45 protein-coding genes and 1 riboswitch (1 of these 46 running past the window's edge) are annotated in these 57,671 nt (G+C 56.5%); of the genes, 23 read left to right on the top strand and 22 right to left on the bottom strand.

The window, feature by feature from the left end; all coding sequences use genetic code 11:
• A protein-coding gene (locus ASE07_RS01970; protein ID WP_057289125.1) for a response regulator crosses the window boundary here: on the bottom strand, positions 1-961 show its 5' portion. Its footprint begins 680 nt before the window's first position; 961 of the gene's 1,641 nt are visible here — the first part of the coding sequence; the start codon lies at positions 959-961; the stop codon falls past the left edge of the window.
• 87 nt (positions 962-1,048) lie between these two features.
• Complete coding sequence (locus tag ASE07_RS01965; RefSeq protein WP_057289124.1) at positions 1,049-1,513, bottom strand: response regulator; 465 nt, start codon at positions 1,511-1,513, stop codon at positions 1,049-1,051.
• 291 nt (positions 1,514-1,804) lie between these two features.
• On the opposite strand from ASE07_RS01965, the gene pnuC reads away from it, so the two are divergent.
• Together pnuC and ASE07_RS01955 are read left to right on the top strand one after the other, a co-directional pair.
• A complete protein-coding gene (gene pnuC, locus ASE07_RS01960) occupies positions 1,805-2,404 on the top strand; it encodes a nicotinamide riboside transporter PnuC (protein WP_057289123.1) in 600 nt (199 codons plus the stop codon).
• A 33-nt stretch (positions 2,405-2,437) separates the two neighbouring features.
• Entirely contained in the window at positions 2,438-2,965 is a 528-nt protein-coding gene (locus tag ASE07_RS01955; protein ID WP_057289122.1) for an AAA family ATPase, read from the top strand.
• A gap of 12 nt (positions 2,966-2,977) precedes the next feature.
• Here the strand turns inward: ASE07_RS01955 and ASE07_RS01950 are convergent, their stop codons facing one another.
• A complete protein-coding gene (locus tag ASE07_RS01950; RefSeq protein ID WP_057289205.1) occupies positions 2,978-5,137 on the bottom strand; it encodes a TonB-dependent siderophore receptor in 2,160 nt (719 codons plus the stop codon).
• 49 nt (positions 5,138-5,186) lie between these two features.
• A riboswitch (TPP riboswitch) is annotated at positions 5,187-5,287 on the bottom strand.
• 34 nt (positions 5,288-5,321) lie between these two features.
• Complete coding sequence (locus ASE07_RS01945) at positions 5,322-6,728, bottom strand: replication initiation protein (RefSeq protein ID WP_057289121.1); 1,407 nt, start codon at positions 6,726-6,728, stop codon at positions 5,322-5,324.
• Positions 6,729-7,271: 543 nt separating this feature from the next.
• Between ASE07_RS01945 and ASE07_RS01940 the strand changes: the two genes are divergently transcribed.
• From ASE07_RS01940 to ASE07_RS01910, 7 genes are all read left to right on the top strand, one after another.
• Entirely contained in the window at positions 7,272-8,453 is a 1,182-nt protein-coding gene (locus tag ASE07_RS01940) for an AAA family ATPase (protein WP_057289120.1), read from the top strand.
• Between the two features lie 10 nt (positions 8,454-8,463).
• Positions 8,464-9,438 (top strand): ParB/RepB/Spo0J family partition protein, encoded by a 975-nt coding sequence (locus ASE07_RS01935; protein WP_057289119.1) that lies wholly within the window; start codon positions 8,464-8,466, stop codon positions 9,436-9,438.
• Positions 9,439-11,578: 2,140 nt separating this feature from the next.
• Positions 11,579-13,546, top strand: a complete 1,968-nt coding sequence (locus ASE07_RS01930; RefSeq protein WP_162256855.1) for a phage integrase family protein — start codon at positions 11,579-11,581, stop codon at positions 13,544-13,546.
• 450 nt (positions 13,547-13,996) lie between these two features.
• Complete coding sequence (locus tag ASE07_RS01925; protein ID WP_057289117.1) at positions 13,997-16,855, top strand: insulinase family protein; 2,859 nt, start codon at positions 13,997-13,999, stop codon at positions 16,853-16,855.
• A gap of 415 nt (positions 16,856-17,270) precedes the next feature.
• A complete protein-coding gene (locus ASE07_RS01920) occupies positions 17,271-17,432 on the top strand; it encodes a hypothetical protein (RefSeq protein ID WP_156396326.1) in 162 nt (53 codons plus the stop codon).
• A gap of 359 nt (positions 17,433-17,791) precedes the next feature.
• On the top strand, positions 17,792-19,858 hold the full coding sequence (locus ASE07_RS01915) for a helicase-related protein (RefSeq protein ID WP_442946039.1): 2,067 nt from the start codon (positions 17,792-17,794) through the stop codon (positions 19,856-19,858).
• Between the two features lie 518 nt (positions 19,859-20,376).
• Complete coding sequence (locus tag ASE07_RS01910; protein WP_082583896.1) at positions 20,377-21,300, top strand: transglutaminase-like domain-containing protein; 924 nt, start codon at positions 20,377-20,379, stop codon at positions 21,298-21,300.
• 38 nt (positions 21,301-21,338) lie between these two features.
• Here the strand turns inward: ASE07_RS01910 and ASE07_RS01905 are convergent, their stop codons facing one another.
• Entirely contained in the window at positions 21,339-22,403 is a 1,065-nt protein-coding gene (locus tag ASE07_RS01905; RefSeq protein WP_057289114.1) for a zinc-binding metallopeptidase family protein, read from the bottom strand.
• 300 nt (positions 22,404-22,703) lie between these two features.
• Between ASE07_RS01905 and ASE07_RS01900 the strand changes: the two genes are divergently transcribed.
• The 4 genes from ASE07_RS01900 (at position 22,704) to ASE07_RS01885 (ending at position 28,316) form a co-directional block, all read left to right on the top strand.
• Positions 22,704-24,593, top strand: a complete 1,890-nt coding sequence (locus ASE07_RS01900; protein ID WP_327196034.1) for an N-acetylglutaminylglutamine amidotransferase — start codon at positions 22,704-22,706, stop codon at positions 24,591-24,593.
• Positions 24,594-24,677: 84 nt separating this feature from the next.
• Complete coding sequence (gene ngg, locus ASE07_RS01895) at positions 24,678-26,432, top strand: N-acetylglutaminylglutamine synthetase (protein WP_082583895.1); 1,755 nt, start codon at positions 24,678-24,680, stop codon at positions 26,430-26,432.
• Positions 26,433-26,438: 6 nt separating this feature from the next.
• Positions 26,439-27,662: an osmoprotectant NAGGN system M42 family peptidase gene (locus ASE07_RS01890; RefSeq protein WP_057289112.1), complete on the top strand. Its 1,224-nt coding sequence runs from the start codon at positions 26,439-26,441 to the stop codon at positions 27,660-27,662.
• Positions 27,663-27,794: 132 nt separating this feature from the next.
• Entirely contained in the window at positions 27,795-28,316 is a 522-nt protein-coding gene (locus tag ASE07_RS01885) for a hypothetical protein (RefSeq protein WP_057289111.1), read from the top strand.
• A gap of 62 nt (positions 28,317-28,378) precedes the next feature.
• On the opposite strand, the gene ASE07_RS28565 is transcribed toward ASE07_RS01885, so the two are convergent.
• Positions 28,379-28,765 carry a hypothetical protein gene (locus ASE07_RS28565; protein WP_156396325.1) on the bottom strand — a complete coding sequence of 129 codons (387 nt, stop codon included), beginning with the start codon at positions 28,763-28,765 and terminating at the stop codon, positions 28,379-28,381.
• Positions 28,766-28,811: 46 nt separating this feature from the next.
• Between ASE07_RS28565 and ASE07_RS01880 the strand changes: the two genes are divergently transcribed.
• Positions 28,812-29,987 (top strand): Do family serine endopeptidase, encoded by a 1,176-nt coding sequence (locus tag ASE07_RS01880; RefSeq protein WP_235548316.1) that lies wholly within the window; start codon positions 28,812-28,814, stop codon positions 29,985-29,987.
• Positions 29,988-30,260: 273 nt separating this feature from the next.
• Positions 30,261-31,679, top strand: coding sequence for a hypothetical protein (locus ASE07_RS01875; RefSeq protein WP_057289110.1), 1,419 nt, complete (start codon positions 30,261-30,263; stop codon positions 31,677-31,679).
• Between the two features lie 10 nt (positions 31,680-31,689).
• Here the strand turns inward: ASE07_RS01875 and ASE07_RS30475 are convergent, their stop codons facing one another.
• Positions 31,690-32,406, bottom strand: coding sequence for a hypothetical protein (locus ASE07_RS30475; RefSeq protein WP_327196032.1), 717 nt, complete (start codon positions 32,404-32,406; stop codon positions 31,690-31,692).
• A 480-nt stretch (positions 32,407-32,886) separates the two neighbouring features.
• On the opposite strand from ASE07_RS30475, the gene ASE07_RS01865 reads away from it, so the two are divergent.
• The 4 genes from ASE07_RS01865 to ASE07_RS01850 all read left to right on the top strand — a co-directional run bounded on the left by ASE07_RS01865 (position 32,887) and on the right by ASE07_RS01850 (position 41,032).
• On the top strand, positions 32,887-34,206 hold the full coding sequence (locus ASE07_RS01865; RefSeq protein ID WP_235548315.1) for a lipase family protein: 1,320 nt from the start codon (positions 32,887-32,889) through the stop codon (positions 34,204-34,206).
• Between the two features lie 480 nt (positions 34,207-34,686).
• Complete coding sequence (locus ASE07_RS01860; protein ID WP_235548314.1) at positions 34,687-36,801, top strand: putative bifunctional diguanylate cyclase/phosphodiesterase; 2,115 nt, start codon at positions 34,687-34,689, stop codon at positions 36,799-36,801.
• Positions 36,802-37,095: 294 nt separating this feature from the next.
• Positions 37,096-39,825 (top strand): bifunctional diguanylate cyclase/phosphodiesterase, encoded by a 2,730-nt coding sequence (locus tag ASE07_RS01855; RefSeq protein WP_057289109.1) that lies wholly within the window; start codon positions 37,096-37,098, stop codon positions 39,823-39,825.
• Positions 39,826-39,922: 97 nt separating this feature from the next.
• Positions 39,923-41,032, top strand: coding sequence for a zinc-binding dehydrogenase (locus ASE07_RS01850; RefSeq protein ID WP_057289108.1), 1,110 nt, complete (start codon positions 39,923-39,925; stop codon positions 41,030-41,032).
• A gap of 20 nt (positions 41,033-41,052) precedes the next feature.
• Here ASE07_RS01850 and ASE07_RS01845 read toward each other — a convergent pair whose 3' ends face one another.
• The 4 genes from ASE07_RS01845 to ASE07_RS01830 form a co-directional block, all read right to left on the bottom strand.
• Complete coding sequence (locus ASE07_RS01845) at positions 41,053-42,321, bottom strand: MFS transporter (RefSeq protein WP_057289107.1); 1,269 nt, start codon at positions 42,319-42,321, stop codon at positions 41,053-41,055.
• A gap of 133 nt (positions 42,322-42,454) precedes the next feature.
• Positions 42,455-43,408, bottom strand: coding sequence for a LysR substrate-binding domain-containing protein (locus ASE07_RS01840; protein WP_082583894.1), 954 nt, complete (start codon positions 43,406-43,408; stop codon positions 42,455-42,457).
• Between the two features lie 136 nt (positions 43,409-43,544).
• Entirely contained in the window at positions 43,545-43,799 is a 255-nt protein-coding gene (locus ASE07_RS01835) for a nuclear transport factor 2 family protein (protein ID WP_057289106.1), read from the bottom strand.
• A gap of 204 nt (positions 43,800-44,003) precedes the next feature.
• Positions 44,004-45,326: a sialidase family protein gene (locus ASE07_RS01830; RefSeq protein WP_057289105.1), complete on the bottom strand. Its 1,323-nt coding sequence runs from the start codon at positions 45,324-45,326 to the stop codon at positions 44,004-44,006.
• A gap of 464 nt (positions 45,327-45,790) precedes the next feature.
• Here ASE07_RS01830 and ASE07_RS01825 point away from each other — a divergent pair, with 464 nt between their 5' ends.
• Entirely contained in the window at positions 45,791-46,213 is a 423-nt protein-coding gene (locus ASE07_RS01825) for a VOC family protein (protein WP_057289104.1), read from the top strand.
• Between the two features lie 30 nt (positions 46,214-46,243).
• On the opposite strand, the gene ASE07_RS01820 is transcribed toward ASE07_RS01825, so the two are convergent.
• The 7 genes from ASE07_RS01820 to ASE07_RS01785 all read right to left on the bottom strand — a co-directional run bounded on the left by ASE07_RS01820 (position 46,244) and on the right by ASE07_RS01785 (position 52,578).
• Entirely contained in the window at positions 46,244-47,305 is a 1,062-nt protein-coding gene (locus ASE07_RS01820) for an endonuclease/exonuclease/phosphatase family protein (protein WP_057289103.1), read from the bottom strand.
• A gap of 120 nt (positions 47,306-47,425) precedes the next feature.
• Entirely contained in the window at positions 47,426-49,795 is a 2,370-nt protein-coding gene (locus ASE07_RS01815) for a heavy metal translocating P-type ATPase (RefSeq protein ID WP_057289102.1), read from the bottom strand.
• 47 nt (positions 49,796-49,842) lie between these two features.
• The gene (locus ASE07_RS01810; RefSeq protein WP_057289101.1) at positions 49,843-50,052 is read right to left on the bottom strand and encodes a heavy-metal-associated domain-containing protein; all 210 of its coding nucleotides are present in this window, start codon (positions 50,050-50,052) and stop codon (positions 49,843-49,845) included.
• 563 nt (positions 50,053-50,615) lie between these two features.
• A complete protein-coding gene (locus ASE07_RS01800; RefSeq protein ID WP_057289099.1) occupies positions 50,616-51,047 on the bottom strand; it encodes an HIT family protein in 432 nt (143 codons plus the stop codon).
• Between the two features lie 204 nt (positions 51,048-51,251).
• Positions 51,252-51,770, bottom strand: coding sequence for a MerR family transcriptional regulator (locus tag ASE07_RS27885; RefSeq protein WP_082583892.1), 519 nt, complete (start codon positions 51,768-51,770; stop codon positions 51,252-51,254).
• A gap of 44 nt (positions 51,771-51,814) precedes the next feature.
• The gene (locus ASE07_RS01790; protein ID WP_057289097.1) at positions 51,815-52,156 is read right to left on the bottom strand and encodes a putative quinol monooxygenase; all 342 of its coding nucleotides are present in this window, start codon (positions 52,154-52,156) and stop codon (positions 51,815-51,817) included.
• Positions 52,153-52,578, bottom strand: coding sequence for a RidA family protein (locus ASE07_RS01785; protein ID WP_057289096.1), 426 nt, complete (start codon positions 52,576-52,578; stop codon positions 52,153-52,155). Before ASE07_RS01785 ends, ASE07_RS01790 begins: the two co-directional genes overlap by 4 nt.
• 445 nt (positions 52,579-53,023) lie before the next feature.
• Here ASE07_RS01785 and ASE07_RS01780 point away from each other — a divergent pair, with 445 nt between their 5' ends.
• From ASE07_RS01780 to ASE07_RS01770, 3 genes are all read left to right on the top strand, one after another.
• Complete coding sequence (locus ASE07_RS01780; protein WP_057289095.1) at positions 53,024-53,506, top strand: SgcJ/EcaC family oxidoreductase; 483 nt, start codon at positions 53,024-53,026, stop codon at positions 53,504-53,506.
• 171 nt (positions 53,507-53,677) lie between these two features.
• Positions 53,678-54,223, top strand: coding sequence for a hypothetical protein (locus tag ASE07_RS01775; RefSeq protein ID WP_200960863.1), 546 nt, complete (start codon positions 53,678-53,680; stop codon positions 54,221-54,223).
• Positions 54,224-54,384: 161 nt separating this feature from the next.
• A complete protein-coding gene (locus ASE07_RS01770) occupies positions 54,385-55,020 on the top strand; it encodes a hypothetical protein (RefSeq protein WP_057289198.1) in 636 nt (211 codons plus the stop codon).
• Positions 55,021-55,312: 292 nt separating this feature from the next.
• On the opposite strand, the gene ASE07_RS01765 is transcribed toward ASE07_RS01770, so the two are convergent.
• The 4 genes from ASE07_RS01765 to ASE07_RS01745 all read right to left on the bottom strand — a co-directional run.
• On the bottom strand, positions 55,313-55,669 hold the full coding sequence (locus ASE07_RS01765) for a translation initiation factor Sui1 (RefSeq protein ID WP_057289094.1): 357 nt from the start codon (positions 55,667-55,669) through the stop codon (positions 55,313-55,315).
• Positions 55,670-55,850: 181 nt separating this feature from the next.
• On the bottom strand, positions 55,851-56,132 hold the full coding sequence (locus tag ASE07_RS01760) for a KTSC domain-containing protein (RefSeq protein ID WP_057289093.1): 282 nt from the start codon (positions 56,130-56,132) through the stop codon (positions 55,851-55,853).
• Between the two features lie 169 nt (positions 56,133-56,301).
• Positions 56,302-56,547: an MbcA/ParS/Xre antitoxin family protein gene (locus ASE07_RS01755; protein ID WP_057289092.1), complete on the bottom strand. Its 246-nt coding sequence runs from the start codon at positions 56,545-56,547 to the stop codon at positions 56,302-56,304.
• A gap of 452 nt (positions 56,548-56,999) precedes the next feature.
• The coding region (locus ASE07_RS01745; RefSeq protein WP_235548313.1) for a sensor histidine kinase at positions 57,000-57,671 on the bottom strand (672 nt) is incomplete at its 5' end.

Below are 57,671 nucleotides of genomic sequence, written 5' to 3'. Positions count from 1 at the left end.
GCTGTTCGCCGGTATGTCGATCGGGGCCCGCATTGACTGCCCGGAGTGTCAGCGTGCCGCCGCCGTCCATGGCGTCGCGCGCGTTAATCGCCAGGTTCAGGATGACATTTTCCAGCTGGCTGGGATCGGCCATCGTATTCCACAAGTCGTCGGCGATCTCCGTCTTTACGGTAGTGAGGTCACCGATGGAGCGGCGCAGGAGTTCATCCATGCCGCGCAACAAGTCGCCGGCATTGACGATCACCGACTGCAGTGGCTGACGCCGCGCAAAAGCGAGGAGGTGCGCGGCCAGCTTCGCACCGCGATCAACGCCGACCGATGCCGCGGCGATCCGGCTTTGCGCCGCCGGGTTGCCTTCGGTCAGCAGCCTGAGCAATTCGAGGTTGCCGTTGATGACTTGCAGGACGTTGTTGAAATCGTGGGCAACGCCGCCGGTAAGCTGGCCGACCGCTTCCATTTTTTGCGCCTGATGCAACGCGGCCTGGCTTTGCGCGAGTTCCTGCGTACGTAACAGCAGTTCCTGCTTGCTCTTGTGCAATGACAGGAATGCGTCGTCGCGTTGCCGGTGCGCGATATAGGCACTGGAGTGATACCGGAGGCGCGCGACCAGCTCGCGCTTGTCGGGCCATTTAACCATGTAGTCGTTGGCTCCCTCGGCAAATGCCTGAGCTTTGATCTCGGCATCATCTTCCGACGACAGCAGCACGACTGGAATTTTCTGGGTCAACGGATGTGAGCGCAGACTTCGCGTAACACCAAGGCCATCGACCGTTGGCATCCTGAGGTCGACCAGCACCACGGTCGGTGACAGATCGAGCGCGATTTCAAGCGCATCTTCCGCGCGTGACGAATAATGCAGCTGGATATCGGGCTGGTCATGCAGCATGTGCCTGATCAGGTCTTCGGCGAGATGCTGATCGTCGATCAGCATGACATTGGGCGCGGTGTTTTCTACGGTCATGTTTCGGCGTGCTCGAGATCGCCTTGTAAAGGCAAACGGCTCTGTCGCAGAGCGGTCATCCCTCTACAGTATAGGCAGGCCTGCTTCTCAGTTGAGAGGTTTCAGGTCGGTCGGTGCCGACGGTAGTGATGTGCCCATGGAACCCGGGGCAGCAAGGTGGCGATCGGCCCGCCGCACATCTTCGAGTACCGCCTGGATCTGCGCAAACTTCACGGGCTTGGAAAATACGCGATCGAATCCGGCTTCGCGGGCGCGGGTATGCGTTTCGGGCGTATCGTATCCAGTCACGGCAATCAGCCAGGTCTGGTCGAGTTGGGGGTTGGACCGGATCTCGCGGGCCACGTCAAAGCCATTTTTTTCACCCGGCATGGTCAGATCGCAGAACACCAGGTCGGGCGGATTCTCGAAGGCCGAGCGCAATCCAGTTGCCGCATTCCATTCAATCTGAACAGTACAGCCGAGGACTTCGAGCAGATCGCCGAACAAGCGGGCGAGATCGCAATTGTCTTCAACAATCAGGGCGTGAAGGGGTGAATTGGGTGTTGTAGCCATAGGGTTGAACAATTTGAGCGCTATCCTGCCGGCTCGGCGCCTCAGTACACAATTGATCTATCTTAAATCATCTTTCCGTAGCGGCTTTGCTGTAGATTAAGATTGGCCGCAGTAATTTCAGGCTTACATTGTTATTCCGTCATGCCTGGGTTTGCAGTGCGCGGGTCCACGAAATGCCGTGTTCACATCTTTGTCACGGCGCACTGGTGACTACTATCGTTTAATATACGAAGCCCTTTATCCATCCGGGCGGACGCCGATGGAAAACCCATACCGATACCCTGCTGCTGCATGAACGATCCCATAGTGTTGCCCGTTTTTTCCACAACGCCGCTGGAACTGGTGTCCTTCCTGCTCGCCATGTTGACCGTAGTCCTCGACATCCGCCTGGTTCACTGGGCATGGCTGTTCGCCATCGCGTCGTCGGCGACCTATGCCGTCGTGTTCTATGGCGCTCGCTTGTATGGCGACATGGGCTTGCAATGGGTGTTCATCGCGACTTCCGCCTGGGGCTGGTATCAATGGCTGCGAGGCCGGGGAACCGGCACTGGCTTGCGGGTCTCGCGTCTGACCGTGGCGGGTCGCTGGTGGGCGCTCGCGGCATGGGCCGTTGGGTTCGTGCTGCTCTCGCTATTTCTCAAGTCCTACACGGATACCGACGTCCCGTATATCGATGGCTTTCTCACTGCGGGCAGTCTGGTCGGGCAGTTGCTGCTTGCGCGAAAAAAGGTCGAGAACTGGCATGTGTGGATTGTTGTCGATCTGCTCTATGTCGGTTTGTATGTGTACAAGGACCTGATGCTGACGGCCGTCTTGTATGCCTTGTTTGTCGTGCTTGCCTGCGTCGGCCTGCGTGCCTGGAACCGCCGGCCCGATGTGGCAGTAGTGTGACGCGATAGAGACGATGGATACGCACTGCAATCCATGAAGCCGCCCCTTCGCATTGCCATTCTTGGCGCCGAGTCCACCGGCAAGTCCACGCTCGCAGCGGCGCTTGCGCAGCATTACTGTAGCATTTGGGTGCCGGAATATTTACGTGAATTCGTCGAGTTGCAAGGCCGCACGCCGCGCGAGGAAGAGCAGATCGTGATTGCCCGTACACAAATAGAGCGCGAAGACGTGGCGGCCGGGTTCGCCGGCACGTTTCTGTTTTGCGATACGACGCCCTTGATGACCGCACTCTACAGTTGCTTTTATTGGGGACGTGTCGATCCTCAACTTGCGATGATGGCGCGTGACCGACGCTATCACCTGACCCTGGTGACGGCGCCGGATACCCCTTGGGTTGCGGATGGTTTGCAGCGGGAATCAGAAGAGGTGCGCCAGCACCTGCACGAAAAACTGCTGGAAGCGCTGGCGCAACTCAAAACCCCTTACACCCTGGTGCAGGGTACGGACCAGGAAAGGATGCAGCAGGTGACACGACTACTGCATCCCCTTCAAGACGCTTGAGCGGATTTCGATCTAGAAATCGAACTGGGCTGACAGCCTGAAGGTGCGGGGCGCACCAGGAAAGAGATAACCGCCGAGTGACTGGGTAACGTCACGCCAGTAGAACCTGTCCGTCACGTTATCGATGCCGAAGCGGATCGTCGTGGACATTCCCGCTACCCGCGTGAGGTAGCGTGCGCCGACGTTGAACGTGTGATAGCCAGGGACCGTTACGCTATTGTCCGGACTAAAGGCCTTGTTCGACGCGTATTGCCAGCTACCGTTCAGGGACAGTCCGGAGAGGTTGGAGATAGTGTAATCGGCATAGACAACCGACTTGAGCTTAGGGACATTGGTGACGCGTTTGCCGTCCAGTGTCGGGTCTCCGGTGTTTTCCTGACGACTGTGCAGGGCGGTCATGCTTGCACCCAGGGCGAGGTTGCGTGTCGCCTGGCCTTGCAGGCCAAGTTCGATGCCCTGATGCTCGGCTTCGCCCTGGCGCACGTAGGTATTGGACGCGTTCAGGAATTCAAGCGGTTTCCGGATCCGGAAAACAGCCGCGGTCAAATTCCAACCATCGACAAGACGCGCTTTTGTACCAAATTCAACCTGATAGGATTTAGCCGGATCAAGCGCCTGGTTAGCGTTGTTAGTAAAGTTTGCGGGAATCCCGCCATGCTCGAGACCTTCAGCGAAGGATCCGTAGATACTGAGCGTCTTATTCGGGCTATATACCAGCGCGACATTGGGAAGCAAAAAACCCTTGTCGAAGGCACTTCTTGCGTTGCCGTTTTCGTCAAACTGATTGCGATCGATGCGGACGTAACGCGCGCCCGCATGCAATTTCAGTGCGTCGTTGAGTGACATGACGTCGCGCACAAATACGGAGCGCTCATCGTCGCTACGCCTCAGCAAGACTGGCCCGGTTGATATTGCCGAAGCAGGCACCGCAACGGGCGCATAGAGATTACTGGTCCCATTCGGTGCACTTCCCAGGCAATCAACGCTACCGTAGACGCAGTCGCCGAATTTTTCTCGACGACGCAGCCCGGAAACGCCAGCGGCCAGTTCATGCCGCATGGTGCCGGCCACGAAATTTCCCTGGATCATGGCCTGCGTGGCAAGCAGGGATTTTCTTTCATTTTCGCTTTGATAATCGTAGACGTCATAGTCGCCGTTTGCACAAAACCCCGAGAAGATCCCGGCACTGGCGCATCCAAAAGGAAAGGCCGCAAAGTCGTCGCGCCGCAAGGTATTGCGATTGACCGCGACAGAGGTTGTCCAGTCCGGATTGAGTTGGTACTCAAAACGCAAACCGACGTTCGCGCTGTCGGTTTTCACCGGCCTGCTCCACGGCTGGTTGTTGAGCATGGTGCGCGCCGATACGCCGGTCGGCAAATCGGTTCCGTTGATTAACTGGAAACCGGGCGCAGTGAGCTGCGACTTGTGCTGGTAATCGATGTCAAGTTGCAGCAAAGCCTGCGGCGTCAGTCTCCAGTCGAATGCGCCCGAGACAAATTCGCGTTCGCCATCGGCGCCGCGCACATAGGAGCGGAGCTTTTCGGCGGCGGCGTTGATGCGATAGCCAAAGCGCTTGTCGTCGGAGCGGCCTCCAAGGTCAACTGCGCCATACAGCGTGCCACGCTCGCGCGCTTCGACGATCACCGAACGCAGAGGATCGTTGGTCGGACGCTTGGTAACATAATTAAGAATGCCGCCCGGCGTGGCGATTCCTGCCTGCAGGCCGGCAAGGCCTTTCAGTATTTCGATGCGCTCCTTGTTTTCCAGCGCTACCGATGCGTCGGCGGAGATTTCAAGTCCATCCTTGCGATAGCTTGCCGTGTTGTCGAGGGCGAAGCCCCGGATGGAGAATTGTTCTGCGTACCCGACCGCATTGTAGGATTCGTTGACGCTGGCATCGAGCCGGGTAATGTCGGTGGTCTGGCGAATTCCGCGTTCATGCATCTGCTCATTGGTGATGACGGTAATGGACGCAGGCGTTTCTTGCAACGGTAGCTGGCCAAAGCTGCCAATCGCCGATACAGCGGCGTTGTCGCCGGCAACACGCGGTGCCGACACCGAGACGGGCGGCAGCACGGTATCGGATTGCTGGGCGCGCGCGGCGAGCGGAACAGCCAGGGCTTGCACAGCCGAAAGAACAAGAAGGGGGAAGCGGGCGGTCGGTGTGGACATGTTTGGTTCGGTCGCAGTCAATACGGAGCCAGCGACGGAGCAAACAAAGTAATGTGTCTTTGCGCTTCCCTACGCTGGCATTATCCAGATCAGGTACGGAGGGTTTTTCTCACCCGAAGACAGTTAGCTCCGGGACCCCTAGCGTGGAACGAATCCTACCATGAAGCAGCGGTGAAGCAAGACATCAGCCCTTGATGCCCCCCAGATCGACTCGACCCTTGTTGGGATAACGCTGGTCTGCCAACACTTGCTGTTCGTTTTTCATCCGGATCGCAAGATCGGTCAGTTCATAATCGGACGGCTTTTCCCATCCATCTTCCCAAACGGCATTGCCAAGGAATTTCAGGAACACCGGTCGCACGATCTGGCTGGCAATGCCCTTACCCTGGAAAGCCTTGCGGATGGCACCGGATACCGGCAAGGCTTCGCGCTCGAAACGAGCGATCCATTCAGCCTGATCGGCCTCCGGCATTTCCTGGAACATTTCGTTGAGTTGGGCTCGCTTCATCGCCATGAATTGCTCGATGAGCTTCATGCGCTCAGCCTTGGTGTCGTAAGTTTTACGCACTGGAGCAGCGGCCGGCTTTTCAGCACCAAACTGGCCGGACTGCAGGATGGCGGTCAGGTATTTTTCGGGGGTGCGGACCGGTTCCATGTTGGTACGTCGATGGCGCTCGTGCATCACCGCAATGGCTTCGTCGACCGCCTTGGCGCCATAGCGCAACAGCAGCTTTTCCGCACGGTCCTGAGGGATGCCGACACGGATGATATTACCAATGGTCTTGAGATCGACCGGCTCGATCGGTCGCTCCGCAAGGCCGAGTTGCGGATGCTTGCGGCGCACCTTGAACTGCAGGTCCTGTACCGAACGTCCGCTCTTGTGTTCGATCAGTTCGATTTCGAGGTCGGTGACTTCATTGACCTTCTTGACCGCCTTCTTTACGACATCGCGATTGAAGATCTTGTATTCCTGATAGGCGCTCGCGGGACTGTCGGGTGCTCCGGTGAGTACGGGGCGCCACCAGGCCCAAGCCTGCCGCGCGGTCAATCCACCAGGATTGTCGGCATAACGGCAGCAGATCTCATAAAGCACGAGCGATGCCATCGTATTAAGCGCTGCCAGTACTTGCAGCGACATTTTGGCGAAGCGCTGAGGGTCGAGCAATTCTTGCTTGATGTTGGGAGCGTAACTCCACTCAAGGGTCAACTCGTTACCACGCTGGATCAAATCGGCATGGGCGATCAGCGCCGAAATGCTCCAGCGCGCGCCTTCACCTGTGGTCGGTGATTGCCATTCGACACCGGTGGTGGCCATTTGCCGAAAGTATTGCTTAATGACTTCCGTGTTATTGGAATTGAAATCGATACCGATCGCAATTTCGGAAAGCCGCGCGCGATAGCGCTCTTTCTCGACGCCTTGCCGCTGTGCGTACTGCAGCATGACGTTATAAATTTTGCGGGCGGTAACAGTAATCTTTTCTGACTTGGGGACGATCGCGAGCGTGTTGACGGGTTTGCGCAGCAGATAATCATGCTCAGCAGGCTTGCTGCTGCTACGACTTCGCTTCGGTGGGCTTGCGGTCTCCGCCATGATGTTAACTGGTTGTACTGTTTACCGAAGTCTATAGTGAGTCGAAATGAAAAGCAAACTCACCTTCACTCAGTTCTGAGATTGTTTCAAGACGCAAGGTGAGAACAGTATGCGTCCGCTCTTCCTTTTGCTCCCAAAAGTTCTCACCGAAAGATTTTCCATAACCGACATATCTGATGGATGACTGTTTCCAGGGGCATGCCCATATCCACTCACCTCAGCTCCCAAAACTACTCACCTTACATCCCAAGGCCTTTCACCTATTGTCCCAAAACCTCTCACCAACGCAACCAAATGTTCTCACCTAAACCTCTATAAGCTATTGATTATAAATAGAAAATCTCATCCTTTAGATGTTATAGAAGTTATAGGATTTTCATATTCTTTTAGCGGCGTCTGCCGACTGGAAGGCGAAAACGCTATGTAAACCTGAGAAATTTTACGGATTCTGAAAAAAATAAGCATTTCCGCAAAATTTGTGGTTACCGAGAAATAGGTCTATAACGTAAAATACTGAATTACTTTGAAACTTACGGGAAAACTATGATCGCACCGACGGTTACGAATCCGCAGAAGATACATATAAGCGACATTGTGGATCAAGCTGAGCGCGCGGCTCAGATGGTGAATCAGATCCGATCCAGGATGCTGGCGCCAAACGCCAACAAGAACCCGCCGGTATTTTCGCTGACGCAACTGGCTAGTCTGTGCGGAATTGACAAGGGACAAGTCGCTTATCGTATCAGCAAAGGCGATCTGCCGGCCGGCCAGCTGAATGACAAAGGCTCGCGACGGGAGTTTTCGCTAAAGGAAGCTCGTGTTTGGGTTCAACAATACAGAGCAGGCTACTTACGCCCCGAAGGCGCGCGCGCAATCACGCTTGCAGTGGGGAACTTCAAAGGTGGCGTGAGCAAGACAACTACCGCAATGGTGATGGCACAGGGGTTGAGCTTGCGCGGGCATAAAGTCTTAGTTGTCGATGCGGATCCACAGGGCTCGCTCACTACGCTGTTCGGCATCATGCCGGATACCGAAGTGTCGGAGGAGCAGACGATCGCACCGCTCGTGTATGGTGACACAACGTCAATTCGACCTTCTATTCAGTCGACGTATTGGGATGGAATCGATCTGGTCGCGGCATCAGCAAGTTTGTTTTCCGCAGAGTTTGTGCTGCCTTCACGCCAAATGAAAGACCCCGAGTTTCAGTTCTGGGACGTATTGAATCTTGGCCTCGAAGATGTCCGGGATGATTACGACATTATCATTATCGATACTCCCCCCTCGTTGTCATATGTGACGATCAATGCATTCATGGCGGCGGACGGTTTGATGGTCCCGCTGCCACCGAATGCCTTGGACTTCGCGAGCTCGGCACAGTTTTGGAGTTTATTCAGTGATCTGGCGTCTAACCTGGTCGAAAGTGCTGGAATTAGCAAGACATTCGATTTTATCCATGTGTTACTAGCGCGTGTCGATTCGTCGGATGTTGCGAGTGATGTGGTGCGATCGTGGATTTCGGCTACGTACGCTGAAAAGGTTTTACCCGTGGAGATTCCGAAAACCGCAGTTACATCATCAAGTTCCGCGGAGTTTGGCACGGTGTATGACATTAGCCGTTACGACGGCAGCATGAAAACTTACAGCCGGGCGCGTGACGCCTATGACAGAGTGAACGACCTTGTAGAAGTGTCGATCCGGAATTCCTGGATGTCCCAGTTAGCTTAAGGAGGCGGAGATGTCGATTAAGGATCGTTTGGCGAAGAAGACGGAGGGGCTTCTCGTACCGGGGAAAACCGACAGTGGAACGGGTGCATCCCCGTTGCGCACCGGACCTGGCCAAATGTTGATGGTGAACTCTCTCATGAAGGAAAGCAATGAGAAGCTGGCAGTCCTTGAAGCTCGGCTAAAAGAATTTGAAGGTGTCCTGCCGGTAAAGCTTCTTGATGCGGACAAGATTATTCCTTCGAAATGGGCGAACCGCGATGTCCGCAGCTATGATCTCGTCGGGTTCAAGGCGCTAAAGCTTGAGATTGCGGAAGCTGGCGGAAATGTTCAACCGATCAAAGTGCGTCCTGTGAAGGGGCAAGTTGAGCAGTATGAGGTTGTATTTGGACATCGGCGTCACCGTGCATGTCAGGAATTAGGGTTGCCGGTACTAGCGCTGGTGGAAGAGGTTAGCGATCAGGACCTGTTCAAAGAGATGGATAGGGAAAACCGCACCCGTGCTGACTTGTCTCCTTGGGAACAAGGTGTCATGTATCGCCGTGCGTTGAATGAACAACTATTTTCTTCACAGGATCAGTTAGCTAAGGAAGTTGGAGTCGATCCCGGCAATTTAAGTAAAGCGCTTCGTCTTGCCGACTTGCCTGAAGCGGTCGTGCGGGCTTTTCCGTCTCCACTGGATTTGCAGTATCGCTGGGCGAAGACACTCAACGATGCACTTCAAAGTGATCCGGAAGGTGTTCTCGCGCGCGCAAAAGAACTTGCCGAGAACCGGGAGATGGCACAGGCGCCAAAAGAGGTCTTTGAATTGTTATGCGGGCAAGTTGGGAATGGCCCAAATGTTGAAGAAGTTGTTGTCGATGGAAAATTGGTAGCGAGAATATCGAATGCGGGTGGACGTATCACGGTGCAGTTTTCGAAGGGTGTGCTCAAGGGAGATATGCCCGAAGCACTGAGGGCCTATATCCGGACGATGTTTTCATCCTAACTACTTTGCTCGATGAGACAAAAGGAGTTGTACCGTACAACTCCTTTTTTTCGCCTGTTATTTTGATTAGCTGATGTGTATTACAAAGGCGTTGTTATTTCCCTCTCACGACAGTACGGGGACTAGCAGAGCCGACTTGTACCGTACAAATTTACGTGATCTTGTACTGTACAACTCTGGCTAGGTCTTCGGCGCAAATACTATAGTTCACCAATACTTAGTCGCCAGCTGACTGTTGTCCTATGGTGGACATTAATTCCATTGCGGCATGATGATCCTTGTACAGTACAAGTCCGCAGGAAGATAAGCAAAGTCATCCCAAATCTTCTCACCAAATCATTCGGAACTGCAATGTGCATTGATCTCCACCGATCATAGAAGATGCACCAGAACTCCTTCCCGGAAAAACGCATTACTTCAAAACCATAACAGGCAAAACGGCTGGATTTCTGATACGCATTTCAATGTATATCTACAATCTCTAGAGCTATCAAAATTAAACTTTCATGATCCTCAGTGCCGTCAGATTAAAAAGCACGCATGAAAGCGGCAGACGCAACGTCTGGAGACGGCAAGCGAACATAGAAGCAAGCGAAGCAAATCTCGAATAAATCTTAAGGATAGACTTTTTAGGGCAAAGCGCCTGTTCGCAAATACATACCGCTCAATGCAGTTCCAATACTGTTGTTTCATCGCTTGGGTACGTACGGCACATGCACGCAAGGATAGCTGGTGTTTCGGGAAGTGAATATCCTCGCTTGCATGGCATTCATACGCCGTGCCGCCGTGCATACCAAGCGATCGCCATTCCAGAACACCGGCAACAAGCTGCACGCTTCAAGCATCTTTCTTCGTTGTACCCGATAGGACCGCCTCGCGCTTAGAAGAGGCGTACTTGCAAGCTGCCCGAAGTCGGTAGCGGATAAAGCCATGCTAGAGCTTGTTCGCTACGACTTAAATTGCTTTCGGTAATCACTGTGGCAGGTTTGCTTTTGTACTGGAGTCAAAGTAGTTCGAAAGTGAGATGCGTTGAAGCACCTGGACGAAGCACTTGATCCAAACCCTAGAGCAATTTCCGCCTGACTGTACCGTCGATGCCGGACGGGATTGCCAGCGGCACGGCGTTGCGACACCTTGCCGTAGCCCCGATAGGACGCGTCACCGCGCCTTGTTTCCCAGGCAATACGCCTCGGATTCAATCGGCCAGTCAGACCGAAACCGCTCCAGCATCCACGTCGGACACTTCAAATGTGAAGCGGTGATGTAGTCCGTGAGCAGATCACCTTTTCCATACCCACTCACACGAGACAGAGCAGATTACAGGCCGCCGAGCAGAAAGTGCCGCAACGTGCCCGTCAAAGCGCTTCGTAAGCAAATCTAAACCTGTATCCAACCCGTTCACCATTCATCAATACTCTGTGATGGAAAAAAATGATCGAAGGAACATGCTCCCAAAACCTCTCACCTTTCCTAGAAGGCAGACCACGTCCTCCCAACTAAAAAGCTTTTATTTATTCGATTTTTCTCGAAGACCACGTGTGGTAGTCGATATCTATTAATACAAATATATGTGAATCAAGGGCTTGCAGTTGTACCGTACAAGCTTGTCAAGATCCCAAAAGGCAAGACTTGCATTCCCGGATGCTACCCAAAAGTTCTCACCTGACTACTGAGTCCCATTCCAGGTGCATGAGTGCGGCGCTCCCAAAAGTTCTCACCATAGATTCGCGCCGCTCATCTGTCGGTCGGCGTCGCAGCTAACGTAGGAATATTGGCAGATATAGATAAATTTCAATGCCGAAAACAGAGCGGACTTGCTATCACGTGATGCCTTACACCAGTCCCAATCCATAACGCAAGATGACATCGCATCTTTCTCTGCCCTTGGGTTGCCCGTCAATCGCAGGATTACTGGCTCCTCTTGCGCCTTGCTCTCATAACGCTCCCCATCAGTTAAGGCAACGGTATAGGGCTAGGGACTGACCTCCCAAAAACCTAATAATCGGCCGTTAAGTTGTTGAAACTAAAGGAAAACCGATGAAGAGGCCTACCAAACCTGTCTACTTGCAACATTTTTTACGATCAATGATAATAACGCGACGTCATGCGTCCCGCACTTAGTCATCCATTGCCAGCTTCTATGCCATCCTCTCCTGTCCTGCCCGATCCCTTCAGCGAAACCAGCGCCATACCACCGCGCAAACTCTCGCCTGCAGCACAGGCACAACTGCCAGGAGCCCGCCGGCTGCACATGGGACATTTCGCGTTCATGCGGGCAGTCGTTCAAGGACTCGACACACGCGATAGCTGGAATCGCTACCTGCGCATGGAAGGCGAACATGACGATATCCGTAACGTCCGCCGCACCATTCAATGGATCCGTGACGAATTTGCCGCTGCTGCCCGCCGTAGCGAACGTCATGGCATCGCCAGGCTGATCCAGATCGACGCAAACGTCATTGATGACAAAGCCGTAAAAATTCCATCGCTGGAAGATTTTGCAGCTGAACACGGACTGGAAGATTTTTCACAGGCGGAACAGATCGAACACTATCAAAGTCGCTACGGTAATGTTCAACCGAACCAGTCGCGACGCCGGCGGCTGATCGTCCGTCAACTCGACGCTATCCGTTGGCTGGAAGAACTGGCGGTGCAACCACCTCAGCCTGACGACCCTATTGCAACCTGGCTGAATCCAGATCTCGCGGCGCATCTTGAAAAATCCGGCATTGACACTTTACGACAGCTGGCCGACAGAATGAATGGCATTGGCTATCGCTGGGCAGCGTCGGTTCGCGCGATCGGCCAAGGCAAGGCTGAACGTATCGTTTCATGGTTGCGCGCGCATGAAGCCACACTCGGATTGTCCATTGGTGAGCATGTTCTGAAACGCCGCAACGCACTTCAGCCGACGGAGCTGGCCGGGATTGTCGCACCGACCACCGCAATCGTTCCTTTGGAAAAATTGATCATCCCGGCTGCATTGGACGGACGAAACGGCCACAATCGCTTGCCGCAAGCAGAGTGCAGGATTACCGCGGACCATGATCTCGCTGCGGTACACGCTTGGATAGGTGCAAAAGGAGGCGCTGCAAGGCAAGCGGAGCACCAGGGCAGGGCTGCCGAGATTCACCATGCAGACGCTGCAGATACGTCGAACGGCAAGAGCGTGCCGCTCACGCATACCCAGCGGGCTTACTTGAAGGAAGCCGAACGCCTGCTTTTATGGGCTGTCGTTCAGAGGAAAATGGCCCTGTCCTCCATGATGGCGGAAGACTGCGACGCCTATCTGCAATTTCTAGGTGATCCGAAGCCCACCGACGTATGGTGTGGCCCAAGAGGCCGCGGAAAATGGAGCCCATTGTGGCGCCCTTTCGAAGGCCCACTTTCGGCCGCTGCGCGCCGACACGCTGCAACAGTTTTGAAAAGCCTGTTCAGTTTTCTGGTCGATACGGGCTACTTGCACCATAACCCCTGGAGTGGCGCCAGACTTACCTCGGCCGCCAGCGAAGCGCGAACGCAACAGATTCAACGCCGGTTGAGTCGTGATCAATGGCGATTTCTGCACGACCGGCTTTCCGCACTGCCCGACACATCAGCAAACCGCCGCCTCCAGTTTGGCTTGCGGCTCATTGAAGCGACGTCGCTACGCCTTTCAGAGGCGGTAACCCTGCGCGTCGACGACCTGCAATGCATTACAGAATCAGAGCAGGGAAAGGACGCACCAGTAACATGGCGTGTAAAGGTGCGAGGCGGTCCTAAGCAGCGAATCAAATATCTCGCGCTTGACAATAGCCTGATCGACCTGCTGAAAGCTTACCTTCAGTCGCGCGGCTTGCATGCCGATCCGCTGCATCCTGATAACAGGGGTGCACATCTGCTTGGGAAGGCCGTCGATATTGGCAAACAGGCTCCTTGGTCCGCGCCTTACCGAAAAACTGTTGATCCCAAAGAGGGTATTGCACCCGGTACCTTATACGATCAGCTCAAGGCCTTTTTCGCGGATTGTGCCGATGTTATCGACGACAGTGCATCGGCCAAAAAATTGGCGGCGGCAAGTACGGACTGGCTACGATATGCTGAGGCCGACCGGCGCCTTGAGCCCTGATCACCGTAGTCTGGCGACATGTCATACCAATCCCAACCCATAACGCACCATGAGATCGCGTCTTTTTTCGCCTGCCGGCGTTGCACTCGTCGTCAATAGCCCGCTATTGACTCCTCCTGCGCCTTGCCAGTCAAAAAAATCCATCAATCTCATTCGTTACGTTACAGGTTGGGATTGGTATCAGTCGGCCAGCATCTCCAGACGAGAAGCGAATGTCTGCCGCAATTCCTGACAAGTCGGAACACGATAAAATGGCGGTTAGTTCGGAACGTGGCTCGACTTCCATAGCGCTGCCATGCTCAGGCGTTTAATGCCAGCAAAGTCGTAGTTGGCTTGAATTTGTTCAAATAAGCGCAACCTAGAGATGTGCTTCATTCCCCGTAGCTATATGCTGTCACTTTCATCGATAGCATGTGCCTAATATCCCCATGCTAGTAACCCGCTTTCATCATGACATTTGAAACGCTGCGCAGCAGACACATTCCCGCCATGCAGGCCGAAGTACAGGAGTACGAGGACAGCGCGACGGGCGCCCGGCATATTCACCTTGCCACCAACGACGCAGAGATGGTTTTCCTGGTCGGTTTTCCTACCGTACCCGATGTCAGCGACGGCCGCGCTCACATTCTGGAGCATCTTGCGCTCTGCGGCAGTGACCGATACCCGGTTCGGGATCCGTTTTTCGCCATGTCGCGGCGCTCCATCGCGCATTTCATGAACGCGATGACGTATGCGGATAAAACCGTGTATCCCTTCGCAAGTACCGACAAGACAGATTTTTTCAACTTGCTTGACGTGTATCTCGACGCCGCGTTTTTCCCACGGCTCGATTATCTCGATTTTCTGCAGGAAGGCTGGCGCCTCGCGCTGGAAGACGGCAAGCTCGCCTACCAAGGCATTGTATTTAACGAAATGAAAGGCGCATTCGCTGATCCGGTACGCGCGCTGGATAGTGGAATCGCCGCCCGCCTTATGCGAGGTACCACCTACGCGGTCGAATCCGGCGGCGACCCGCTTGATATTCCTTCGCTCACGCACACGGCACTCAAAGAGTTTCACGCATCGCATTACCATCCTTCGCAGGCGGTTTTCATGACCGCGGGTGGCGTCGATCCACGCGAAGTGCAGGCGCTTATTGAAGAGCGTGTGCTGTCACGTCTGTCCGGACGCAGCCCGCGATTGCTGCCTGAGTTGGCTGGCACCTGGACCGCGCCGGAAACCGCGGAACTGCAGATTCCCAGCCGTGACCATGGCGTACAGATTGCCTGGCTGATGGGCGAGTCGGTGGATCCCGTTGCCTATTACCGAGCGGAACTGCTGGAGGGTGGTCTGCTCGGTAACTCGGCGGCGCCGCTGATGCGCGCCATGGAGTCGGCAGGCTTTGGCCGCCCGTCAGCCTTGAACGGTACCGACGCCGGCGGACGCCAGATGGTGTTCCACCTCGGCATGGAAGGATTGACCAAGGCACAGGTTGGCAAGGCACGAGACCGTATCTGGCAGGCATTGGAACAAACTGCGAAGGAAGGCGTTTCGCCGGATGTATTGCAGGCCACGCTGCGCGATATCCGTTTTCATCAGCGTGAAATCAGCGGTGGCTCGACACCGCACCTGCTCAAGTGCTTGCTACGCGCCATGCCACACGAAATGTATGGCGGCGACATCATGAATGCGTTCGACAGTGAAGACGTTCTGCAGCAGATGCAGGAAGACATCGCCGACCCGGCATTCTTCAAGGGCTTGGTGAAGGAACTGCTCGCCAATACGACACGCCTCGATTCCAGCGTCCTGCCCGATCCGGACTACTTCCAGAAGCGCAAGCAAATCGAAGAAGAACGTCTCGCCACGCTGCAGGCAACCTTGCCGGAAAGCGAAAAGGAGCGCATCCGTGCGGAATCCGTTGCCCTGCTCGAACGTCAACGGCAGCCGGTCAATAACGACTTGCTTCCGCGCATCCATCCCAGCGATGTCAGCGCGACGTCGCCAGCTGCCTATCCGCTTCCCGCAAACCACACTGGAACGGTCATCACGCCGATTGCTTCGAACGGCATTACGTACGCACGTGTGTTGTACAACATTACGCATCTGCCTGAAGAGGCATGGCCCTGGTTGCAGCTTTACGTCGAAGTGGTGCCGGAACTCGGCGTAGCAGGGCGCACTTATGAGGAAACCGATGCCTGGCGGCATAAGAAGGTGCCATTCTTCGACATCAATCTTCAGGTGTCGCAAGCCCAGGATGACAGGACGCTGCGCATCCATGCCGATTATTATGCGAAAGGTTTGCGCGAAGAGCAGCGCGCGATTGCCGAAGTACTGTCCGAATCGATCAGGTCGCCACGCTTTGACGAACTGGACCGTCTTGCCTTCCTGATCGACAGCAAGGTACAAGATATTCGCGACGGCCTTGCCGATGAAGGCGACGATTACGCCCGCTATACCGCGGCCGCGGCCTTGTCGCCGCTGCGCCGTTTCGAAGATCAGGTGAAAGGCGTCTCGTCACTCGCCTTCTTCCGCATGCTGCATGAGAAGCTAGAGTCCGAACAAGGTCTGAAAGAGATTGCGTCACGGCTTGCCGACGTGCATGCCAGCATCATTGCCTCGCCATCGATGCAATTCGTTGCCGGCGATGAAGCCGATGCCCATGCGCTGGCACAACTGCTGCACGTACCGCAGGGTGAGGAGAGGCTTACCCGCACGGCGGGCGATGAAGCCCCGGCAGTGCCTGTTTCCGTCGCAAACGCCGCCGTTCACGCAGATGCCCAGGTGAATCACTGTTTCGCAGTCTGGCCGGGACCGACACTGGACCACCCCGACGCGGCCGCCTTATCCGTGCTTGGTGAACTGCTAACGAATATCGTTCTGCATCAGGCACTACGCGAAGAAGGCGGCGCGTACGGTGGCAATGCTTTTTACTCGCCAGCCACCGGCACGTTCTCCATGACTTCGTATCGCGACCCGCGCCTGGCCGCCACCTACCAGGACTTTGAGCGTGCGATCGCCTGGGTGTCGAGCGCGGAACTGAAGCAGGAAAACATCGAAGAAGCGATTATCTGCGTCATCCAGCATCTCGACCGGCCGCGCTCACCCTACGGGAACGTCATGTGGACCTGGGAGCAACAACAGCAAGGGATTTCTGAACAGATGCGCCAACAATATCGGGAAGGTGTTCTGCGCTGCACGGCCGATCGCCTGAAGCAGGTTGCGGCAACGTGGCTGCAAGACAAGCCATATAGCCGTGCCGCTTTTGTCGGCAACCCGACGCAGCCGCTGGCCGGACTGGAAGTCATCGAGCTGGCAGCGCTGGCAGGTTGAAGCAACTAGCAGGCAAACCGCACATATCCGTGCCATGAATGTCGGCTATCACTAATGGAAAGCAGACATACTTGATGCGATGCATTAATCTTGCCTTGTCTCCTCCAACTCTTCTTGAATTGGATTTAACCCGCGTACTGCAAGGTTCGCGGGTTTTTTTATGCGCCGGCAATCTCGCCGACGAGGTATTCCTGGATACGATTACCAGCGCACCGTTTCATCGGCAGGAAACATCCGTGGCCTCCGGATATATCGCAAGGAAAGGCCAAAATTTATCCCTGTTGTGTTCGCCACCATACCGAACCACGTCCTTGTAAAGCGCAGAATACGAGATTCAATCAGTCTCCTTTCATCAGCAGCCATGCGCCCCTTACCGCGAGGAATGTATCAGTCTTGGGTCTTCGGATCGTTTGCAATGTATGCGCAAAACCCGTATGCGGCACGCGAAGCTTACGAACGCGTGAGAAACGAATTCCCGCATTCTGAACCGTTCGGAACGGTTCTTCTCGATTCCGGCGAAAAGGTCAACTGGGTCAACATCCGCTATCCGGCGTCGAAGCGGCCGCTATCGACCTGATACCAATCCCAACCCATAACGCACCATCACTCGTCGTCAATAGCCCGCTATTGACTCCTCCTGCGCCTTGCCAGTCAAAAAAATCCATCGATCTCATTCGTTACGTTACAGGTTGGGATTGGTATGAGATGAACTGAGACTGACCTCAATCAACGGCCTGGCACCGGAGGGGCAGGTGGTGCCGATGTGCCGAAACGGCACGCAACGGGCGCGCCGGTGCAATGTTGCGCGCCTTGGGTTTGCAACAGGGTATGCTTGCGCATGTTTGCCGCTCTCGCGCCTCACAAAACAGCATGACGGTGCCTCGCACGGAACCCGTTGCCGATCGCCGTATCCTATAAAAACCAAGCCCTTTTGCCATGCCAATCCAGCGCGATCCAGACCCCATCATCTCCATGACCGAAACCGATAACCCTCAACTGCACCATTCACAAGAGGAACAAGAGGAACAAGAGCCACAACAGCCACAAGAGTCACAGGAGGCAACGCCGACAGACCAGCCAGCGCATCCCCTGGCGGCGGAGCGGCATGTGCAATCGGTCGGCGCGGAACTGGTCAAGCTGGAAGGGCGGGTCATGGTGCGATACACAGGTGTCGCCGAAGCTGATGGTCTAAACGTGCCCTATGATCTCGTGCCCGGTGATGGTGTGCTGGCAAAGACCAGCAAGTGGCGCAACATGGGGCCGGACAAGCAATTGCAACTGGTCCGGGAACGCGTGCATACGCAGGCACGGGAAAAACTGCATCAGGAAGTATGTCGCTTCGTCGCACGCCTGGGCAGTGAAGCGCGCGATTATGGTCTTGATCCGATGCCGTTCCTGCATGTTCTCGAAACCAAGGAAAGCGCCGTGCCGTTCGACCACGTGTTCGACCGGATAGGGCAAAGGCTGGAACACGCGATTGAGCGGCAGCAGGAAGAGCGCCATGCGGCCCGCACGCGGGAGAGCATCAACCTCGCGGAATATCCGGAATCCTTTGAGCTTGCGCGGCGCCTGCCGCGGCGTATCATCGCCGTGCTGGGGCCGACCAATTCCGGCAAGACCCATGAAGCGATGGAGGCATTGGCACGCGCGAAGACCGGCGTGTATCTGGCGCCGCTACGCTTGCTCGCGCTGGAAAACTACGAGCGACTCGCAGCCGCCGAACGCGATGGTGAACCGCTGAAAGTCAATCTCGTCACCGGCGAAGAGCGTCGTCTCGTCGAGGGCGCCACCCATACTTCGAGCACGGTTGAAATGCTGGACACCAACACCCGTGTCGATGTGGCGGTGATCGATGAAATCCAGATGCTGGCCGATCGGGATCGTGGCGCCGCCTGGACCGCCGCCGTCTGCGGCGCGCCGGCGACAACCGTCTACCTGGTCGGTGCGCCGGAAGCGCGGCGCGCGATCGAAGCCCTGGCTCAGCGGCTTGATTGTCCACTGGAGATACGCCTGCTCAAGCGCAAGGCGCCGCTCACCATGGAAGCCACCGCCGTTCGCAAGCTGCGAAACCTGCGCAAGGGCGATGCGGTCATCGCCTTCTCGCGCAGAGATGTGCTGATGTGGCGCGACCTGATCACCGAGATCGGCTTATCGGTATCGACGGTCTATGGCAATCTCTCTCCCGAAGTCCGGCGCGCGCAGGCGGCCCGCTTCCGCGATGGATCGGCTGACATCGTGGTCGCCACCGATGCAATCGCGATGGGGTTGAACCTTCCGATCGAGCGTGTGGTGATGACGACCGCCATCAAATACAACGGTATCGAGGAAGAAGAACTCAGCGCTGCGCTGGTCAAGCAGATTGCCGGGCGGGCCGGACGCTTCGGCGTGCATGAAGAAGGTTTCGTTGCCGGCTATGACGAACAGACGCATTACGTCATCCGTTCGCTGCTGCAGGAAAAAGTGCCGCCGGTACCGCCATTGGGATTTTCCGTCGCACCCACGCTCGAACACCTGAACCGGATTGCCTCGGTAACGGGAGAACAGTCACTGTCCAAATTGCTGCGGCGCTTTGCGCACAACATTGATGTGCCGGATGGCTTTTTCACACCGCGTATCACCGAAGACCAGTCTGAACGGGCGCTGTGGCTGGATACCTTGCCGCTGTCGCTCGAAGACAAATTCACGCTTTCGCTAGTCCCCATTTCCTCTCGCATCCCCATCCTGCACGAAGCATGGCAGCGCTGGGCGAGGGCGCTGGCACGCCGGCAGGAAAGCAAGCTGCAGGCACTGGAAAGAATGGAGAGCCGGCGCAACCTGCAGGAAGTCGAAGACGACTGCAAGCTATATTCCGCCTACGCATGGCTGAGCTATCGCTGCCCGGAATTCTTCCCGCAAGGAGAGGAGGCGCAGGAGCGGGCACGCGATGCATCGGAGACAATCGACAAGATGTTGCAATCGCAGAATGCCGCGCTGCGTCGGCGCTCAGGCAAGCGCGTTGCCTGAGTTACCGTGGCTGGGATCAAGTCCACTGCACGTAATTAGGCAAACCTGGATCATCGGACGCGACAAAATATCTGCGGCGAACCCCGTTGCTTGCTGGGTCCGCGTGGACGGGCGTTCGGTCATCTTCATGGTCAACCGGCTTGGTAAGGAATGCGAGCAAGGGGGGGCAATCGTGGATGCACTACAGATAATGACCATGTGCGCGAGCATAAATTCCCCTTTCAGTGCACGCCTGCACCGTATTGTGGCAAGTTTGTGGCAAGTGCACCAGCCCCGCGCCAAACGCAACGGTATGGTGCGGCGCCCGATTGGATTCGGTCACCGGCTACGACGAACTAAGGAAAGTGTATGCAATACGAACGCTCCTTGATGCACTTCTATGTGCTCAAGGTGAGCAACTTAAACAAAACGGGAATCTTCAGGTCATATGATGGCTTGTGCGTTGAAAACGCATCAGTGTTATCGCACCACCTGCGGGCTTGGCTCCATCACACTCTACTTTCCAGATTAAACACAACATGCACGTATCCGATCTTCCAAGCCCACCGCCCGGCATGATGCTGGTGAGGACCGGTTGCGTGCTGACGTATGAGGCAAGCGAAGCAATCAGCCTGTTGTTGCTTATCCGGCCGCGACGCGGTCCGGAGCAGACGGTGCTGCAGGAATTGATGGACACCTCTTCGGTGTTGCCACTGGAGGAGCTCGGCGACAGCCATGGCAATGCCGTTGTCCGGACCACACTGCTGCCGGGAACCACCCGTTTCCGGCACGATGCACTCTTCCTGGTCTCGTCGCAGCCCCATGGCGGCAAGCCTGCAGCGACTTCACGCACACCGGTCGCGCAACTCCCGGCTGACGCACTGCGGTATACCTTTGCCAGCCGCTATTGCGAATCAGACAGGCTCGCCGGTTTTGCCGCATCCGAATTCGGCCACATTACCGATGGCGCCGAACTGGCGCAGGCGATTTGCGAATGGACTTACCGGAACATCGAATACCGGTATGGATCGGGAAGCGCGCTCCTTTCCGCGTGCGATGTGATCGGACGCCGCTACGGTGTGTGTCGCGACTTCGCGCATGTCATGATTGCCTTGTGCCGCGCGCTCGACATGCCGGCACGCTATGTGGCTGGACACATGCCCTATTTCGGCGTGCCGGAAGCCGACATCGGTGTCGACTTTCATGCCTATTGCGAAGTCTATTTCGGCGGGCAATGGCATGTCTTCGATCCGCGGCATAACAAACCCCATCCGGCTCGCATCAAGATTGCCCACGGCATGGATGCAGTCGATGCGGCCTTTGCCACCATCTATGGCAATGCGCGGCTGGTCGACCTTCAGGTCTGGGCGTATGAGGTCACCGGTACCGGCGAACAGCCGGGAGATGCCGTGACCGTGGTGCGAGGCAACGACGGCAGTGCGATCAAGCTCATGCCAGCCTGACACCGGAGAGTGAAATAAGAACAGTGAGCAAGTGACGTTCAGGAGGCCGGCGACATGCCGCGCACGACTTCATGAACGAAGCGCAACTTGTCGATCACCGGTGTTGACAGCGTGAATGGATACGGGTCCGGCATGCCCACGCTGCGATTGAGACTGTTGAGCACATAGGTCAGGGCAAACCATTCCCGGATGATGTCATCAAACGCATTGCTGCGCACCGGATGCTCTTCGATGCGTAGCGCTGGTTCATCCGGCTTCTTGGGCTTGAGCATCATCCCGCACGCATAAGCGGTGTCCAGCGTGTCCACCATGTGCAGGTAGTGCGCCCAGGTTTCCGCCCAGTCTTCCCAGGGGTGCGAACTGGCGTAGCTGCTGATGTAGCGCTGTTCCCAGTCGGGTGGCGCGCCATTCCGGTAATGCCTTTGCAAGGCCTCGCCATAGTCCTCGCGTTCGTCGCCAAACAAGGCGCGATAGGGTTCCACCCATTCCGTACCGACAATCAGCCGGTCGAAATAGTAATGCCCGCTTTCATGGCGGAAGTGTCCGAGCAAGGTGCGATACGGCTCACCCATTTGTTCACGGGTGCGTTCGCGATGGGCGGGGTCGGCTTCGGCGATATTCAGGGTGATAAGTCCGTTCGCATGGCCGGTCATCACCCGCTTGTCCGGCATGTCTTCCAGAAACTCGAACGCGAGGCCGGTATCGGGATCATCTCGCTTCGGCGTGGGCTGCAGATGCAGATCCCATAATGAATACAACAGGCGACGCTTTGCCGCCTCCAGCCGTTTCCAGTACAGGCGGTTCTTTTCCGACGACAATGCAGGAATGATATGCGTTAGCTGGCAGGATGCGCACAGTGCATCCGGCGCATCCGCAGCCAGCATCCAGTTGCACACATCCTCGCGCGCATAGTTGATGCACTGCTTGTACAGCAGGCCCGCGTTAGCCGGGTTGAGGCTGCGCCATACGCCTTCACCAGCGGGTTCGAAGGTGCTGATCGCGCGATGTTCAGGCTGATAACCGAGCATGCCGCCACAGTTTTCACAACGCACGTTCTCAAAAAAAACCTGCTGCCCGCACTTGTCGCAGTGAAACGTTTTCATCCCGGTTCTTTCTCAATATCGTATGCCATTCGAGGCAGCCGGTGGAGCTTTTCGCGGGGCTATCGTTCCCGGTTTTTATTTGCATCAAATAAAGATCGGTGACGCTTTCCTGCGAGCATGGAATTTCCCGTTATGCATGGTCGTTGCTAATTTGTCAGGAACCAACAGCGCTTTTTTGCCTCTACATCGTTAACTTTTTGAACTTGTAGGGGTGCGGGCACGATGAGGTGCTCCTGCCGCAAGCGCATAGGAGAAGAGTAACGTCCGGTGCCGGTGAATACCATAGTGTACGGCTACCAAATGACACTGCTCAGCGATTTCTTGCCGTCATGCCGCGGCGACATCACCGAAGATTTCTTCGATAACCCCACCCCATCCATTCACTTCCATATCAGGAGTCCCTCCTCTATGTGCGGTATCGCCGGAGAAATACGTTTCGATAACAATTTAGCCGATATACGCGCGGTCGTTGACATGACGGAAGCACAGTCACGACGCGGCCCCAACGGCGAAGGCTTGTTCAGCCTTGGCACGCGCTGCTTCGGTCATCGCCGGCTCAGCATCATGGACTTGAGCCAGCGAGCCCATCAGCCGTTTATCGACAACATGCTGGGCATGGGCATCGTGTTCAACGGTGCGATTTACAACCATCACGAATTACGTGAAGAACTCAAAGGCGCCGGTTATCAGTTTGTGTCGACCGGCGACACCGAAGTCATCATCAAGGCATGGCATGCCTGGGGGCCCAAGGCGCTGGACCGTTTTTACGGCATGTTTGCGTTTGCGCTATGGGAACGTGAAAGCGGCATCACCTATCTGGCGCGCGACCGCCTCGGCATCAAGCCGTTGTACTACACCAGCGATGCCAACCGCATGCGCTTTGCCTCCGCCTTGCCGGCACTGCTCAAGGCGGGTGGCGTCGATACCGCGCTAGACATGCAGGCCTTGCATTTCTACATGAGTTTCCATGCGGTGGTACCGGCACCGCATACGATCCTGCGTGGCGTACGCAAGCTGCCGCCGGGCAGCTACATGACGGTGCATCCTGACGGTGACTGCAACATCAAGGAATGGTGGCGTCTCGACTTTACCCGCAGCGAGGACGACGAAAAGCGCAGCTTCGACGACTGGAAATCGGAAGTGCTCAGTGCACTGCGCCTGTCGGTCAAGCGTCGGCTGGTATCCGACGTGCCTGTCGGTGTCCTGTTATCCGGCGGACTCGATTCCAGCCTGATCACCGGCCTGCTGGCGGAAGCCGGCACCACCGGCCTGCGCACCTATTCCATCGGATTCGAAGCTGTCGATAGCGAGGCCGGCGACGAGTTTCATTATTCCGACCTGATCGCACAGCATTACGGCACCGTGCATGAAAAGTTGCATATTCCGGCAAGTGATCTCCTGAGCGCATTGCCCGATACCATCAACGCCATGGCGGAGCCGATGGTCAGCCATGACTGCGTCGCCTTCTACCTGCTGTCGCAAGCGGTTTCACGCCACAGCCGCGTGGTCCAGAGCGGGCAGGGTGCCGACGAAGTGTTCGGCGGCTATCACTGGTATCCGCCGCTGACCGATGTCGGCGATCCGTCCAAAGGCGTGGATGCCTATCGCCGTGTGTTCTTTGATCGCACCCACGACGAATTGCTGGGACTGCTCAGTCCCAATCTCAAGCTCGATGATGCCAGCGGCCAATTTGTTGCATCCCACTTTGCACGCCCCGGAGCCGACAGCGTGATCGACCGCGCGATGCGTCTCGATACCACGGTGATGCTGGTAGATGATCCGGTCAAGCGCGTCGACAACATGACGATGGCTTTCGGCCTCGAAGCACGTGTGCCCTTCCTCGATCATGAACTGGTCGAACTTGCCGCGCGCATTCCGGCACAGCACAAGATCGCCAATGGCGGCAAGTACGTGCTGAAGGAAGCAGCCCGCTCCGTGATTCCGGCCGAAGTCATTGACCGTCCCAAAGGTTATTTTCCGGTTCCCGCGCTGAAATACCTGCGCGGCAATTTCCTGCATTTTGTCCGCGACACACTCGATTCACAGGCGGCACGCAATCGCGGCCTGTTCAGGCGCGACGTGGTCGACCGCATGCTGCAGGAACCCGACAGCCACATTACGACCTTGCGCGGCTCCAAGGTATGGCAGATCGCCTTGCTGGAAGCCTGGCTGCAGTCGCATGGACTGTGAGCGGAACGGCTCCCCACCGTGCGCGTGCCAAGGCATAGGCGCATGCGGGTCAACGCATACCCAACATTTGACAGAAAGTCTCCAATGAGCGCACTTCAACACGATCCGTCTATCCAGGAAGGACAAGGACATAACGCGGCAACGCCGAACCTGTTCAACGACACACCGGAGCTTGCCGACCAGTCCCGCTTGCAGGTTCCGTCCAACGCAACACTGGAATGCGGCTGGGGCCGCCTGCTGTATGGCCCGGCCTTTGAATCGCCCCAGGCGCTGGCCCAGGCATTGCAGCAAGAGGCTCCCGGCAAGCGTGACATTGCCTTGCACGTCGAATCGCCGCAGCTGGTCCTGGCGGAAGCGCCGTCCGCATTGTTTCTCGACCCTTCGGTGATTTTCCGGCGCCGGCTGGATGACACGCCAATCGAAGCGCCGCCACCCGGCGTGGTGATCCGCCCCTTGACGACACGCGCCGACATCGCCGCCATCAATCGCCTGTACAGCATGCGCGGCATGGTGCCGGTCGACCCGCGCATCGTCTGGAAGCAGCGGCATTCGGAAGCGGTGGTGTTCCTCGTCGCCGAAGACGAGCGTACCGGCGACATCATCGGCTCGGCGATGGGCGTGGATCACTACGAAGCTTTCGGCGACGCAGAGCATGGCAGCAGCCTCTGGTGTCTCGCGGTCGATCCGCAGACTGGTCTGGCAGGCGCTGGCCGCGCCCTGGTGAACTTTCTGATCGCTTACTACGCAGCACGCGGACGCAAGTTCCTCGAGCTGTCGGTGTTGCATGACAATGAAGCCGCCATTGGCCTGTACCAGAAGCTAGGCTTTGAACAGGTACCCGGTTTTGTCGTCAAGAACAAGAATGCCATCAATGAAAAGCTGTTCGTCGAAACCACCGACTTTGGCGGACTCAACCCCTATGCCCGCTTGATCGTGGACGAAGCCCGCCGACGTGGCATCAGCGTTGAAGTGATCGACGCGCCTGCCGGTATCTTCAAGCTGCGCTACGCCGGACATGAAATGCTTTGTCGTGAATCGCTGACAGAGCTGACCGGCGGGGTTGCAATGACCTGGTGCCAGGACAAGGTGCTGACCTCGCGCCGCCTTTCGTCGATCGGCCTGCGCGTACCGCGCCAGCAGGTTGCGGGCGACCCGGAGGCGAATGCCGCCTTCCTGCGTGAATGCGGATCGGTCGTCGTCAAGCCGGCGCTGGGCGAACAGGGCAAAGGCATCAGCGTCGATGTCCGCACCGAAGATCACCTGGTCGAAGCGATCGATCGCGCCGCACAGGAAGGCGGCCACGTCATCATTGAAGAGTTTTGCTCCGGACAGGATTTACGCGTCGTCGTCATCGGCTACAAGGTGGTGGCGGCGGCAATTCGCCGGCCCGCTGAAATCGTCGGCGATGGCACCTCGTCCATTCTTCAGCTGATCGAGCGACAGAGCGCACGCCGTGCTGCGGCAACCGGCGGCGAAAGCAAGATCCCGATCGATAGTGAAACCGAGCGTTGCCTTGCCGGCCAAGGTCTCAGCTACGACTCCGTCCTCGAATCAGGGCGTGCATTGAAGGTACGCAAAACCGCCAACCTGCATACCGGCGGCACCATTCATGACGTCACCGCGGAGTTGCATCCCATGCTGCGCGATGTTGCCGAAACCGCGGCCCGCGCGTTGCGCATACCGGTCGTCGGTCTCGACTTCCTGGTACCGGAACCGAGCTCCGAGGAATACGTGATTATCGAAGCCAATGAACGGCCTGGCCTGGCCAATCATGATCCGCAACCGACCGCGCAGCGCTTCGTCGATCTGCTGTTTCCATTCACCACCGCCCATGCGTGAGGCGTCATGCACAAGTTGACAATCGACATCGATTTCCTGAAGACGACACTGCTCGAACTGCTCCATATTCCGAGCCCGGCAGGCCTGACCGATGAAATCGTGCATTACACCGGGGCGACGCTCGACGCGATAGGTGTGCCCTACGAACTGACCCGGCGTGGCACGATTCGCGCGGTGCTGCGCCGGAATATGCAGGAACGCCGCCTCTCCAGCCCGGCCTGTGCGATCGTTTCACATCTGGATACGCTGGGCGCGATGGTGCGCGAGATCAAGCCCAACGGCAGATTGGCGCTGACACCGGTCGGCACCTGGTCAAGCCGCTGGGCGGAAGGCGGTCGCGTCACGGTGTTTACCGAAACCAGTCGCTATCGCGGCTCGGTGTTGCCCTTGTTCGCATCGGGACACGTGTACAACGAACAGATCGACACGCAGCCGGTCAGCTGGGATCAGCTCGAATTGCGGCTCGACGAAGACATCGAGACCTCTGCAGACGTGGACGCGCTGCGAATCCAGATCGGTGATTTTGTCGCCTTCGATGCCAATCCCGAGATGCTGGAGAACGGCTACATCGTCTCACGCCACCTCGATGACAAGGCGGGCGTTGCGGCGGTACTTGCCGCGGTAAAAGCCGTGGTCGATTCCAGGGTGCCGGTGCCCATGGATTGCCATGTTGTCTTCACGCTTACCGAGGAAGTCGGCTCCGGCGCGCGTGCCGTCATCCAGAGCGATGTCAGCGAGGTGATCGGCGTCGACATCGGTCCGGTCGCAGCCGGGCAGGGCGCGAAAGAGCGCGGCGTCACGATTCCGCTGATGGACTCCGCGGGACCGCATGACTATCACCTGACGCGCCGCCTGCTCAAGCTCTGCGAACAGCATGGCATTCACAGCAACCGCGATGTCTTCCGTTTCTATCATTCAGACGCCAGCGCCGCGGTCAATGCGGGACATGACGTACGCACCGCGCTCCTGTGCTTTGGCGGCGATGCGTCACATGGCTACGAACGCACACATATCTCGGTCCTCACCGATCTTGCGCAACTGATGACCTTGTACATACAGAGCGGGCCGACCCTGGCCGAAGATCGGCATCATCGTCTCGATTCGGTGGATTCGTTTTCGCATCAGCTCGATGCCGATCAGCTGGCCCCGGTGGAAACCAGTCAGCCCGATGTCAGCGAGCTGGTACGGCTGAACGAAGCACGTGAACCCGCAGATCCTAAAGGAATCTGAGCGCAACTTTCGCTACAGGAAACAACTTGCGGAATTCGATCTGCGTCAAACAACGTGGCGAACTAAGCGGCGATAAATTGACCTGATACCTCGGTATCTGCGCTTGCGGTTGCCGTTTTTAAAGGAGATACGATGAGTCGAGAAAACGATGTCAGCGCGCTGCTGCAACAATACGCAGCCGAAACCGGTGTACGTTCTGTGCAAAAGGTTGAACAGGACTTCGTTGAGGTGGCGCAACAAGTACCATCCGAAACACTAACGCATGGATTGTCGGAAGCGATCCACTCGGACCAGACGCCGTCTTTCGGGCAGATGGTCGGTGAATCGTTCGAACGCGGCGATTCACGCCAGCGCGCCGGCATGCTGAAAGAACTGCTTGATGCAGCCGGCCCCGCTGCCGCACGGCCGCTGATCGATAACGGCGTCTTGCCTGCCGCACCGGATCATCCCGAGACCACCGGACTGGTCGATTCCGAGCTTGCAGGACGGCTGCAATCTTCACTGGTCGAACAGCTTGCGTATGAAGCGGCACAGGAGAACCCGTCGGTGATCGACAGGATGAGTAGCCTGTATGCCGAAGATCCCGAACTCGGCAAGACGCTGGGCGGCGTGGCGCTTAGCGTTGCGCTTGGCAAGATGGCGGAAAAACGATAAATCTTATAGCCCGTAAGATTAACATTGCACCGCGCGGCGGCCATTGGCCGCCGCGCGTTTTTCTACAGTAATCCGAGCATCGCTATACCATCGATCGGCAGATTGACGCCGTTGATGAAGCACGCATCGCCACGCGCAAGCGGAATCCACTCACGAAAATTTGTCATCATGGCGGGATCGGCAAACATGTCATCCGTCATATTGCTGCGCATCAGGCTAGGACGCCATCGCCATCGCCAGTAACAATTACCAAGCTTTCGGCAAATCTGTTCATGCCCATACCCATGCCTCCATTTGCTGGTATGCATCGATCTAATAAAAATCCCATAGGAATGATGCCGTTGCTGCCGAGGGAATGTATTGACCCGGCATGAAACTTGATTGCGGGTGAAGCAATGCGCGCCAGTATTTTTATTTTGTAGTACTGGTGCAGTGAGCAATGCTGCCATTAGCGTTAACATTCCTGTTCACAAGTCCGCATGATGGAGAAGAATAATGATGACCCGGTCACACGCCAGTTTTAAACCCACGTTGGTGGCGCTCGCATTGCTGCTCGCCGCCTGCTCGAAATCGAATGACGACGCACCGCCACAAGCGCCGGCCCAGGCTCAGAAAGCACCGGCACCCGCGCAGGGAGCAGCGGGCAGCGTCGCGACGCCGGCCACCGGCTCCGGCGTCGAACTGCCAAGCTTTGTCAACCTAGTCAAGCAGCAAGGCCCCGGTGTGGTCAACATCAGCGCAGTCCGGCTTTCACGCAACCAGGGCAACGCGGCGGCACTGCCGGAAGGTCATCCCTTGCGTGAATTCTTCCGCCGTTTCGGCGGGCAGCCGGATGCCGGCGAAGCGCCTGCCGGCAGCCTTGGTTCGGGCTTCATCATCAGCCAGGATGGTTATGTGCTGACCAACGCGCATGTCATCTCGGAGACCGATGAAGTCACTGTCAAGCTGACCAGTAAACGCGAATACAAGGCGAAGGTCATCGGTGCAGATCCCTATACCGACGTAGCACTACTGAAGATCGACGCAACCGGGCTGCCGGTCGTAACGATAGGCGATCCAGGCAGGCTGGAACCCGGAGAATGGGTCGCGGCGATTGGCGCACCATTCGGCTTCGATAACAGTGTCACCGTTGGCGTGGTCAGCGCCAAAGGCCGCATGCTGCCCAATGGAAGTTATGTGCCCTTCATACAAACCGACGTCGCGGTCAACCCCGGCAACTCGGGCGGGCCGCTGTTCAGTACACGGGGTGAAGTGGTCGGCATCAATTCGCAAATCTATAGCCAGACTGGCGGCTACATGGGCATCTCGTTTGCCATTCCGATTGATATTGCGATCGGCATCTCGGACCAGCTGCGTGCAACTGGAAGGGTTTCGCGCGGACGCATCGGCGTGCAGTTACAGGAACTGACGTATGACATCGCCACGTCGCTGGGACTCAAGGAAGCCAAGGGCGCGCTGGTGGCCGCGATACAGAATGGCGGTCCGGCGGACAGGGCCGGCATCCGGCCAGGTGATGTGATTACTTCGCTCAACGGCCAGCCGGTACAGACGACGGCTGATCTGGCCCGCCTGATCGGCGGCACCAAGCCAGGCTCGACGGTCAATGCCGAGCTATGGAGCAGAGGGGCGACCAAGACCACTACCATCAAGGTCGACGAACTGCGTGGTTGATCGTACGACGCATAGGCGATGTCGTCATCGCCTATGCATTGTCGGCGGCAACATCCATCCATAGTCCAGTCGGAAAATCGCATTATTTCGGCAAGGCACGCCTGCGTGCCGGCTCGTTGAGCCACCTCAAGCCCGTGCCACTTTAGCCTTCAACTCAAAGGCGATTCACTACGCTGTCCTATGCTGGACAATTGCCCGGCGACCGCAGAGCCGCGTCACAACTGCTTCCTTTAACGTTGTGCAGGTTCCTCTCTCTATGGAAAACCGTCAGCAATGAAAGAAATCAACTTACCATTCCTTTTTATTGGCAGGCATGGCAAGCATATCGTCATGTTCGGACGGCGTGTCGGCTTTGCATGCCTGATGGCAACCGCAGGTTCGGTATCAGCGCAAGCCATCATTAATCCCGTAACCGGTTCCACCGTCATGACATGCCCGGAAGGAGCGACATACCAATGCAGTGGCAACAGTGTCCTGCGCATCGATAACGGCGTGACGCTCACCAGTTCAGGGGTACAGGTATATGGGCACTCTACCAGCGATCTTGCACCTAACAATCCCAACCTTACCGGCGCGACAGGGCTGGCGCCGGCTACCGGCGGTCTGGCTGAAGTCAGGCTGGCCAAGGATGCCAATGCCATTCCCTCGGCGCCTGTACTGTTGCTAAGCAAGCTTGGGCTAAGCTGGGATGGCAGGACGGAGCGTCCGCCGATCATCGAAAATTTCGGGACGACACAGGGACGTACGCAATTGGCAGCCAATGGAACCGTCACGGATGTTCCGCTGCCGCCTCCGGCGAACTTTAATTTCTTCGACTTTGCGCTAAAGGGCGCAAACGGAACGCAGGCCAACTATGCCAACAATCGTTACTTTCCACGTGCTGAGCCGATGCGCTGCCCGGCCGGTCAGCCGTGTCCGACGTCAGAGTCAACCGGGCTGAAAGTCGCGCTGGGCGATTGGCGACAGGGAGGTGCGATCAGCGATCTGTCGATTGCGAGCCGCCTGCATAGTGACGGCGACATCCGCGCGGGAGCAGCGCAGGAACCCAACGGCACTGCCGTTGCCTTTCCCGGTGGCGATGGCGGCATCGGACTTCCGAATGCCGGCACCAAGGGATATCGCAGTATCTCCACCTGGAATTATCATGTCGCCAATCTGGCTACCTGGGTGTCCCAGGATACGGTGGACATTGCCGAATGGGGCGGCGGCGTCGAACACAACAAGATTCGGCGCGGTGTCGTCGCGTTTGGTGCGGTGACCGATCCCGCCGCAGTTCCGGTGGCGGGTGCCGCCGGCTATGCTGCAATGGTCGTCGGCTGGTACACGCCCAACGGCCAGAGCGATCCCGTCCCTTTCCGTGGCACCGCTACGGTCGTTGCCAATTTTGTGACACGCCAGCTGCAGGTCATCATCGGAAATTCAGTGTCCGATACCGAACCGGTCGTGCCGGTTCCGGTGGCCATCGGGACGAACATCACGGCCGGGGCGGCGAACAGCAATGTCGCCAACTATGCGACGGGTACGGCCACTGCCGGCACACTGACCGGCGGGGTCAGTGCACGGTTTTTCGGCCCGGTCGTCACCGGGGGTACGGAAGGTGTAGGACCCATGGAAATCGCCGGCGCATTTCAGCTTTCCGATGCCCAGACGGGGGCCACGATCACGGGCGGTTTTCTCGGGCGCAAGCCATAAGAAGATACGACTATCGTTCAGGTCGCCGGAACTGACTATCGATCCACTTGGCGGCCGACGCCTTGTTTAACTTGAACGTCGGTGCAACGCGGACTTGTGCTAGCTGCACCGCGAACTCATCATAAGCAGTCAGCGTTGCAGTCGCATTGTCTTCGTCGGGACTGATGTCGAGTGCCACTGTGACCATGGCGGAGCGGGTCGCCACCTTGACGCTTTTGTGCAGCATGGCGTGCAACTGTTTCTCGTGCTTGCGGCGTTCTGCGGCAGCATTTTTAATCAATGTGGCAACGGCCGTTACATCGAGCGGCTTGGGCTCGTCGCTGCCGCGTTCCTTGGGCCAAGGCATAACCAGAGACGGGCCGGCATCACCATCCATCGTCATCTCGACCGCCCAGCCGTCGCTATTGTCATTCATCGTGACCCGCGCAGTCCATCCGCTCTCGGACCACAGCCGTGGCTCCTGGATCACCGCCTGTAAGGCTTCTTCCGATGCCGCTTCAAACTCGGGCCCAGGCTCAGGCTGAAACTTGGATTCGGGTACACCTTCTGATGCCGGTGGCAACGCCTGTTCCGCCAACGTATGGTTCGCCCGTACTGGTATTGAAACAGGCGAATGCGGAGCGGCTGGCCTTGTTACTGCATCTGTTTCGTGCCGACGCTCAGTGTCAGGACTAAATAAAAGAGCAAGCTCAAGCTGATTGGGATCGACAGTTTTTTTCCGCTTCATCTACCTTCCTACAAATCGCGCGCGTTCCCGGAAAATCCCGGCCAGCCGGCAAACTATTAAATTATTGATAACAGCAGCGCGCCGCGCCGCGTGGCATTTGACGGTGTACCGACATGGGAGTTTCAAGCATGCATCAGCGCTGCTGCAATGAAGCCGCCAACTTGGCATCGGTCCAAAACGGCCACGTAAAAAATTTCCAGGTTGAGTTTGATCATTTCGGCGCGGTTTCGAGCAAAATTTTTCGCTTGAATTCGTTACACAGCTATTTCCGCGTTATATGATATTTACAAGAACAAAATCCAATTCTGCTTGGCGGAACAGATGGCGTTCGAGCTTAAGGCAGGATTCAACACTGCCGTAGCACCCGATGTCCATCCGGATTCGGACACGCCTGCACCGGATAGCACGGATAGTACTGCAGAAGACGCCTGCCGGAGCAATAAGCGCCGCAGGTTTTAAAATTACTGGAGACAACAATCAATGAAGATCACATCAAGGCATACCGTCGGGCTGACACTGCTCGGCGCAGTCATGCTTACCGCTTGTGGCGGCAGCGATAACGGAGATAATCGCGGCACCCTGCTCGAGGCGCCGCAACTTCTGGCGACGGTCACTGCCGCGCAAGTCGATGCCGGTACCGCGTCATCCGGCCTGCAGCCGATTTCCGGCAAGGCTAAATGCGATGTACAGGTCATCTCGCTCAACTATGCCACCGTGGGTGTTAATCAGGAGGAAACCAATTCTTCAGGCGTCATGCTGGTTCCGGCAGGCACCTGCGCCAGCAACAGCCTGCCGCTGGTAGCCTATGCCAAGGGAACCGATGTGCAAAAACCGCGCACCCTGGCAAATCCGAACGATTCGGAAACCTTCCTGCTGATGGCAATGTATGCGGCGCAGGGCTACGCCGTGGTCGCAACCGACTATCTCGGCTTCGCAAAATCGACCTATTCGTACCATCCCTACCTGCACGCCGATTCCGAGGCCAGTTCCGTCATCGATTCCATCCGTGCCGCGCGCAGGACTGCCTCATCGCGCAACATCAACCTGTCGGGCAAGGTGATGCTCGCCGGTTATTCGCAGGGCGGTCACTCGTCGTTCGCCGCACAGCGTGCGATCGAGCGCGACCTGTCGGGTGAAATTGGTGTTGTCGCCGGTGCGCACCTCGCGGGTCCCTACAATTTGTCCGGCTCGTTCAAGCTGACCGATGCCATTGCAGGCTATCAGTTTTTTGTGCCTTATCTGGTCACTTCATGGCAGAAGGCTTATGGCAACGTCTACAGCAATGTCAACCAGGCTTTCAAGGCGCCTTATGCAAGTTACATTGAAAACCTGTTGCCGTCCCCGACGCTGAACTACACCACCCTGGTAACTTCCGGCACCTTGCCCGGCGGTCCGGGTGTGACGCCCAATCAGGCGCGCGATGCGGTATTCCAGCCGGCCTTCATTACCGATTCGCAGACCAACCCGAACAATGCGCTGTTCCAGGCTGCGAAGCGTAACGACCTGCTGGGCTGGAACCCGAAGGCGCGTACGCTGCTCTGCGGAGGTGCGGGTGATCCAACCGTGCCGCCTGCCGTGCATCGGGATGTGGCGCAAGCCGACTTCAGCAGCCGTGGCCTGACGAACGTGACATCGGCCGACGTCGATCCGCAGGTGCAGGCGGCCTTTGGCGTCGGTGGCAGGGCACCGACCGATCCGACCAGTGCGGCATTTGCGACCTACTACGGTAATTACCACGGTGTCTACGAGCCGCCGTTCTGCCATGCTGCCGCACGCGCCGTGTTTGATGCGCTCAAGTAGTTGACTGTTTCTCAGTAAAAAAACAAAAGGCCCTGCGGGGCCTTTTGTTTTTATGTGCCACTGGCATACGTTATTGCATCCTCAGTGCATCCCCAGCTGTTGCGCGGCGCTCAGAATTTGTCTTTCCACCAGCAAGTCGCGCCGAATTAAGATATCCTTCATGATGCGTTGCGGCAATATTGCGCACGCTCAGGACGCCCTCAAATATGCCGTTCTGACAATTTCTCGCGTGCGCGTGTGACGAACAGCACCTGTCGACCAACCGGCGTTCCAAATACCGGTCTCCACATTGCTTGCATCGCCCAATAGGTTTCATCCCGCCCAGCTAATCGATGGGTTTTTCTCATCGACGAAGCATGGTCGCCACCTGCGTGCCCCGATCATGCCGCGTATTACCTACCGTATGACGCCGTATGTCGACCCGCGCCGTCAATCTGTCGAACCTAATTTCGGACGTCCGCATCAGGCGGGCGACATGTCATGTTGCAAGGCTCCTATAGTTATCCGCTTGTCATCGCTTCTTTGTTCATCGCCACGATTGCCTCCTACACCACGCTGGATCTGGTGGGGCGTATTGCGACGCTGGGCAAAACCACTTATCGCAGCTACTGGTTAATTGGCGGCGCGATTGCGATGGGCCTGGGTGTATGGTCGATGCACTTTGTCGGCATGTTGTCCTATTCATTGCCCATTCCATTGGGATATGACCCGGCCATCACTTTTTATTCGCTGCTGATCGCCGCTTCGGTTTCCTACTTTGCCCTGAATCTGGTCACGCGTCGCGATCTCTCTTTCCGGCGGTTGATGTTCAGCGGCGTCATCATGGGATTAGGCATCGCCTCGATGCACTACACCGGGATGGCAGCCATGCGGATGGAACCCGAGATTGAATATACGATGACCATCCTGATTGCGTCGGTGATCATTGCCATCGTCGCGTCGATCGCCGCCTTATGGATGGCAAATGCGTTACGCGGGGCCCAACCGGGCAGGCTGTGGTTAAGACGTTTCGGGGCGGCGCTGCTGATGGGCCTGGCCATTACCGGCATGCATTACACCGGCATGGCTGCGGCGAAGTTTCCGGCGGACTCGATCTGTCGTGCTGCTTCCGACATCAGCGCAAGCTGGCTGGCGGTGTCCGTCGGCGGCGCGACGCTGAGCATTCTGGCCATCACCGTCGTTCTCTCCGTGCTCGATGCGCGTCTCGAATCACGCACCAATCGTTTTGTGGAGCGGCTTCAGCACCAGGCCACCCATGACGCCCTGACCGGTTTGCCCAACCGCACCTTCCTTGTTGAGCGCATGGAAGTGGCGATTGCTTCTTCGTCCACGGGCGAGAAGCGCTTCGCCGTGTATTTCATCGACCTGGATGGGTTCAAGGCAATCAATGATTCGTTTGGGCACAGCAGCGGCGACGCAGTGTTGAAAGACCTGGCCCAGCGTTTGAGAAGCGTCGTTCGCAAGCATGACATCGTCGCCCGTTTTGGCGGGGACGAATTTATCCTGCTGGTGGAAGACATTCCAGATATCGAGGCCGCCGCGCACATTGCCGAAAAGGTGCTGGCGAGCTTTCGAAATGACTTTGAACTGCCGGGCGTCCGTATGCCTATCTCGCCCAGCATCGGCATCAGCATCTACCCGCGTGATGGTGACAACGTGGATGAACTGCTCAGCCGCGCCGATGCGGCAATGTACGAAGTCAAGTCCAGCGGACGCAACAACTACCGTTTCTATGAACGCAGCATGAATGCGGCGACGCTGCGCAATATCACGATTCAGCAAAGCCTGGTATCGGCGATGAAGGATGGCCAGTTCTTCCTCCACTATCAACCCAAATTTACGTGCGTTGACCGCATCATCCTCGGCGCCGAGGCCTTGCTGCGCTGGCGGCATCCCGAGCTTGGCATGGTGTCGCCTGTGGAATTCATTCCTATTGCTGAACGATCGGGGCAAATCATTCGGGTCGGGCAGTGGGTGATCGAGGAAGTATGCCGGCAGCTCAATGCGTGGCAGGCCGAAGGCCTGCAGATTGTTCGCATTGCGGTCAACCTGTCCCAGATCCAGCTTCGCTCTCCATCGCTGGTGGAGGACATCCTTGGTGTGACCGAACGTTACGGCATCGTACCCGCATTGCTTATGTTTGAAATTACCGAATCGGTCGCAATGGAAAACGCTGAAGAGACTCGCAAGACCGTAGACAAGCTGAAAGAAGCGGGCTTCAATCTCGCCATTGATGATTTCGGTACCGGTTACTCCAGCCTGAGCCATCTTCAGGAGTTCGGCGTCCATCAGATGAAAATCGACCGGGCATTTGTCCAGACTCTTGCCGCAGGCGATAAGAATGGCATATCGATCGTGTCCGCCATCATCGGCCTCGCCCATGCGCTGGACATGGAAGTCGTTGCCGAAGGCGTCGAAACCCATGCGCAGCTGGAAATGTTGCAGGAACTGCGATGCGACCAGACACAGGGCTTCCTGCTGGCCAAGCCCATGCTCGGCGCGGATTTCATTCAACTATTGAATGCGCCGCCGGGTAACCATACGGATGACATTGCTGATCACGCCGCAAACGCTGCTTCTGCCAGCATGACGTGATCCCGCCTCGTAGCAGGTCAAGCAAAAGGAAACAACAGCTGCAAGAATGTTGCGTTAGTTCATCAAATTATCGTGTGAGTCATGGGTGCCATTTTGGCAAAGCGGAAAACCCAGGGGCCGGGCTTACCACGGAATCCACTGCGGAGGCCACGGAACTCGCGTTTCGACCAATAGCCATAAGACTTTGGCGCACACGGCATGCTTAACGTTTCGCAAAAATGCAGCGGCAATTAAGCCTATGCTTTTGTGATTGCCCTTCAACATGGCCCAGCGACATGCCCGTTGCAGCAGCTCATGGACAAGCCTATAACATCCTCGGAAGACGTCAACGGCGAGTCATCGCGGCTCGGGCAATTGCGAAGCCGGACAGGCGCTGTGTCGCGACTCTTGTATATCCCCGTTATCTGGCTGGGAATAGGGATCGTCGTCGTCGCGGTGGGCTGGGTATCGCTGTTGTCGATGCTCTCTGCGGAAAGACGCCAGGCTGAAAATTCCGCATTGATCGAAGCAGGCATTCTTGCCAGAGGTTATGCGGGCCATCTTGCCCGGACGCTGGACACCATTGACCAGTTATTGATGGTGCTGAAGTTACAGTGGGAAAATACCGAAGGCAATCTTCGCCTTGAAGACTATAAGACCCGAGGCGTATTTCCTGAAGCGGCGCCGTTCAATGTCAGCATTGTCAGCCGGGACGGCATGCGCCTGACGAGTACCTTCGGCCCAAACGTGGAACGTACCAGCCCCGATGTAAGCGATCGCCCTTATTATCTGGCACATGTCACCGCACCGCGCGACTTCTTGTTCATGGGCCTGCCAACATGGGGACGTTCAACAGGCAATGCGGTCATCCAGTTTTCTCGCCGCTTAACGTCGCGGTCAGGCACATTCGACGGTGTGGTACTGCTCACTGTGAAGCTTGAATTCCTCACGGCAAATTACGACACGGTGACGCTCGGGGAACATGGCTTCATCGGGGCAGTTGGTACCGATGGCCTGGTTCGCGCTGCGCGCACCGGTGCCACCGTCTACGATCCTGCAACCAACCCGATTCCGGCGGCGCTTGACTTCAGCACACCGGCAGACAGCAGGTATTTTCCTCGGAACACGATGTTCAGGGATGGCCGCAGTCGCTATGTGGGATGGCAAAAACTGACAGGTTATGACTTGATTGCCCTGACTGCGCTGGACGAGCAAACATTCATGGCGCCGTACGGGCAACGCCGTACCAGTCTGATCAAGACGGCCGTCAGCCTGACGTTTGTGGTGCTGCTCCTGTCTTGCGCCGCGGCACTCGTCGCGTTGCGGATGGCCACCCGTAAACGTCAGCTGGAGATGGCGCAATCGACCTATCGGATCGCCACCGAGGCAGGCAGCGAAGGATTCTATATTGCACGGCCAATCACTGACGAGTCGGGACGCATTGTCGATTTCGAAGCGATGGACTGTAACCGGCGCGGTGCCGCCTTGTTTCAGCTGCGGCAGGAAGAATTCATTGGCGCCAAGATATCCTACCTGCATGATCCTGTCAGTTTTCGCCGCGCGTATCAGGCGCTGATGCAAGCCATCGACAACGGCGAATTCGAAGGAGAACTGGAGCTGATGTCGAGGGATGAATCGCTACACCGCTGCGTCTATCTGAAGGCTGTCTATGCGGAAGGCAATCTTGCCATCACCATGCGCGACATTTCGAAGGAGAAGTCGCATGTGCGCGAACTGGAGCGTCGCGGCAACGAAGATGTGCTGACCGGATTGCCGAATCGCTTGTGGGTGCAATCGTTTCTTCCCGATGCGGTTACGCAGACATCAAGCAGCGGCAAAAAGCTGGGCGTGCTGTTTATCGATCTGGACGGATTCAAGAAGGTCAACGACACCATGGGGCACGCCGCCGGCGACGAGGTATTGCGCATTGCGGCACGTCGCCTCAAGGAGGCTGTGCGTCCACATGACAAGGTAGTGCGTCTGGGCGGTGACGAATTCCTGGTCATCGTTGAGAACATCGTCACCGAGGACGATGCCGCGCATGTGGCGGAACGCGTGCTGCAAGGCTTCAATAAGGGTTTTCGCCTGCAGGAAGGCACGGCCACTATCGGGACGTCCATCGGCATCAGCATCTATCCCGGCGATGCCACCGATGCGGGAAGTCTGCTGGAGCATGCGGACATCGCCATGTACTCCGCCAAGACGGCTGGCAAGCGTACCTACCGCTTCTTCGATGCATCATTTTTCGATGCCTTGCGTGCGCGTCTTCACAGAGAAAGCGAACTCCGGCATGGCATCGAGCGCGATCAGTTCGTCCTGTACTACCAACCACGCATTGAACTGGTTACCGGACAAACGTCCAGCCTGGAAGCCCTGGTACGCTGGGTCCATCCGTCGGAAGGCCTGCTGACGCCAATTGATTTCATCGACCTGGCCGAAGAATCGGGCCTGGTTGTTCAACTCGGGGAGCTCGTCATTGAAAAGGTCTGCGCTCAGATCGCCTATTGGGCAGCGCAAGGAAAATACGTCGTGCCGGTATCGGTCAACGTTTCATCCCGTCAATTCAATGAGGCCAATATCTCCAAGGTATTTCAGCGCACGATCAGCCGCTACGGCATCGATCCGCGCCTGGTCGAGGTCGAGTTGACCGAGGCTGCAATGATGGAAGACAGTGAAGACGTAACGACCGCATTATGCGAAATGCGCAACCAGGGGATGGCGCTGCTGGTTGACGACTTTGGGACCGGCTATTCATCCCTTGCCAAGCTTCAGCAACTCGATTTTGATGTGCTCAAAGTTGATCGCGCCTTTACCACCCAGCTCGGGAAGACCGACCAGGGCAACGTGTTCTTTGAAGCGATTATCACGATGGCACATGCGCTGGGCATGCGTGTCGTTGCCGAAGGAGTCGAAAAAAAGGAGCAGCTCACTATTCTTCGCCACATGGGGTGCGACGAAATACAAGGATTTCTTGTGGCAAAACCACTTGCACCAACCGCCAACCAGGCTGACCTGTTCCGAAAAATTCTTGCAATGCCTACCTGAACAGCCCAAGGCATGATAAAACGCCGACATGGTAAGTTTCGCTATCCCGGTTGACCCATTTTTCAGTCAAATTCAGTCAAATAAAGCGAGGAGCCCTATGCAACAAAAATCACGTGCCGTTGTCTGGCGGGAAAAGGACCAGCCTGTGGTGGTGGAAGACATTCTTGTCGACGCTCCCCGACGTGGTGAAGTCATGATCAAGCTGGCGGCTTGCGGTGTCTGCCACAGCGACCTGTCGGCGACCAACGGGACCATTCCTTTTCCGCCTCCGCTCGTTCTCGGTCATGAAGGCGCGGGCGTGATCGTCGCGCTCGGTGAAGGCGTCGATGAATACAAGGTGGGCGATCATGTCTTGAGTTCCTTTGTCAGCATGTGCGGCAAGTGCCGCTATTGCCAGACAGGACGTCCGCAACTGTGCGACCAGGCCGGAAAAGCCACCATGACACTGCCGGATGGCACTGTCCGGACAAGCGACCTTGCAGGAAATCCCTTGAGCGTTTTTTCCGGATGCGGCGTGATGTCGGAGTACGCAACGCTGCACATGGACAATGTCGTCAAGATCGACGCCGCCGTACCGCTGGAAAAAGCCGCGCTGGTCGGTTGTGGCGTGATGACCGGGGTGGGCGCCGCGATCAACACCGCCAAGGTGTCGCCGGGCACGGTCGCCGTCGTTTTTGGTTGCGGCGGTGTCGGCCTGAATGTGATCCAGGGTTGTGTGATCTCCGGGGCGGCGATGATTGTTGCGGTCGACACTTCCGACAGGAAGCTGGACATGGCCCGCGAATTTGGCGCAACCCATGTCGTCAATGCAAAGAGTACCGACAACGTGGTCAAGGCAATCAATGCCTTGACGCAGGGCGGCGCTGACTATGCATTTGAATGCGTCGGATCGGGGGAGATTGCAGCGCAAGCTTACGGCGTGCTCGGCAAGGGCGGAACCGCCGTGGTCGTCGGCGTTGCCGGGCTCAAGGACATGACGTCGATTCGCACCGCATCGCTGACCTTCGGTGAAAAGACGCTGACCGGCAGCTACTTCGGATCAGCGCGTCCGCGCGAAGATTTTCCGCGTCTGCTTCGCCTGTACAACACGCATCATCTCAAGCTGGATGAATTGATCACCAGGACGTATACGATCGACGAAGCGCCGCAGGCATTCGCGGACCTGAGCTCGGGCATCAATGCACGCGGCGTGATTGTCTTTTCCTGATACGTTTTCTGTTTCATCTTTCATGCACTTGCAGGTTTCCCATTGATGTCGCGAGTGTGCACGGCCGTGTCGTCAATGGGGAAATGCAGCATGGCAGCGAACAATCCTGCCGCAGCAGTCGCTGCCCATATCCAGGTATACGAACCTGTCAGGTCGAACACAAAACCGCCGAGCCAGGCACCCAGGAAGGAACCGATCTGGTGACTGAGAAAACAGATGCCAAACAAGGTGCCGAGATGCCGGACGCCAAACAGCTTGGCCACCAGTCCGCTCGTCAATGGCACGGTGCCCAGCCAGGTCAGGCCCATCACGGCGGCGAAGATGACAACCGATGCCGTCGATTTCGGCAGAAGAAAGAACGCTGCAATGACGACGCCGCGGATCAGGTAAAGCCATCCGAGCACGGTTTGCTGGCGGATGCGCCCGCCAAGCCAGCCGCATGCCCAGGTCCCCACCATATTAAAAAGACCGATCAGCGCCAGTGCGGTCGCGCCAAGGCCCGTCGGCATGTGGCACAGGAACAGATAGCCGGGCAGGTGCGTTGCGATGAATGCGAGCTGAAAGCCGCAGGTGAAAAAGCCCAGTGTCAGCAGCAGATAGCCGCGATGCCTGCTTGCCAGCAGCAAGACTTCCTTCAACGAAAAAGTAAGGGAATCGGCGGCCGGTAACACCTCCTTGGACACCGTGCTTCCAGTCTCGCGGCGATCAAGAAGAATGCCGAGTGGTGCGATGGCGAGGATCAGTCCTCCGAGCACGAGCAGCGAACCCGGCACACCGATCATTTCTCGTGTGGTCTGCGTCAGCGGAACCAGCAGGAACTGCCCCAGCGATCCGCCCGCGCTGGCCAGGCCCATTGCCATGCTCCGCTTTTCAGCGGATGCGACGCGACCCACGGCGCTGAGTACCACGCCAAAGCTGGTGCAACTGATGCCGATACCGACCAGCAGTCCCATGCCGATCACGAGGACTGTGCCCGATTGCGCAATAGATGCAAGTGCCAGGCCGCAGGCAAATGTAATGGCGCCAAACCCAACGACCGGGGCGGATCCATAGCGATCCGCGGCAGCGCCGGCAAACGGCTGCGCAAATCCCCACACAAGATTATGGAGGGCGATCGCAAACGCAATCAGCGACACCGGCATTCCGCGATCAAACGAAAACGGCCCGATGAACAAGCCGAAGGTTTGCCGGATTCCCATGGCGGCGCTCAGGATGAGTGCGCCGGCGATGATGATGAGCGTTGTTCTGTTTTTCAGTGCCGCAAAATAAGTGGTGGTGCCTGCCGACATAGTGTTGTCCTCCTGGGACAATGTTGGCAGCGGGATGCTGATGCAGCAAACGAAAAGTGTTTGATCACAGGTGAACTGGCTTCACCTGTCCGACGCAGCGCGGGTACGCGACGATGCGCTGTAGCAGAACGAATCAGTTCCGGGCGGCGCCCGCGTGGCGCTCCGGTGCAATCGGGTCGGACGGCTGCGGGGTTTCCCGGAGTGTGCCCGCCTCCCTGAGCAGCCATTGCTTGAAGCCCGCGAGGTCGGGCCGATGATCGGCGCCTTGCGAACTCACCAGCCAATACGCGGTGCGTGCCGGAATCGGATCCAGGCCAACCTCAACCAGGGCACCTGATTCGAGATCGGGATCCACCAGCGGCCGCCGGCCCAGGGCAACGCCGAGGCCGGCCGCCGCTGCCTCGAACGCAAGCTGGATGGTATCGACACGCAATCCGCCGGACAGGGCGATGCCTTCCATCCCGGCGCCTTCCAGCCACGTCTGCCAGTCCTCGCTCGCCGGATTGACATGGATCAGCGTCGCCCGCCGCAAGTCCGGCTTTCCTGCCCCCTCAAGCAGGGCAGCTCGATAGGAAGAGCTACACACGGGAACCAGCTTCTCCCCAAACAAACGGTTCCATGCCGCACCGGCAACCGGCGCCCGACTCATGCGTATCGCAAAGTCGAATCCATCGACCGGAAAGCCAACCTGCTGGCGTGACGTATCGACGGTCACGCTGATGTTAGGCCAGCGCTGACGAAAGCCATGCAGACGCGGCAGCAGCCAGCGAGACGCGAGCGTCGGCGCGCAACTAACGGCAATGGTCTGGTGTGCGCGACGATTGGGCAGGCGTTGCGTCCCGGTCGCAATCAGGGAAAATGCTTCGGCGATGTAGAGCAGATAATCCGCTCCCTCCGGCGTCAAAGAAAGCCCGCGTGGTTCACGGGTGAACAGTTCGACGCCGAGAGCTTGCTCCAGGCTGACGATGCCATGGCTCACGGCGCTCGGCGTCACATTCAATTCCGCTGCGGCCAGCTTGAAACTCTGGTGCCTGCCAGCCGCTTCAAAAAAACGGAGGGAAGAAAGTGGCGGCAGACGAAGTGGCATGACACATCCTCGGTAGGGGCTCGTCACGCGTGCCGGATTACTCTCGTGACGCGGCCCGGTTGTACAGCTGAAGAATTTTCATTCTACCCGATACAGCAGCCGGCATTTTTGACTGCGGGGCTGCGCCGGCAGGGTCTCAAAGCGGTACGTCCGTAAACATTTTGCTGACGATATGCCATGTCCCTTCGGTATGGACAAAGGACAAATAATCGACATAGTTAAACCCAAGCATCGGGCAATGCGCCTTCACAAACGCGATGTTGTGGATCACCGCGACGGTCACCGGCTTCATCAGGAAAGGCTCTTCCAGATCCTTTGGAGATTTGCGGCTGGCGACGACGTTTTGGTATTCATCTAGCGTTTTCGACCTGACTGGTCCGCCGTTGAACACTATTGGCCGGCCTCACCAGGCAGCATACGAATTTGCCTGTAACGAAAACTGTCGACGAGCCTTGTCAGCAAATCACGAGCTAGCACAACTCCCCAACCGTACGTCAAAGCAAGTGCAGCCGCCTGCAGCCTATCCAGCAGAGGTGATTTTTCGTCCGAAGCAGGACCGTGAGCAGCTACTCCGGAAAAGAGAGAGATGCCGCAGTCAACCCGAAATTTTTCCCTGGATCAGCCACACACGGCTTTTCTTACCTTGCAGAAGGCTGCTGTTGACAATGCCTATGTTCCCGTCGCGATTCACCGCAAGCTTGTTCATCATCAGTCCCTGATGGCTGCCGTTCGCTCCCCCGCTTGGGTCGCGGCTCCCAGGCACTAGCGCCGGCGCGGTAAAACTCTTGCCGTTGTCAATGGAAACGCTGAAGCCAAGTCCGCGAGGCCGTTCCCGGTAATCGGGGAACAATTCGTACACGACATATAGCCGGCCGGCAGCATCAATACTGAATGACGAATAGGCTGCACTTTCCACACCCTTCGGCAACGGGATCGAAAGCACGCGAGGTGCATCAAACTTTCTCCCGTCGGCCGACCGCGTATACATAACCTGATACTGGTCGAAGGGACCGCCCCTGCTCTGGGAATACACAAGGTGAAGCATCCCGTCCGGTGAAGCGGCAAGTTTGGGGGCGTCCGAGTAGCCCTTGCCCGGAGCGACGATCTCCGGTGCGCCGAACGTCATTCCACCGTCGACAGAGCTTGCCACGTGTATATCCGCGTTGTCGTTCTCGCCCGTGGTCCATGCGAGGTAGATCCTGCGGTCGCTGCCCAGCGCAAGCGACGGTGCACGTGTGGGTGCGGCGTTCTTGCCGTCGCCGACAAGTTGCGGCGGTGAAAAGCTCTTCCCACCGTCGGTCGAGCGACTAAACCACAATGCTCCGTCGTACTCGGTCCACGTTGTATAAAGCGTGCCATCCGGTCCCGCAACCAGATCGTAGCTTCCGTTATGCCAGACCTTGGCATTGATCCGCCCCTTGCCGTCACCGCCCATAGAACGGGAAAGGTTGAGAGGTTCGGAGAATGTCGCGCCGTTGTCCTCGGAGCGAGCGAACAGCATGTCGCCGCCGTGCGAGCCGCCCGAGAAAATAATTTCCTGCCAGAGAACATAGATGCGTTCCGGCGATTCCGTGGCACGCGCCATCCGTGGAATCCAGGAAAAGGTGCCCGGACTGCGCGACACGTTTACCGGTCCGGCAAGCTGCTTGCTGCCATCCGGTGATAGCCGCTGGAACAGGACATCCTTGCGCGTCTGGTCGACCCAGGCCAAGGCCACGTTACCGCGCTGATCAATGCTTACCGTTGGATCGTCAACATAGTTGTAGCGGGAATTGTTTTGCTCCCACGGCCCCTTTTCGCCAGGCCCTGTCGCGATCTCGGTCGTGCCTTGCCAGCTGATGACAGAAACGGGAGCCGCGGCAACAGTCACTGGAAGGAAAATTACGGCAAGAAAAGAGTAAGGGTAATGACGATCCATGAGTGCAATCGGTAGAAATGTATGAGGCTTCGCCATGTTTGAAAACACGAATGGCACAAGCTTTGAATCACTAAATCTATAACAGATCCGGATTGATAACCAGGATTTCCATTAAGCATAAGCAATCAGCCAGACGACTCAGTAGAAGAGGCCGAATTCCGTATCCGGCGCGTCGGACCAGTCCGGGCGACATGTTAATGAAAACCCGCATGGCGTAGGCAACGAAATGGTCGGTACGCGACGCACGTCTGGTCGTGGCGATTGGCGAAGCGGTAAGATACCAGTCGGGAGCTGCGTTCAGCCACGCGTTCTCGCGCATGTTTGGCATGAGGCCGGGGCAGTATCGGCAAACGCAAAACCAATTGCAAATCCAATCGCAATCCCCATGAGGTTTATTTCGCATAGAGTGTGAGGCGTGCACATCATGCATTGCCGGCACGCCATGCTTCGACAGGAGTTTTATTATGAAACCACGCATTTCCGTCATTACGCTTGCGGTAGAAAATCTGGAGAAGGCAGTACGCTTTTACCGAGACGGGCTGGGATTGCCGACCGAAGGCATCATCGGCACGCAGTTCGAGAACGGAGCGGTTGCCTTCTTCGACCTGCAGGCCGGGTTAAAACTGGCGCTTTGGCCGCGCCAGAGTATGGCTAATGATTCCGGTATCGCGGCCGGTCAGACAGGTGCTCTCCAGTTCAGCATTGGTCACAACGTGTCAACGCGGGACGAAGTCGATCAAGTCATGCGCGATGCGGAACGAGCAGGTGCGTTCATTGTCAAGCCGCCCCAGGAAACATTCTGGGGCGGCTACGCCGGTTACTTCCGCGATCCCGATCAACATCTGTGGGAGGTAGTGTGGAACCCGGACTTGTTACCTTCCGAATAAGCTCAGGCATATTCACCCACAGCACGCTGGCTATGCTTTCCCTGACTCCTCAGCGATTTTTTCTTCGGCCTCCACTTCATCCGATACGCTTGCCTCAAGCCCTTGCTGATCTACGCCCGTGGCAGCGTCGTAGACCAGTTCCACCAGCACGGGGAAATGATCCGAGCCAAACGCCGGCAGCCGTTTGATGAATGACAGAGTGAAATGGCGGCTGTGAAAAAGATGATCCAGCGGCCAGCGCAGAAACCAGTAGCTGGCATGAAAGGTGTTGAACATGCCGCGTCCGACACGGGGGTCAAGCAATCCGCTGATCTTTCGAAAAAGCCTGGTCGTCGTTGACCACGCGACATCATTCAAATCGCCCGCAACAATCGTCGGATGATCAAGGCCAGCCACACGTTTAGCCACGATGAGGAGTTCCGCATCACGTTCTGTCGACACCTCGTTTTCAGTAGGGCTCGGGGGCGTCGGATGCAGGAAGTGCATTTGCACCTTCTTTCCAGAAGGGAGAACTGTCACGGTATGCATGGAGGGAATATCCGGCTGGACCAGAAACTGCGTGGTGCTATTTTCCAGGCGCAGCTTTGAATAAACGTGCATGCCGTACAGATTTTCAAGCGGACATTTGATGGAATAGGGATAGTTGCTTTCCAGCGCATCAAGCTGCTTCTCCCACCATCCATTTGACTCGAGCGTCACGAAAATATCAGGTTGATAGTGCCGTATCAACGAAAGGAGAGCAGCGGCATTGCGATTTGACTGGAGAACGTTCGCGGACAGAATACGAATACATTCTCTTGGTTCCTCGCCGGCAAACAACTTCACTTCATTGGGAAAGGGGCGTGTATAAGGAAGTATCCACCAGGCCTGATATAGAACGCAGCAGATGGTAATCGCAACAATTACCTTGACGCCGAACGCCGAGAAATCCAGCAAGGCTGCTTGCGCAAGGAGGAGGGCGATGCCGGAACCGACAATTTGCAAACGCGGAAAATCCAGGTCGCGTATCCACCACCGTGATGAGCGCGACAAAGGCAGCAGCGTGGCAACTGTCAGGACTGAGGTACATATTGCGATGATGAAAAAGGGCATACTCAAATTGTATGCATTGCATCGTGGAACGTGATGACACGACGCAATAAAAAAGAGCATAAGACCCAACCATACATGTTTCGCATTCTGGTCCAGTCTCAAATCATGCAAAGGCCGGTCTTACCCTCTACTTGTTCTGCGCAGGCGAAGCGCATTCGTGATGACCGAAACTGAACTTAGACTCATCGCCAGCGCCGCAATCATTGGCGACAAAAGCTGTCCAGTGAACGGATACAGCAGGCCGGCCGCCAGCGGGATTCCCAAGGCGTTGTATACGAACGCAAAGCCAAGGTTTTGGCGCATGTTGCGCACGGTGTCGACGGAGAGCATTCGAGCCTGAGCAATGGCACGCAAGTCTCCCTTTACCAGGGTGACATGCGCGCTGTTGATGGCGACGTCGGTACCGGTTCCCATGGCGATACCGACATTGGATTTTGCCAGCGCAGGCGCATCGTTGATGCCGTCGCCGGCCATGGCGACAATCTTCCCTTCTCTCTGGAAACGCTCGACAAGGTCGAGCTTGTCCTGCGGTTTTACTTCACCATACACTTCCGGGATGCCTAAATGTTTCGCCACCGACCTGGCGGTAGTTACGCCGTCGCCTGTCGCCATGACCACATTGAGTCCGGCTTCTTTCAAGGTCAGCAGTGCTTCCGGCGTCGTACTTTTGATCGGATCGGAAACCGCCAGCAGACCGACTAACTGGCTATCCGCAGCCAGATACATCACGCTCGCCCCCTCGGCGCGCAGGTCTTCCGCTTCGCGTACAAGTAAATTCCAGTCAACATTCTCGCGGTCCATCAGTGCGGTATTGCCGAGCGCAATTCGCCTTCCCGTAACCACGCCTCGTACGCCGATCCCGCTCGACGACTCAAACGTCTCCGGCTTGTACAGCGTGATGCCGCGTTTCCGAGCCTCCGCGACGATGGCATGAGCCAGCGGGTGTTCACTGCCCTGATCGATGCTTGCCGCCAGCTGAAGCACATCCTTTTCAGTCAACCCTGGTGCGGCGATCGCACGGTCGAAGGCAGGCTTGCCTTCGGTCAGGGTGCCAGTCTTATCGACAATGAGCGTGTCGATTTTGCGCATGGATTCGATAGCCGCGGCGTCGCGGAAAAGTATTCCTTGCGTCGCCGCGCGGCCGGTTGCCGCCATAATCGACATGGGGGTAGCGAGCCCCAAGGCACAAGGGCAAGCAATGATGAGCACCGCGACGGCATTGACGAAACCATACACCCAGCCTGGCTCGGGACCAAAAACGCCCCATCCAAGCAAGGTCAAGGCGGCAATGGTGACGACTACCACAACAAAGTAGGCGGCGACCACGTCAGCAAGCCGCTGCATCGGCGCACGAGAGCGCTGCGCGTTCGCCACCATCTGCACGATCTGGGAAAGCATGGTTTGGGAACCGACTTTCTCAGCCCGCATCACGAGGCTGCCACTGGTGTTCATGGTGGCACCGATAAGCTTGTCTCCAGCGCGCTTGGTGACCGGAACGGGTTCCCCGGTCAGCATGGACTCGTCGAGTGCGCTTTCTCCTTCGAGCACCTCGCCATCGACCGGCACTTTTTCGCCCGGTCGTACCCGGAGCACATCCCCGACATGGACATGGGTCAGCGACACATCTTCCTCTGTGCCGTCATTCTTTAATCGGCGGGCGGTCTTTGGCGCGAGCCCGAGAAGTGATTTGATGGCAGCGGAAGTCTGCGACCGCGCCCTTAGTTCGAGAATCTGGCCGAGAAGGGTTAATGAGATGATTACCGCTGCGGCTTCGTAATACACGCCGACGCGGCCATGCATCTGAAATACGGAAGGAAACAGTTCGGGAGCGATCGTTGCGACCAGGCTGTAGCCATACGCCGCGCCCGTGCCGGTGCCAATCAGCGTCCACATGTTGGGGCTGCGATGGATGATGGATTGCGCCCACCGGACAAAGAATGGCCAGCCGGCGTACAGCACAACCGGCGTGCTTAGAACCAGTTCCATCCAGTTTTGACCCGGTACCCCCTGCGGGAATATCTGATGGCTAAACATTGCCAGGGCGGTCACGATAAACGTGAGCGGCAATGTCCACCAGAAGCGGCGACGAAAATCGACCAGTTCTGGATTCTCCTCCTCCCCAAGCGAAGGCATCATGGGCTCAAGGGCCATCCCGCACTTCGGGCAGTTGCCTGGTTTTGGTTCCTGAATTTCGGGATGCATCGGACAGGTATACATCGTCCCTTCAGGCACCGACGTATCCGCCCGTGAGTTTTCTTTCGGCTTTAAGTAAGTCTCCGGATTCGCTCGAAACTTTTCCATGCAGCGCGCGCTGCAGAAATGGTAGGAGAGACCATTATGGGTGAAGGTCTTCTCGGGATGGGCGGCAACTTTCATTCCGCAGACCGGGTCGATGAAGGGCTTTTCCGCAGAAGCAGGCGTTGCGTCATGCCCGGTATGCGCGTGTTGGTGATTATGGTGATCGTGCTTTTCGTGCTTTCGATGTTCCATGACTCCTCCACCTGACGGGCATTTATTCCTGCAGCAGCAGGGCCCCGTTAAGCGGCCTCATCGGCCACCTTGGCCGAATAACCGGCGCGCGATATTGCCTGTACCAAGTCTGAGACCTCGGACGTTGAGGTTACATAAATCCGCCTGGTCTTCAGGTCGACATTGACCTTTGCATCTTCATCCTGTGACAGTACCGCTTTAGTCACCCGACTTGCACAGCCTCCACAGGTCATTTTTTCCACGTGAATTTCGACCATTTTTACCTCCTGTATTGATCTTCATTTCACTGTAGACCTTTCCAATGTGGGAAGGTCAAGGCTTTTATTGCTCCCAATTCATCAGTGCCGGACTGCGCAGTGTGTATCAATGAAGCCCGCTTTAAATGGCCACGCCGCCAGTCTGTTGTCGCCTGTCCACCGGCGCTGCTTGAAGAGTGGAAACGGACATTACGGGCGCCGAAATGGATTATCGATGCCTGTATCATCCAGCTTCCAACGAGGTGAAGGTCAATGCCTTGATGACGGTTCTTGCTGCATTCTTTTTGATTAGCTTCCCACAACCGCAAGGTGCATTCTCTTTCAAATCATTAACAAACGCGCTTCGCGCGAAGGCCAGAAATGGTGCGCGCCGTGCCGCGGCGAGATGCCAGTACTTCAGGAGGCGCAGAAGACGCACAATACTGTGGTCTTCGTTTTCGCTAACCAAGGCGAGCGAGTAGGCGAACTTTCCCGGGCAAGCCTCGAAACAGCACCTTCCTACGTTGCCAGCCTTGAGGTGATGGATACGTGCGCGGTCAGGCAATACTGTGGCAATGCAGTCGTCAAACGCCTTCCCTTGGCAAGGCGGCGATAATCCGGGCGGAGATCGCGCGAAGCTGGTCGGGGTCTGCGGGAATTGCACCATGTGGCTTTAGTGAATCGCCTTCCCATCTTGGAACCACATGAAAATGAACATGCGGCACGGTCTGACCCGCTGCCTTTCCATTGAATTGGCCAATCACAATGCCAGGCGGGTTTAACGCAGCCTTTACCGCCGTTGCTACTCGTTGAGTGGTCCGGATACATGCGGCAGCACCGTGGGCAGAGAGATCAAAGATTTCGGCTGCCGGCTCTTTTGTCAGAATGAGAACGTGTCCATCGGCTTGCGGCATGATGTCCATGATCGCGATAGTGAGGTCGTCTTCGTACACGCTGATGGATGGCAACTCGCCACGCAAAATTCGTGCAAAGGGGTTTTGAGAATCGTATTCCATGACGTTTTCAAGGACGAAGTGCAATCGCCGGTTAGTTGTTCATGCAGGCCAATATATCTCAGCTTTAACAGGAAGAGTATTTCAGCGCCACCCTGGAAGTCGATATTCCTCTACTCATTGCTGATCTTATCTGCCATTGCGAAGCAGGGATATGCATCGTCCCCGCCAGCCTCCTGAAGATGCAACCATTTGTTCGACTTCCGATCAACGGGCGCGTAAGTGTTTGGATGAACGCTCGCGTTGACTCCTTCGTGTCGATTCGGTGGCGAGTGATTCCATCCAAATGTCACTGGGACGTTGGCCCGTTGAATGCCATATCTTATAGAACTCGATCTTATCCCTCAGTAGGCGCTGGCTTTGCTTAATATCCTCCATTTCACGCTCAACGACATCCAGATGAGTTTGCAACAGACTTTGGCGTTGGGGAATGCTTTGTCTGCCAAGGATAACCAGGCCAGCATACTCCTGCATCTCGCTCAAGGACATACCCGTGCGCTGCAGGCGGTCGAGGAACATCAGCCACTGAATATGCTGTTCGTGATACGAGCGCCTACCTTGAGCATCACGTGTGACGAAAGGCAACAATCCACGGGACTCATAATAGCGTAGTGCATGTACCGTGCGGCCACTCCGCGCGGCGAGTTCACCAATGCGGAGCCTGCGGTTGGCATGCGAAGCAAGTGTGGTTTTTGTGTTGGGCAATGAAGTGGATCGTCGCGGCATGGTTTACCTCGTAGTTGAAGTCGGTTTGATAATCTCATACGGGCTCAAGTTGCGTTCGCGGCAGCGGAGGCATTGCCTGGAAACATGTCGCGCATGTCCGAAATAGCGAATCGGCTAGCTTTCACTTCAACGACTCTTAGCTTACGCAACTGCAGTCGGAAAGCAGCCATATGTGCCGTTTCGAAGTGTGCTTCGAGCGCCGCGCCATCGAGCCAAAGCTCAGAAAGGATAAGGCATTCCGGCTGTTCAATGTCCACGCCGAAAGTATAGGAGAGGCAACCAGATTCGCGGCGGGTTTGCGAAGCCATCGCTGCTGCGGCCGTGATGGCTGCGTCAATGTCGTGCGGTGCAAATTCGAAGCGCCCCATGATGGCAATAAGTCTCATTGCGGATTCTCCTCGGCTATTACGGCAGTAGCTTCCACTTCTACGAGCCATTCCCGGTGCACCAAACGATTTACAACGACAAAGGTCGATGCAGGCGGGGCTGAGGTATTGACGTATCGGTCACGCACTTCGATGACCGTCTGGAGCTCGCCCGGCGGTACTCTTTCAACGCAGTAGTAGTTGAGTTTAACGACATCCTTAAAGCTCCCACCTGCCGCTCTAACAGCAAGGTCCAGATTGGCGAATACCGTTTCGAGCTGCATGCGGAAGTTGTCCTTCCCGACTAGGGAACCCGATGCGTCGCGTGCCACTTGTCCGGAAATCAACACAAGCTTGCCGCGCCGTACTTCTACGACATGTGAGTATCCGATTGGTGGCGGCAGCGTTTCAGCGCTGTGGAATATAACGGCGGGCGTGCTCATGTTGCTCTCCTCATTTGAGATGAATACGGTAACAATGAGGATTAAACATGCTAGAGCGCACACTAGGTCAAGCTCTAAATATGCCTAGGACAGGACTGTGGTCCGGCGTGGTTGCGTCGAGAGGGTCATCGTCATGACTCGCAATTTACAGATTTTTCACCCGCTTTGGGTTACGTCATTTTTCACAATCAGTGACTTTTTGCGTAAGTCCTATTTTTAATTTCTTCTGTTTTTCCTAGTTCAACAAACCACCGCTAGTAAACAACGGTCAGTAGTGCAATCTAGTTAATATTGCTTTTGCAATTTCCGCATAACAGCGTACTTTGTATTAGGTATCGCCGCTTTTGCTGCGTAGCTTAATTGTCACTATTCATGGTCGTTTTAGTGTCCATAATAAGTCCCGGTTGTGCCTTACCTGTCAATCCTCGGCCGAAGGAGTTCTACCATGAAACTGTTTAGCTTGGTTGTCGTGGCGTTCGCGCTTACTGGATGCGCCACGAAACAAGGCACGCCAAACAATACACAGGTATCGCGCACCGAAGCGTGCAAGATCACATCAGAGCAAGAAATTGCAGCGTTGTTTGATCGATGGAATCAATCACTGCAGACAGGTGACCCGCACAAGGTGGCGACCAATTATGCAGAGCGGTCAATTCTTCTTCCTACAGTATCGGACAAGCCTCGCCTCACAGTTGCAGAGAAGGAAGACTACTTTCATCACTTTCTAGCCGATCGCCCTTCTGGAAAGATTGACCTGCGCAGTATGTATTTGGGATGCAATTCTGCCGTTGATGCCGGGCTATATACATTTACTTTCGCTAGAACGGGAGCGGTAGTTAGTGCCCGCTATACCTATACATATACCTGGAATGGATCGACATGGCTAATTACAAGTCATCACTCGTCGGCCATGCCGGAGAAGAAGTAACAATACTTGAACCTGCCTTCCTGCGACTACCTTCGGCAGTCGCTGAACTGACTCGGTAGATTGCACCGATTGGAGAACGTCCTGTGTCACCCAAGCCTTCAATGTCCCTGAGTCGGGGCATTGCGACACCAGCGGTTATCATGTTCGCAGCTTAGTAAATCGGAGGCGGATGTGAAACCATGGAGCAAACTCCAGCGCGAGGTCAGCAAACTTTTTGCCGAGGGGCTGCGTCTGCAGATCCAGTGCCGCGCGTACCGCATGGCATCGGTCAGTGGCAGTACCGACCTGCCCCGCTATTGGTGCACGCTGGGCAAAGACGTGATCTGGAATTACCCGCGTGAATTTGGCGAAAACGCCACGTACTACCCTTATGACACGGACGTGTCGTCGATATCGAGTTTATTGCGCGAGTACATCGACACGCCAACCGACCAGTTGCTCAGCTTCGCTTTCGCCGACCGGTGGCAGATCGTGGACATCTTGCTCGCTGCAGACAGGCGTATTGAGAAGCGCCGCCTTCCTGAACTCAAGGCCAGGCTCACCCACCCCGGTGCCAAAGCGATTGCAGCAACGCGCTGGGGCCAGGACTGGGAGGACGCAGCGCCCGCGCTTGAAGCAACAAGTCCTTCGCTTCCGCCGGCTCTCGAGGCTGCGCCGGGATTGGCCGACGCGCCGATTGCGACCGATAGCAGCCTGCTTCGCGGGCTGACCTCGTAGCGCATCGCGCGGTGCTAATCCGCCTACGCCGCAGGTGCTATACCGATGATCGCTCTTTGACAAGTTAAGGCTTCCAAACAAATCACTTTAGGAGCAGTATGCAGCGACAGGGGCGGCCGGCGGATTGCTGTATCATCCCGTTCCTCAAAACGAAAGCGCGTATGCTCATCATCACCATCAAACAGGGTAAGGAAAAAGGCCTGCTTTCCGGCAACCCGTGGATTTACGCCTCCGCCGTCGACAAGGTCGACGGCAAGCCCCAGGAGCGCAACAAACCGGGCGCCACGGCGATCGTGCAATCGTCGGCTCACCAGTTCCTGGCCCGCGCGGCCTATAACGCCAAATCGCAAATCGCCGCCCGTGTCTGGACGTTGCGCGAGGACGAGCCGGTTGACCACGCGATGATAAAGCGGCGCGTACAGGCTGGCGTACTTCTCCGCGCCGATGCGCTGCGCAGCGCCGATCCGCAGGCGCTGGTCCAACTGATCGATGGCGACAAGGACGGCTTGTCAGGTCTCTTGGTACACAGCTATGGGGGCATCGCAGGCTATCTGGTTTGCCAGTTCAATGCCGGTGGTGTCGACCTATGGAAGGTGCCGGTAGTGCAGGCGCTCCTTAATGCCACGGGCTGCCGGAACGTTTACGAACGCTGCGATCCGCTGTTGCGCAAGGGCGAAGGACTGTCCGTCACGCCGCGCGCACTGGCAGGCGACGAACCGCCCCAGCGGCTAATGGTGCGCGAGGGCAGCCGTCTGGTACCGATGGATATTCGCACCGGCTTCACCTACCCGCGCTGAGAGGCGCGCCGAATGGGAAATCCCTGGAAAAACGCTCCAAAGCATGCCGGACTTGTATGCTAAAGATTTACCTGGTACGCGGATAGCTGCCATTGGCCGGCATGCACCTAAAGGATATCCATTGTGAGCGGCACCACAGTCGAGACATCGTTTGCGCAAAGCGGAAGCGCAGGATGCCCCCCTTTGCTGCCGGTCGGCTCTGTAGAAAATGGACATTCAACGTCTCGCTTCAATGGCGCGTAGCAGTAGCGGTTGCATCTATCGCCAATTGCGCGCATTCGAGATTTCAAGGTTAGCCACCAATACGCTTGGCCTTATGACCATGCTTTTTAAGCTCTGTCATGATCTGCTCGCAGTGGTCTCCCTGCACTTCAATTACACCATCCTTCACTGTTCCGCCAGAACCGCATGCCGCGCGCAACTGCTTGCCCAGCAAAGCCAGTGCAGCAGGATCGAGCGCTAGCCCCTTGATAAGCGTTACGCTCTTCCCACCTCGACCCTTGGTCTGGCGCGACACGCGTACCACACCATCGCCTATGGGCACGGCCTTGGGCCTACAGCTGCACTCCGAGAGAGGTCGTCGGCATTCAGGGCACATGCGCCCGCCATCAGTGGAATACACAAGGCCGCCTTTTGAACTACTCTTCATATCTAGTCAGCAGTTTTTGAAGTGTGAATCGCCTGAGTTTAGCACCACGTGGCTGTTCGCTCTTGGCCGCTCTTGGCCCGCGATTATGCCTTGCGAGATCGACTGCTTCCGGCAACAGAGCCGCCCTCGAACGTATGTCTACGGAAGCAGGGGCAATTCAGTGGCAGTACGCCGGCATAGCCTACGTATCGGTGTCGTCGTTGGACGCTTTGAACAGGTCATTCAGTTGCTGAGATTGCCCTTTATTTTGGACGGTGCCTCGACGACCGGAAAATTCTTCTTCTATGTTGTCACGGTAATAACTCCAGGGCGAACCGGACGTTGATAATCTGCGCCAGATCTCTGTTCCGACACCTGAATAATCAATCGCACTTGCATCATCGAATTCGACCCGCAGGACGCGTTCACGCGGGTCGTACCCGATAGCACGTAGTTTCCCGGCATTGATCCTTTTCATCTCCATGGTGAACTCCATTCGTATCGATGAATGTCCGCATACCGCCAAGGCTGTGTAAAAACGAACTTTCCTGCCACCAGCAGTACGACATATTTGCTGTGCTCTACTTCGATCAAATCCATGCTTTTACTTTACGCAGCTTCGCCCACAATCGGAGATAGCCAGAGGAAACAGATTACATTGAATCAATATAAGAAAGTAAATCGTCCGTACGGCCGTCACTAACCAGCTGGGCAGCGGTCTTGCCATCAAATTTCGGTAATGGTTCATTCATCCATTCGCTGGCAGCGTCATCGCTGCCTACAATTTCCCGCATTTTGTGCATGATCGTGTAATAAGCTTGGGCTTTGCGCGACTGCTCTTGAAACCGCGTACGGAGTGCTTCGAACCCTTGGAGTGATGGACGTCCATCTTTTGTCATGATTTACCTCGATTAAAGCAGGAGTTCAAGAACGCTCGTGTGTCTTGTCAATCCCCTGAGCCGGCAAGCATGTTTAAGTTCGCCAAGCATTCGTACCTCTTCGAGATCATCATACGCTCATCCTTTGAGTGGCGGCTTTGCGCTGCCTTCTTGCCATCGGCCTCATAGTTCGAAACGACCGCACCCGACTCATTGCTGCCGTTCGAGCCCGTTTCTCGACAGTCGGCTCTTCGAGCGGAAGCTGCCATTGTCACTTAAGATGCGATTGCCAGCAGACTATCCACGCTGTGCTATCTACGTTGGTCGATTCGATAGGAGAAAATTGACCACACGCGTTCAGTCTGGCGTTACGTCAGTNGATGCGATTGCCAGCAGACTATCCACGCTGTGCTATCTACGTTGGTCGATTCGATAGGAGAAAATTGACCACACGCGTTCAGTCTGGCGTTACGTCAGTCTTCGTTCCTGCGAAGTGGAGTTTTGCGAGGAAGGCACATTGTGAAGATTACACCGTCCTTCTTGGTGGAAGTGACCGCAATATCGCCGCCGTGGGCGGAGACGATCTGCTTAACTACGTAAAGTCCAAGCCCCAAATTCTGGGCGTTTGAAGTAACGATGCGTTCGCTGGGCGGGCGGATAGCGAAACGTTTCACTGGGTCAAAGAGAGTTCGAAGCTTGACGGAGGGGATTACATCGGCMTCATTTTGTACCGTGTACACCACCTCGTTAGGAAGGCCGAATATTGATATTTTGACTGCACTTTCCGACTTTCCATGCTGAATCGCGTTAGAGATAAGGTTCGAGAATGCTTGGGCGAYGCGTGCTCCATCCCATGCACCTACCAATTGACCATCTGTCGTCAGGAGAATTTTACGGTCCGGATTATACGTTCTTGCTTCCTCCACGACGTTTCGACATATCTCTAGTAAATCCACCATATGCGGATCGACCGGAATTCCATCGCCCAAGTGGGAAGTCGAGAAATCCAACAGATCGCGTACGATTTCATCCATTCGCTGCGAACTGTTGAAAATACGTAGACCGACCTTTAGCGCCTTGGATGGTAGGCTTTGATCGTGAAGCAGCACCTGTGCGCCCATAGTAATTGCACCGAGTGGAGTCCG

Origin of the sequence: Noviherbaspirillum sp. Root189 (assembly GCF_001428545.1) — a bacterium.
GTDB lineage: Bacteria > Pseudomonadota > Gammaproteobacteria > Burkholderiales > Burkholderiaceae_D > Noviherbaspirillum.
Note: the sequence above shows the minus strand (reverse complement) of the source record. Positions and strands in the feature narration are given on the sequence as shown.

Bases quoted from the DNA above. Each gene is read 5' to 3' on its own strand.
- ASE07_RS01885 (WP_057289111.1), top strand. From the start codon at position 27,795: ATGAGTCGAGAAAACGATGTCAGCGCGCTGCTGCAACAATACGCAGCC.
- ASE07_RS01830 (WP_057289105.1), bottom strand. From the start codon at position 45,326: ATGGATCGTCATTACCCTTACTCTTTTCTTGCCGTAATTTTCCTTCCA.
- ASE07_RS01875 (WP_057289110.1), top strand. From the start codon at position 30,261: ATGAAAGAAATCAACTTACCATTCCTTTTTATTGGCAGGCATGGCAAG.
- ASE07_RS01855 (WP_057289109.1), top strand. From the start codon at position 37,096: ATGGACAAGCCTATAACATCCTCGGAAGACGTCAACGGCGAGTCATCG.
- ASE07_RS01955 (WP_057289122.1), top strand. From the start codon at position 2,438: ATGAAGCCGCCCCTTCGCATTGCCATTCTTGGCGCCGAGTCCACCGGC.
- ASE07_RS01905 (WP_057289114.1), bottom strand. From the start codon at position 22,403: ATGAAAACGTTTCACTGCGACAAGTGCGGGCAGCAGGTTTTTTTTGAG.
- ASE07_RS01890 (WP_057289112.1), top strand. From the start codon at position 26,439: ATGCACAAGTTGACAATCGACATCGATTTCCTGAAGACGACACTGCTC.
- ASE07_RS01860 (WP_235548314.1), top strand. From the start codon at position 34,687: ATGTTGCAAGGCTCCTATAGTTATCCGCTTGTCATCGCTTCTTTGTTC.
- ASE07_RS27885 (WP_082583892.1), bottom strand. From the start codon at position 51,770: ATGCCGCGACGATCCACTTCATTGCCCAACACAAAAACCACACTTGCT.
- ASE07_RS01940 (WP_057289120.1), top strand. From the start codon at position 7,272: ATGATCGCACCGACGGTTACGAATCCGCAGAAGATACATATAAGCGAC.
- ASE07_RS01785 (WP_057289096.1), bottom strand. From the start codon at position 52,578: ATGAGCACGCCCGCCGTTATATTCCACAGCGCTGAAACGCTGCCGCCA.
- ASE07_RS01850 (WP_057289108.1), top strand. From the start codon at position 39,923: ATGCAACAAAAATCACGTGCCGTTGTCTGGCGGGAAAAGGACCAGCCT.
- ASE07_RS01780 (WP_057289095.1), top strand. From the start codon at position 53,024: ATGAAACTGTTTAGCTTGGTTGTCGTGGCGTTCGCGCTTACTGGATGC.
- ASE07_RS01935 (WP_057289119.1), top strand. From the start codon at position 8,464: ATGTCGATTAAGGATCGTTTGGCGAAGAAGACGGAGGGGCTTCTCGTA.
- ASE07_RS01800 (WP_057289099.1), bottom strand. From the start codon at position 51,047: ATGGAATACGATTCTCAAAACCCCTTTGCACGAATTTTGCGTGGCGAG.
- ASE07_RS01865 (WP_235548315.1), top strand. From the start codon at position 32,887: ATGAAGATCACATCAAGGCATACCGTCGGGCTGACACTGCTCGGCGCA.
- ASE07_RS01925 (WP_057289117.1), top strand. From the start codon at position 13,997: ATGACATTTGAAACGCTGCGCAGCAGACACATTCCCGCCATGCAGGCC.
- ASE07_RS01900 (WP_327196034.1), top strand. From the start codon at position 22,704: ATGACACTGCTCAGCGATTTCTTGCCGTCATGCCGCGGCGACATCACC.
- ASE07_RS01915 (WP_442946039.1), top strand. From the start codon at position 17,792: ATGCCAATCCAGCGCGATCCAGACCCCATCATCTCCATGACCGAAACC.
- ASE07_RS01820 (WP_057289103.1), bottom strand. From the start codon at position 47,305: ATGCCCTTTTTCATCATCGCAATATGTACCTCAGTCCTGACAGTTGCC.
- ASE07_RS28565 (WP_156396325.1), bottom strand. From the start codon at position 28,765: ATGGCAGCATTGCTCACTGCACCAGTACTACAAAATAAAAATACTGGC.
- ASE07_RS01880 (WP_235548316.1), top strand. From the start codon at position 28,812: ATGATGACCCGGTCACACGCCAGTTTTAAACCCACGTTGGTGGCGCTC.
- ASE07_RS01910 (WP_082583896.1), top strand. From the start codon at position 20,377: ATGCACGTATCCGATCTTCCAAGCCCACCGCCCGGCATGATGCTGGTG.
- ASE07_RS30475 (WP_327196032.1), bottom strand. From the start codon at position 32,406: ATGAAGCGGAAAAAAACTGTCGATCCCAATCAGCTTGAGCTTGCTCTT.
- ASE07_RS01790 (WP_057289097.1), bottom strand. From the start codon at position 52,156: ATGAGACTTATTGCCATCATGGGGCGCTTCGAATTTGCACCGCACGAC.
- ASE07_RS01930 (WP_162256855.1), top strand. From the start codon at position 11,579: ATGCCATCCTCTCCTGTCCTGCCCGATCCCTTCAGCGAAACCAGCGCC.
- ASE07_RS01825 (WP_057289104.1), top strand. From the start codon at position 45,791: ATGAAACCACGCATTTCCGTCATTACGCTTGCGGTAGAAAATCTGGAG.
- ASE07_RS01815 (WP_057289102.1), bottom strand. From the start codon at position 49,795: ATGGAACATCGAAAGCACGAAAAGCACGATCACCATAATCACCAACAC.
- pnuC (WP_057289123.1), top strand. From the start codon at position 1,805: ATGAACGATCCCATAGTGTTGCCCGTTTTTTCCACAACGCCGCTGGAA.
- ASE07_RS01845 (WP_057289107.1), bottom strand. From the start codon at position 42,321: ATGTCGGCAGGCACCACCACTTATTTTGCGGCACTGAAAAACAGAACA.
- ASE07_RS01840 (WP_082583894.1), bottom strand. From the start codon at position 43,408: ATGCCACTTCGTCTGCCGCCACTTTCTTCCCTCCGTTTTTTTGAAGCG.
- ASE07_RS01760 (WP_057289093.1), bottom strand. From the start codon at position 56,132: ATGGAGATGAAAAGGATCAATGCCGGGAAACTACGTGCTATCGGGTAC.
- ASE07_RS01810 (WP_057289101.1), bottom strand. From the start codon at position 50,052: ATGGTCGAAATTCACGTGGAAAAAATGACCTGTGGAGGCTGTGCAAGT.
- ASE07_RS01765 (WP_057289094.1), bottom strand. From the start codon at position 55,669: ATGAAGAGTAGTTCAAAAGGCGGCCTTGTGTATTCCACTGATGGCGGG.
- ASE07_RS01770 (WP_057289198.1), top strand. From the start codon at position 54,385: ATGCTCATCATCACCATCAAACAGGGTAAGGAAAAAGGCCTGCTTTCC.
- ASE07_RS01965 (WP_057289124.1), bottom strand. From the start codon at position 1,513: ATGGCTACAACACCCAATTCACCCCTTCACGCCCTGATTGTTGAAGAC.
- ASE07_RS01945 (WP_057289121.1), bottom strand. From the start codon at position 6,728: ATGGCGGAGACCGCAAGCCCACCGAAGCGAAGTCGTAGCAGCAGCAAG.
- ngg (WP_082583895.1), top strand. From the start codon at position 24,678: ATGAGCGCACTTCAACACGATCCGTCTATCCAGGAAGGACAAGGACAT.
- ASE07_RS01920 (WP_156396326.1), top strand. From the start codon at position 17,271: ATGTATGCGCAAAACCCGTATGCGGCACGCGAAGCTTACGAACGCGTG.
- ASE07_RS01755 (WP_057289092.1), bottom strand. From the start codon at position 56,547: ATGACAAAAGATGGACGTCCATCACTCCAAGGGTTCGAAGCACTCCGT.
- ASE07_RS01950 (WP_057289205.1), bottom strand. From the start codon at position 5,137: ATGTCCACACCGACCGCCCGCTTCCCCCTTCTTGTTCTTTCGGCTGTG.